This window comes from Caballeronia sp. LZ035 (assembly GCF_031451175.1).
GTDB lineage: Bacteria > Pseudomonadota > Gammaproteobacteria > Burkholderiales > Burkholderiaceae > Caballeronia.
In genome coordinates, this window is sequence record NZ_JARUXS010000002.1 from 773,552 (window position 1) to 825,273 (window position 51,722).

General features: G+C 60.7%; 47 protein-coding genes and 1 pseudogene. 37 read left to right on the plus strand and 11 right to left on the minus strand.

Annotated elements, in window-relative coordinates:
- Positions 1 to 63 precede the first annotated feature (63 nt).
- From QCE88_RS19085 to QCE88_RS19160, 16 genes are all read left to right on the plus strand, one after another.
- Entirely contained in the window at positions 64 to 1,359 is a 1,296-nt protein-coding gene (locus QCE88_RS19085; protein ID WP_309904976.1) for an MFS transporter, read from the plus strand.
- A gap of 114 nt (positions 1,360 to 1,473) precedes the next feature.
- Positions 1,474 to 2,289, plus strand: a complete 816-nt coding sequence (locus QCE88_RS19090; protein WP_309906512.1) for a GntR family transcriptional regulator — start codon at positions 1,474 to 1,476, stop codon at positions 2,287 to 2,289.
- Between the two features lie 670 nt (positions 2,290 to 2,959).
- Positions 2,960 to 3,382, plus strand: a complete 423-nt coding sequence (locus QCE88_RS19095) for a RidA family protein (RefSeq protein ID WP_309904977.1) — start codon at positions 2,960 to 2,962, stop codon at positions 3,380 to 3,382.
- 22 nt (positions 3,383 to 3,404) lie between these two features.
- Positions 3,405 to 3,932, plus strand: a complete 528-nt coding sequence (locus QCE88_RS19100) for a 3-hydroxyanthranilate 3,4-dioxygenase (RefSeq protein WP_309906514.1) — start codon at positions 3,405 to 3,407, stop codon at positions 3,930 to 3,932.
- A gap of 90 nt (positions 3,933 to 4,022) precedes the next feature.
- Entirely contained in the window at positions 4,023 to 4,979 is a 957-nt protein-coding gene (locus tag QCE88_RS19105) for a LysR family transcriptional regulator (RefSeq protein ID WP_309904979.1), read from the plus strand.
- A gap of 118 nt (positions 4,980 to 5,097) precedes the next feature.
- Positions 5,098 to 6,585, plus strand: coding sequence for a 2-hydroxymuconic semialdehyde dehydrogenase (locus QCE88_RS19110; protein WP_309904981.1), 1,488 nt, complete (start codon positions 5,098 to 5,100; stop codon positions 6,583 to 6,585).
- Complete coding sequence (locus QCE88_RS19115; protein WP_309904983.1) at positions 6,585 to 7,397, plus strand: fumarylacetoacetate hydrolase family protein; 813 nt, start codon at positions 6,585 to 6,587, stop codon at positions 7,395 to 7,397. Before QCE88_RS19110 ends, QCE88_RS19115 begins: the two co-directional genes overlap by 1 nt.
- A gap of 35 nt (positions 7,398 to 7,432) precedes the next feature.
- A complete protein-coding gene (locus QCE88_RS19120) occupies positions 7,433 to 8,386 on the plus strand; it encodes an acetaldehyde dehydrogenase (acetylating) (RefSeq protein WP_309904985.1) in 954 nt (317 codons plus the stop codon).
- A 4-nt stretch (positions 8,387 to 8,390) separates the two neighbouring features.
- Positions 8,391 to 9,425, plus strand: coding sequence for a 4-hydroxy-2-oxovalerate aldolase (dmpG, locus tag QCE88_RS19125; protein WP_309904988.1), 1,035 nt, complete (start codon positions 8,391 to 8,393; stop codon positions 9,423 to 9,425).
- Positions 9,422 to 10,195 (plus strand): fumarylacetoacetate hydrolase family protein, encoded by a 774-nt coding sequence (locus tag QCE88_RS19130; RefSeq protein ID WP_309904989.1) that lies wholly within the window; start codon positions 9,422 to 9,424, stop codon positions 10,193 to 10,195. Before dmpG ends, QCE88_RS19130 begins: the two co-directional genes overlap by 4 nt.
- 43 nt (positions 10,196 to 10,238) lie before the next feature.
- A complete protein-coding gene (locus QCE88_RS19135; protein WP_309904991.1) occupies positions 10,239 to 11,258 on the plus strand; it encodes an amidohydrolase family protein in 1,020 nt (339 codons plus the stop codon).
- Between the two features lie 23 nt (positions 11,259 to 11,281).
- On the plus strand, positions 11,282 to 11,776 hold the full coding sequence (locus QCE88_RS19140; protein WP_309904993.1) for a DUF4863 family protein: 495 nt from the start codon (positions 11,282 to 11,284) through the stop codon (positions 11,774 to 11,776).
- A 38-nt stretch (positions 11,777 to 11,814) separates the two neighbouring features.
- Positions 11,815 to 12,417 carry an NAD(P)H-dependent oxidoreductase gene (locus tag QCE88_RS19145; RefSeq protein ID WP_309904994.1) on the plus strand — a complete coding sequence of 201 codons (603 nt, stop codon included), beginning with the start codon at positions 11,815 to 11,817 and terminating at the stop codon, positions 12,415 to 12,417.
- 76 nt (positions 12,418 to 12,493) lie between these two features.
- A complete protein-coding gene (locus tag QCE88_RS19150) occupies positions 12,494 to 13,801 on the plus strand; it encodes a hypothetical protein (protein ID WP_309904996.1) in 1,308 nt (435 codons plus the stop codon).
- 85 nt (positions 13,802 to 13,886) lie between these two features.
- Complete coding sequence (locus QCE88_RS19155; protein WP_309904998.1) at positions 13,887 to 15,083, plus strand: sialidase family protein; 1,197 nt, start codon at positions 13,887 to 13,889, stop codon at positions 15,081 to 15,083.
- Between the two features lie 237 nt (positions 15,084 to 15,320).
- A complete protein-coding gene (locus QCE88_RS19160) occupies positions 15,321 to 16,307 on the plus strand; it encodes an NADPH:quinone reductase (RefSeq protein WP_309905000.1) in 987 nt (328 codons plus the stop codon).
- A gap of 17 nt (positions 16,308 to 16,324) precedes the next feature.
- Here the strand turns inward: QCE88_RS19160 and QCE88_RS19165 are convergent, their stop codons facing one another.
- Both QCE88_RS19165 and QCE88_RS19170 read right to left on the minus strand, forming a co-directional pair.
- Positions 16,325 to 16,768, minus strand: a complete 444-nt coding sequence (locus QCE88_RS19165; RefSeq protein WP_309905003.1) for a hypothetical protein — start codon at positions 16,766 to 16,768, stop codon at positions 16,325 to 16,327.
- 85 nt (positions 16,769 to 16,853) lie between these two features.
- Positions 16,854 to 17,750: a 2-hydroxy-3-oxopropionate reductase gene (locus QCE88_RS19170; protein WP_309905005.1), complete on the minus strand. Its 897-nt coding sequence runs from the start codon at positions 17,748 to 17,750 to the stop codon at positions 16,854 to 16,856.
- A 235-nt stretch (positions 17,751 to 17,985) separates the two neighbouring features.
- Between QCE88_RS19170 and QCE88_RS19175 the strand changes: the two genes are divergently transcribed.
- From QCE88_RS19175 to QCE88_RS19185, 3 genes are read left to right on the plus strand one after another with little or no spacing between them, the layout of a single operon-like run.
- Positions 17,986 to 19,038 (plus strand): extracellular solute-binding protein, encoded by a 1,053-nt coding sequence (locus QCE88_RS19175; RefSeq protein ID WP_309905007.1) that lies wholly within the window; start codon positions 17,986 to 17,988, stop codon positions 19,036 to 19,038.
- Positions 19,039 to 19,095: 57 nt separating this feature from the next.
- The gene (locus QCE88_RS19180) at positions 19,096 to 20,835 is read left to right on the plus strand and encodes an iron ABC transporter permease (protein ID WP_309905009.1); all 1,740 of its coding nucleotides are present in this window, start codon (positions 19,096 to 19,098) and stop codon (positions 20,833 to 20,835) included.
- 27 nt (positions 20,836 to 20,862) lie between these two features.
- Positions 20,863 to 21,990, plus strand: coding sequence for an ABC transporter ATP-binding protein (locus QCE88_RS19185; RefSeq protein ID WP_309905011.1), 1,128 nt, complete (start codon positions 20,863 to 20,865; stop codon positions 21,988 to 21,990).
- Here QCE88_RS19185 and QCE88_RS19190 read toward each other — a convergent pair.
- From QCE88_RS19190 to QCE88_RS19205, 4 genes are all read right to left on the minus strand, one after another.
- Positions 21,987 to 22,940 carry a LysR substrate-binding domain-containing protein gene (locus QCE88_RS19190; protein WP_309905013.1) on the minus strand — a complete coding sequence of 318 codons (954 nt, stop codon included), beginning with the start codon at positions 22,938 to 22,940 and terminating at the stop codon, positions 21,987 to 21,989. The genes QCE88_RS19185 and QCE88_RS19190 overlap by 4 nt on opposite strands.
- A gap of 15 nt (positions 22,941 to 22,955) precedes the next feature.
- Positions 22,956 to 23,576, minus strand: a complete 621-nt coding sequence (locus tag QCE88_RS19195; RefSeq protein WP_309905015.1) for a glutathione S-transferase N-terminal domain-containing protein — start codon at positions 23,574 to 23,576, stop codon at positions 22,956 to 22,958.
- A gap of 81 nt (positions 23,577 to 23,657) precedes the next feature.
- Positions 23,658 to 24,608, minus strand: a complete 951-nt coding sequence (locus tag QCE88_RS19200; RefSeq protein WP_309905017.1) for an MBL fold metallo-hydrolase — start codon at positions 24,606 to 24,608, stop codon at positions 23,658 to 23,660.
- A complete protein-coding gene (locus tag QCE88_RS19205) occupies positions 24,605 to 25,522 on the minus strand; it encodes a 3-keto-5-aminohexanoate cleavage protein (RefSeq protein WP_309905021.1) in 918 nt (305 codons plus the stop codon). Before QCE88_RS19205 ends, QCE88_RS19200 begins: the two co-directional genes overlap by 4 nt.
- Positions 25,523 to 25,808: 286 nt before the next feature.
- On the opposite strand from QCE88_RS19205, the gene QCE88_RS19210 reads away from it, so the two are divergent.
- The 4 genes from QCE88_RS19210 to hyi all read left to right on the plus strand — a co-directional run bounded on the left by QCE88_RS19210 (position 25,809) and on the right by hyi (position 30,965).
- Positions 25,809 to 27,131 carry an Nramp family divalent metal transporter gene (locus QCE88_RS19210; RefSeq protein ID WP_309905024.1) on the plus strand — a complete coding sequence of 441 codons (1,323 nt, stop codon included), beginning with the start codon at positions 25,809 to 25,811 and terminating at the stop codon, positions 27,129 to 27,131.
- 375 nt (positions 27,132 to 27,506) lie between these two features.
- Positions 27,507 to 28,676 (plus strand): porin, encoded by a 1,170-nt coding sequence (locus tag QCE88_RS19215; RefSeq protein ID WP_309905026.1) that lies wholly within the window; start codon positions 27,507 to 27,509, stop codon positions 28,674 to 28,676.
- Between the two features lie 118 nt (positions 28,677 to 28,794).
- A complete protein-coding gene (locus tag QCE88_RS19220) occupies positions 28,795 to 30,054 on the plus strand; it encodes an MFS transporter (RefSeq protein ID WP_309905028.1) in 1,260 nt (419 codons plus the stop codon).
- Between the two features lie 65 nt (positions 30,055 to 30,119).
- Complete coding sequence (gene hyi, locus QCE88_RS19225; protein ID WP_309905030.1) at positions 30,120 to 30,965, plus strand: hydroxypyruvate isomerase; 846 nt, start codon at positions 30,120 to 30,122, stop codon at positions 30,963 to 30,965.
- A gap of 110 nt (positions 30,966 to 31,075) precedes the next feature.
- On the opposite strand, the gene QCE88_RS19230 is transcribed toward hyi, so the two are convergent.
- Together QCE88_RS19230 and QCE88_RS19235 are read right to left on the minus strand one after the other, a co-directional pair.
- Positions 31,076 to 33,190 (minus strand): phosphocholine-specific phospholipase C, encoded by a 2,115-nt coding sequence (locus tag QCE88_RS19230; protein ID WP_309905032.1) that lies wholly within the window; start codon positions 33,188 to 33,190, stop codon positions 31,076 to 31,078.
- 92 nt (positions 33,191 to 33,282) lie between these two features.
- On the minus strand, positions 33,283 to 33,474 hold the full coding sequence (locus QCE88_RS19235; protein WP_309905034.1) for a hypothetical protein: 192 nt from the start codon (positions 33,472 to 33,474) through the stop codon (positions 33,283 to 33,285).
- Between the two features lie 370 nt (positions 33,475 to 33,844).
- On the opposite strand from QCE88_RS19235, the gene QCE88_RS19240 reads away from it, so the two are divergent.
- Positions 33,845 to 34,156 (plus strand): hypothetical protein, encoded by a 312-nt coding sequence (locus tag QCE88_RS19240; RefSeq protein WP_309905036.1) that lies wholly within the window; start codon positions 33,845 to 33,847, stop codon positions 34,154 to 34,156.
- Between the two features lie 406 nt (positions 34,157 to 34,562).
- On the opposite strand, the gene dmeF is transcribed toward QCE88_RS19240, so the two are convergent.
- Both dmeF and QCE88_RS19250 read right to left on the minus strand, forming a co-directional pair.
- Entirely contained in the window at positions 34,563 to 35,477 is a 915-nt protein-coding gene (dmeF, locus tag QCE88_RS19245) for a CDF family Co(II)/Ni(II) efflux transporter DmeF (RefSeq protein WP_309905038.1), read from the minus strand.
- A complete protein-coding gene (locus QCE88_RS19250; protein ID WP_309905040.1) occupies positions 35,474 to 35,749 on the minus strand; it encodes a metal/formaldehyde-sensitive transcriptional repressor in 276 nt (91 codons plus the stop codon). Before QCE88_RS19250 ends, dmeF begins: the two co-directional genes overlap by 4 nt.
- An 803-nt stretch (positions 35,750 to 36,552) precedes the next feature.
- Here QCE88_RS19250 and QCE88_RS19255 point away from each other — a divergent pair.
- From QCE88_RS19255 to QCE88_RS19275, 5 genes and pseudogenes are all read left to right on the plus strand, one after another.
- On the plus strand, positions 36,553 to 36,912 hold the full coding sequence (locus QCE88_RS19255) for a hypothetical protein (protein ID WP_309905042.1): 360 nt from the start codon (positions 36,553 to 36,555) through the stop codon (positions 36,910 to 36,912).
- A gap of 136 nt (positions 36,913 to 37,048) precedes the next feature.
- Positions 37,049 to 38,470: a UbiA family prenyltransferase gene (locus tag QCE88_RS19260; RefSeq protein ID WP_309905044.1), complete on the plus strand. Its 1,422-nt coding sequence runs from the start codon at positions 37,049 to 37,051 to the stop codon at positions 38,468 to 38,470.
- An 18-nt stretch (positions 38,471 to 38,488) separates the two neighbouring features.
- Positions 38,489 to 38,851: a ligand-binding protein SH3 gene (locus tag QCE88_RS19265; RefSeq protein ID WP_309905045.1), complete on the plus strand. Its 363-nt coding sequence runs from the start codon at positions 38,489 to 38,491 to the stop codon at positions 38,849 to 38,851.
- Between the two features lie 74 nt (positions 38,852 to 38,925).
- On the plus strand, positions 38,926 to 40,101 hold the full coding sequence (locus QCE88_RS19270; RefSeq protein WP_309905047.1) for a hypothetical protein: 1,176 nt from the start codon (positions 38,926 to 38,928) through the stop codon (positions 40,099 to 40,101).
- 106 nt (positions 40,102 to 40,207) lie between these two features.
- Positions 40,208 to 40,898: pseudogene (locus QCE88_RS19275) on the plus strand (IS6 family transposase).
- Between the two features lie 143 nt (positions 40,899 to 41,041).
- Here QCE88_RS19275 and rtcR read toward each other — a convergent pair.
- Complete coding sequence (gene rtcR / locus QCE88_RS19280) at positions 41,042 to 42,628, minus strand: RNA repair transcriptional activator RtcR (RefSeq protein ID WP_309905049.1); 1,587 nt, start codon at positions 42,626 to 42,628, stop codon at positions 41,042 to 41,044.
- A 206-nt stretch (positions 42,629 to 42,834) separates the two neighbouring features.
- Between rtcR and QCE88_RS19285 the strand changes: the two genes are divergently transcribed.
- The 8 genes from QCE88_RS19285 to QCE88_RS19320 all read left to right on the plus strand — a co-directional run bounded on the left by QCE88_RS19285 (position 42,835) and on the right by QCE88_RS19320 (position 51,609).
- Positions 42,835 to 44,049, plus strand: a complete 1,215-nt coding sequence (locus QCE88_RS19285) for an RtcB family protein (RefSeq protein ID WP_309905051.1) — start codon at positions 42,835 to 42,837, stop codon at positions 44,047 to 44,049.
- A gap of 7 nt (positions 44,050 to 44,056) precedes the next feature.
- The gene (locus QCE88_RS19290; RefSeq protein WP_309905053.1) at positions 44,057 to 44,881 is read left to right on the plus strand and encodes a nucleotidyltransferase domain-containing protein; all 825 of its coding nucleotides are present in this window, start codon (positions 44,057 to 44,059) and stop codon (positions 44,879 to 44,881) included.
- Between the two features lie 40 nt (positions 44,882 to 44,921).
- Positions 44,922 to 45,953 (plus strand): RNA 3'-terminal phosphate cyclase, encoded by a 1,032-nt coding sequence (rtcA, locus tag QCE88_RS19295; protein WP_309906516.1) that lies wholly within the window; start codon positions 44,922 to 44,924, stop codon positions 45,951 to 45,953.
- Between the two features lie 144 nt (positions 45,954 to 46,097).
- Positions 46,098 to 47,174: a MoxR family ATPase gene (locus tag QCE88_RS19300; protein WP_309905055.1), complete on the plus strand. Its 1,077-nt coding sequence runs from the start codon at positions 46,098 to 46,100 to the stop codon at positions 47,172 to 47,174.
- Positions 47,175 to 47,616: 442 nt separating this feature from the next.
- Positions 47,617 to 48,978 (plus strand): DUF2201 family putative metallopeptidase, encoded by a 1,362-nt coding sequence (locus QCE88_RS19305; protein WP_309905057.1) that lies wholly within the window; start codon positions 47,617 to 47,619, stop codon positions 48,976 to 48,978.
- Positions 48,979 to 49,046: 68 nt separating this feature from the next.
- A complete protein-coding gene (locus tag QCE88_RS19310) occupies positions 49,047 to 49,388 on the plus strand; it encodes a hypothetical protein (protein WP_309905059.1) in 342 nt (113 codons plus the stop codon).
- A 180-nt stretch (positions 49,389 to 49,568) separates the two neighbouring features.
- A complete protein-coding gene (locus tag QCE88_RS19315; protein ID WP_309905060.1) occupies positions 49,569 to 50,993 on the plus strand; it encodes an FAD-dependent oxidoreductase in 1,425 nt (474 codons plus the stop codon).
- A gap of 43 nt (positions 50,994 to 51,036) precedes the next feature.
- A complete protein-coding gene (locus tag QCE88_RS19320; protein ID WP_309905062.1) occupies positions 51,037 to 51,609 on the plus strand; it encodes a sugar transferase in 573 nt (190 codons plus the stop codon).
- The last annotated feature ends 113 nt before the right edge of the window (positions 51,610 to 51,722 follow it).

Below are 51,722 nucleotides of genomic sequence, written 5' to 3' on the forward strand. Positions count from 1 at the left end.
CACCCGACAACACGAGCCGCCCATTCAACATAAACAAAAACGCGCGGCGCACAGGAGACATACATGATCAAAAGCCAGCGATGGTTCGTCGTCGGCCTGCTGTTTCTCGCGGGCGTCATCAACTATCTGGATCGCGCGGCGCTGTCGATTGCCGCGCCGCTGATCCAGAAAGACCTGCATTTCACGCATGCGCAGATGGGCGTGGTGTTCAGCAGCTTCTTTGTCGGCTATGCGCTGTTCAATTTCGTCGGCGGCGTGTTGTCGGACAAGATCGGCGCGAAGAAAGTCTTCGGCGGCGCAATGGGCATCTGGTCGCTGTTCTGCGGCGCGACCGCGCTCGCGAGCAGTCTTGCCTCGCTGATCGTACTGCGCGTGTTGTTCGGGATGGGTGAAGGGCCCTTCAGTTCATCGAACAGCAAGATGATCAACAACTGGTTTCCGCGTCGCGAAGTGGCGAGCGCCATCGGTGTGCTTAACTCGGGCACGCCGTTGGGCGGCGCGCTTGCGGGTCCGATCGTCGGTTATATGGCGGTGCAGTTCGGCTGGCGCTGGGCGTTCGTCATCATCATGCTGATCGGCTTTGCGTGGCTCGTGTTGTGGGCCCTCACGACGACCGAGCATCCGCAACAGAACCGGCGCGTGACGAAGGACGAGCTCGAGCTGATCGTCGCGGGGCAGACCCTTGGTGAATCGAAGGAGCAGGCCGGGCAGGGCGGTGCGCGTCTGGGCTTCTACCTGCGCCAGCCGATCATTCTCGCCACCGCGTTCGCGTTCTTCTCGTATAACTACGTGCTGTTCTTCTTCCTCTCATGGTTCCCGACGTATCTGACCGAAGCGCATCACATGTCCCTGCGCGACATGAGCATCGCGACGGTGATTCCATGGCTGCTCGGCAGCATCGGGCTCGCGGCGGGCGGCTTCATTACGGACGCGATCTTGCGCGTCACAGGCAAGCCGCTGCTGGCGCGGCGCATCGTGCTGTCGGTGTGTCTGGGCATGGCGGCGTTGTGCGTCGGCTTTGCGGGCCGCGTGCAGACCACGCAGGGAGCCGTCGCGCTGATGTCGGTGACGATCTTCTTTCTGTATGTCACCGGATCGGTTTATTGGGCCGTGATCCAGGACACCGTGCGGCGCGAGCGTGTGGGAAGCGTAAGCGGCTTCGTGCACTTTCTCGCCAATCTCGCCGGCGTGATCGGGCCGGCGGTGACGGGCTTCATCGTCGAAGCGGCGCATGGCGCCTATGGCGCGGCATTCGTGCTTGCAGGCGGTATTGCGGTGCTCGGCGCACTGTGTGCGTTCGTCTTCATCCGCGAGCCGAGAAAGCAGGCGAGCCGCGAGGCGCAAACCCGTACGGCGTAACGCCGCGAAGCGCGATCATGCGCCTGAAATGGCAATGAAACATAGTAGTATGGCGGCAAGGCACACCCTTCCCACCGCATCGAAAACATGAAAGCCTCGAAATCCGACGACACGATGTCCCCCCGCGCCGGCAGCGCCGAACATGCAGCTCCGGCGCGCAAACGCGGGCGTCGCCGGCTGGGCGCAGGAGACGCGGAGGCGGTCATGCTGCCTGACCTGCGCGCGCACGTGTCGGTGGATTCGCCCGAGCCCATTACGCGGCAGATCTATCGCGCGCTGCGTCAGGCGATTTTCGTGGGTGAGATGATGCCCGGCACGCCGCTGTCGGAGAAAGAGGTCTCCGACATGTTTCATGTCTCGCGCCAGCCGGTGCGCGAGGCGTTCATCAAGCTGGTGGAAGCGGGCGTGCTTCAGGTGCTGCCGCAACGTGGCACGTTCGTGAAGCGTATTTCACCGAGGCGCGTGCGCGAAGGGCGCTTCATTCGCGAGGCGATTGAAACCGCGGTCGCGCGCAAGGCCGCTGTACATATCACCGACGAACAGATCAAGTTGTTGGCCAACAATCTGCGCGATCAGAAGGTCGCAGCCAAGGCAAATGACACGGCCGCTTTTCTGGCGCTCGATGAAGCGTTCCATTTCACGATTGCGCAGACGATCGATTGCGGCGCCGCGTGGGAGACGATTCAGGACATCAAGGCGCAGATGGATCGCGTGCGTTATCTGAGTCTGCCGGACGATTCGCCACTGGATCATCTGATCAGGCAGCATGCGAAGATTTTTGCTGCGTTGCGGTCGCACGATCCGGATGCCGCCGAGCATGCCATGCGCGCGCATCTGAGGGAGATTCTGGTGACGCTCGGGCCTATTGCGGCGCGGAATCCGAACTGGTTCGAGGCGGATGAGCGGGAGACGGTGCCGCTGTCGGAGTAGGGATGAGTGAGTGGAGTTTGCGTGCTGCAGGAACGGACGTATGGTCGTTCTGGGAAACGGCGGCGGCATGCGACGAATCTTCGGCGGGCGCAGTCTTGAAGACTCCAGCCGGATCAAGAAGCGGTGATTGCCGACGACGGTTGATGTAAGGCCTCACCAGCATCGTCTCGATGGCAGGCGAACGGACGCCTCCACGCAAGACGCGCCAGTCTTCGCCACCCGGGCGCGGATCGCCGGCCATGTCTACCAGCGCGAAAGTTTTGCCATCGATCGTCGATTGCCGTGTATTGCGGTGTTACGCCATTGCCTGTCATCTGGAGCGAGATGGTGTCGTCGTTCAACGTGTCGGCAACTGGAATATCGGACCCAGAGAAGGTCGGAAACTTTGGAAGTGTGAGCCCTGTCACCCTCTGAACAGAATGAGGGACGTCTGCGCCGGCGACTTCATGCAGGTCCGTCTGCGTACACACGACGCCTCGATTCGGTGACACCGTGCGGTGACTCAGCATCGATTGGCTCATCCCTTCGCCCAGGCGAACGCCCGCGAGTGCTGAGGACGATCGAAACAACCCGGTATTCTTGTCGGGAATACCCGCGACACGGTTATTGATTACCCCGGCGATTTTCAGGCGCATAGACTGGTCAGCATCGACAATGACCGGACAGCGCAATGATTCACCAGACTCGATCAGGCGTGGTTGAAGGCATGGCAACGCCGCGTGGCAGATTCCCTCATTTCGTTCGCGCGGGCGACCTGCTGTTCGTGTCGGGCACCAGTTCGCGGCGGCCCGACAATAGCTTCGCCGGCGCTTCGGTGGACGGCTCGGGCGTGACCGAAGTCGATATTCGCCAGCAGACACGTGCGGTGATCGAATACATCCGCGATATTCTTGCGGCGCAGGGCGCGACGCTGGCGAACGTCGTGGACATCACCGCGTTTCTCGTCAACATGAACGATTTCGGCGGCTACAACGAGGTCTACGCCGAGTATTTCGACGAGAACGGGCCGGCACGCACGACGGTCGCTGTCCATCAGTTGCCGCATCCCTTGCTGACCATCGAGATCAAGGCCGTCGCGTACGCGCCGCGCTGATCCGCACAAACAGGAGACGATGATGGTGCTGAATGGCAAACCGTTCAACTTCGCACGCTGGATCGACGAGCATGCTCATCTGCTCAAGCCCCCGGTCGGCAATTGCCAGGTCTGGCAAGACACCGACTTCATCGTGACAGTGGTGGGCGGCCCCAATCATCGAACCGACTTTCATGACGATCCGCACGAGGAGTTCTTCTATCAGCTTCGCGGCAACGCGTGGCTGAATCTGATCGTGGAGGGACGTCGGGAACGCGTCGAACTGCGCGAAGGCGATGTGTTTCTGATGCCGCCGCATGTGCGTCATTCGCCGCAACGTCCCGAAGAGAACAGCGCGTGCCTCGTCATCGAGCGTCAGCGCGCGACCGGTGTGATCGATGGATTCGAATGGTATTGCTCGAACTGCGACGCGCTGGTGCATCGCGCAGAGGTTCAATTGAAGGACATCGTCAAGGACCTCCCGCCACTCTTTGCCGCCTTCTACGAGTCGACCGAAAAGCGGACTTGCCCACATTGCGGGACGATGCATCCGGGCCGCGATGCGACCTGAGCGGTGCATGACGATCACCGAGGCCGGCGGCCGTTGCGGAATCACGGCTAAGATGCGGGTTCATTCCCTGCCTGGAGCGACGCCGCCATCATGCATCGTTTTCCGCTTAGCCAGATCGGCCTGAGTCGCAACCTCAAGCTCAGCCAGTTACTGGTCTTCGATCGCGTCATGGAGACCGGGTCCATCCGGCGCGCGGCGGACGACATGGGACTCACGCAGCCCGCCGTCACGAAGGTCGTTCAGGAACTCGAGTCCTCGTTCGAAGGCGCGCTGTTCGAACGCCACAATCGCGGTGTGATACCGACCGAGCTGGGCATCGTGGTCGGCCGCCGTGTGAAATCGCTGCTCGCGGAGTTCCGCCACATGAGCGAGGAACTCGACAGTTTTCGCTTCGGCACTGCCGGGCATGTGGTTGTCGGCACCCTCATTTCGGCCTCCGCGCATTTGCTGCCCATGGCGATCACGGCGCTCAAGGCACGCGCGCCGCGTCTGCTCGTCACGGTGCGGGAAGGCCCGACAGTCGAGCTTTTTCCCCTGCTCGCGACGGGCGAAGTGGATATCGTCGTCGGGCGTCTGCCCGAAAGCGATCTGCCCATTTCGGATGCGTTCGCACTCACTCATCACACGCTCTTCGAGGATTCACTGGCCGTCGTGGTCGGACGCGATCAGGCGATCGCGCGCGGAGCGATCACATCGTTGAGCGATATCGCCGACGCGCCGTGGATTCTGCCGACCATGGAGTCGCCGTTGCGTCAGTCGGTCGAGCGCATGTTTCGGCAGGCCGGCCTCGCACTGCCGACGGACATCATCGAATCGCTTTCCGTGCTGACCAATCTGGGCGTGCTGCTCGAAGCGCCGCGCGTCGCGGTGATGCCGCGTGTCGCCGCGATGCGTTTCGTGCGCGCCGGGTTGTTGCGCATGCTGGAGATTCCGGAGAGCGGTTCATTCGGCACGGTCGGTTATTCGGTGCGTTCGAACAAGGAAATGAGTCCGGCATGCGAGTCGTTCGTCGAATGTCTGCATGAAGTGACACGGGCATCCGCCTGATCTTCAACCTGCCGCGTGGGTATTCCGGTTCTTTATATCCACGTCGGAACTATTGATTTTTCAGCGCGCGGGCACGCTCCTACACTGGGTTCACGTCAACCAGTGAGCAGGAGCGAACATGACTTCCAATGCCCGCGCACCGAACGCCTTGCCGCGGCGGCTGCGCCATTTCATCGACGGCGAGTTCGTCGATGCAGAGGCCAGCTTCGCCAACGTGAGCCCGGTCGATGGCCGCGAACTGTCGCGGGTCGCCGAGGCAGACGCCGTCGCCGTCGATGCCGCCATCCAGGCCGCGCGCCGGGCGCAGCAAGGGCCGTGGCGTCGCATGAGGGCACCGGAGCGCGCCGACTGGCTGCAGCGCATTGCGGATGGCATCGAAGCGCGTTTCGACGACTTCGTTGCCGCCGAAGTCGCTGACACGGGCCGGCCGATCGCGCAGGCGCGCAGTCTCGATGTGACGCGCGGCATCGCCAATTTCCGGACCTTCGCCGATCTCGTGCGCACCGCGCCGGGCGAATTTTTCGAAACCTCCACGCCGGACGGCGACATGCTCAACTACGTCACGCGCAAGCCGCTCGGCGTGGTGGGCGTGATCTCGCCATGGAATCTGCCGCTGCTGCTGTTCACGTGGAAAGTGGCGCCTGCGCTCGCGATGGGCAATTGCGTCGTCGCCAAGCCATCGGAGGAAACGCCGACGTCGGCGACGCTGCTGGCCGAAGTCATGCGCGATATCGGCCTGCCGCCGGGCGTCTTCAACCTGATTCACGGGCACGGTGCAAACGCGGCGGGCGAGTGGCTCACGAAGCATCCCGGCGTCGATGCCATCACGTTCACGGGCGAATCGAAAACGGGCAGCGCGATCATGAAGGCCGTTGCGGATGGCGTGAAGAACGTGTCGTTCGAACTCGGCGGCAAGAATGCGGCCGTCGTGTTCGCCGATGCGGACTTCGATGCAGCCGTCGACGGCGTGCTCCGTTCGAGCTTCACCAACGCGGGACAGGTCTGCCTGTGTTCGGAGCGCGTCTATGTCGAGCGTCCGCTTTTCGAGCGCTTCGTCGCGGCGCTGAAGGCAAGGACCGAAGCGCTGCGGGTCGGCTCGCCCTATGAAGCGGGCACGACGACCGGGCCGCTGATTTCGCAAGGCCATCGTAACAAGGTGCTCGGCTATTTCCGGCTTGCCGTGGAAGAAGGCGCGACCGTCGTCACGGGCGGCGGCGTGCCGCGCTTCGGCAACGCCTGCGACGACGGCGCGTTCGTCGAACCGACGATCTGGACGGACCTGCCCGATGACGCGCGCTGTGTCACCGAGGAAATCTTCGGCCCGGTCTGCCATATCGCGCCTTTCGACGACGAAGACGAAGTCGTGCGGCGCGTGAACGACAGCGCGTACGGTCTGGCTGCATCGGTCTGGACGACCAGCCTGAGCCGCGCGCATCGCGTGGCGCCGCAGATCGAAACGGGCATCGTGTGGGTCAACGCGTGGTTCGTGCGCGATCTGCGCACGCCATTCGGCGGCGCGAAGCAATCGGGCTTCGGACGGGAGGGCGGCCGTCATTCGATGGACTTCTACTCCGAGCTCACCACTGTCTGCGTGAAGGTGGCGTGATGACGACATCGGCCGACACGCTTCATTCGATTGCCGATGCGCTGTGGGCGGCGCAATCGCACACGCCCTTCGTGGCCATACCGCCGGTACGCGAGGCGATCGGCGCGCTCGACGGCGATTCGGCCGCGAATGCCTATCGCGTGCAGCAGATCAACACGCAACGACACATCGACGCAGGCGCACGGCTCGTGGGCCGCAAGATCGGGTTGACATCGGCGTCGGTGCAGACGCAACTCGGCGTCGACCAGCCCGACTTCGGCATGCTGTTCGATCACATGGCCTACGGCGACGGCGAAGAGATTCCGTTTGCGCGGACGCAGCAGCCGAAGGTCGAAGCGGAAATCGCGCTGGTGCTGTCGCGCGACCTCGTGCACGAGCGCCACACGATCGCGGACATCATCGCCGCGACGGCTTATGCGCTGCCCGCCATCGAGGTGGTGGGAAGCCGTATCGCGCAATGGGACATTCGTTTCGCCGATACCGTCGCGGACAACGCATCGAGTGGCCTGTTCGTGCTCGGCAGCCGGCCGGTCACGCTCGATGCCTTCGATATCGCCGGCTGCGGAATGCTGATGGAGCGCGGCGGCGATCAGGTCAGCGCCGGCGCGGGTGCGGCGTGTCTCGGCAATCCGCTCAACGCGGCAGTCTGGCTTGCCGACAAGATGGTCGCGGTGGGCGCGCCGCTGCGTGCCGGCGACATCGTGATGACCGGCGCACTGGGTCCGATGTGCGCCGCGCATCCCGGCGACGTGTTCACGGCGCATATACAAGGCCTCGGCACGGTCCGGGCGCTGTTCTCCCGCCTCACGTGAAGCGGATGCGAAAGACGAACATGAATGGAGCGAGCATGAACGACGATACCCGACTCTCCGTGGCCGTGATCGGCTCGGGCAATATCGGCACGGATCTGATGATCAAGATCATGCGCCACAGCCGGCTTCTGAAGATGGCGGCGATGGTGGGCATCGATCCGCACTCGGACGGCCTCGCGCGCGCCGCGCGGCTTGGAGTCGCGACCACGCACGAAGGCGCCGAGGGCCTGACGCGGCTGCCCGTCTTCGACGACATCGATATCGTGTTCGATGCGACGTCGGCCGGGGCGCATGTGAAGAACGACGCCATGTTGCGCCGGCTGAAGCCGTCGCTGCGCATGATCGACCTGACGCCGGCGGCGATCGGCCCGTATTGCGTGCCGGTCGTGAATCTCGATGCTCACCTCGACACGCCCAACGTCAACATGGTGACGTGCGGCGGCCAGGCGACGATTCCGATTGTCGCGGCCGTGTCGCGCGTGGTGAAGGTCCGCTATGCGGAAATCGTGGCGTCGATCAGCAGCCGTTCGGCGGGACCGGGCACGCGCGCCAACATCGATGAATTTACCGAGACCACCTCGAAGGCAATCGAAACCGTCGGCGGCGCGGAGAAGGGCAAAGCCATCATCGTGCTGAATCCGGCGGAACCGCCGGTGATGATGCGGGATACCGTCTACACGCTCTCCGATCTCGCGGACCGCGAGAAGATCGAGCGGTCCATCGAAGAGACGGTGGCGCGCGTGAACGCGTACGTTCCCGGCTATCGGCTCAAGCAGCGCGTGCAGTTCGATGAGATTCCCGGCGGCGCGCCGCTGCACATTCCACGACTCGGCGACTTCAGCGGATTGAAGACGTCGGTGTTCATCGAAGTGGAAGGCGCCGCGCACTATCTGCCTGCGTATGCGGGCAATCTCGACATCATGACGTCCGCCGCGCTCGCCACGGCCGAGCGCATGGCGCAAGCGCGCCTGAGCCTGCAGGGAGCCTGAGAGCATGAGCACGAAACTCCATATTTCCGATGTGACCTTGCGCGACGGCAATCACGCCGTTCGTCACCAATACTCGATTCGCCAAGTGCAGGCCATCGCGCGCGCGCTCGACAGCGCCCGGGTTGACAGCATCGAAGTCGCGCATGGCGACGGCCTGCAGGGGTCGAGCTTCAACTACGGCTTTGGCGCGCACAGCGACCTCGAATGGATCGAAGCGGTCGCGGATGTCGTCACGCACGCGAAGATCGCCACGCTGCTGATTCCCGGGATCGGCACGCTGCACGATCTGAAGGCCGCGCATGACGCGGGCGCGCGGATCGTGCGCGTGGCCACGCATTGCACCGAAGCGGATATCTCGCAGCAGCATATCGAGTATGCGCGCGGCCTCGGCATGGACACGGTCGGCTTTCTGATGATGAGCCACATGACCACGCCCGACAACCTCGCTACCCAGGCGAAGAAAATGGAGCGCTACGGCGCGACCTGCGTTTATGTGGTCGATTCGGGCGGCGCGCTCAGCATGAACGACGTGCGCGAGCGCTTTCGCGCGTTCAGGCGCGTGCTCGAACCGGAAACGCAGACGGGCATGCACGCGCACCACAATCTGTCGCTCGGCGTTGCCAACTCGATCGTCGCCGTCGAGGAAGGATGCACGCGCATCGATGCCTCGCTCGCCGGGATGGGCGCGGGTGCGGGCAATGCGCCGCTCGAAGTGTTCATCGCTGCTGCCGAGCGGATGGGCTGGCATCACGGGACCGATCTCTACACGCTCATGGACGCCGCCGACGATTTCGTGCGCCCGCTCCAGGACCGTCCTGTACGGGTGGATCGGGAGACGCTCGCGCTCGGCTATGCGGGCGTGTATTCGAGCTTCCTGCGGCACGCAGAAGCCGCTGCGCATAAATACGGTCTGAAGACGGTGGACATTCTCGTCGAACTGGGCAGGCGCGGCATGGTCGGCGGTCAGGAAGACATGATCGTCGATGTCGCGCTCGACCTGCTGAATACAGAGGCAGCCCGGGCAGAGGTGACACGATGAACATCGACGATGCAGCGGCCTATCTGGACGACGCCGCCCGCGAAGTCCGCGCCGTGGAGCAGATGAGCACGCACACACCGTTCACCGTCGACGACGCCTATCGCATCCAGCGCGCCTCGATTGCACGGCGCGAAAAACGCAAGGAGCGCACGGTCGGCGTGAAGCTCGGCTTCACGAGCCGCGCCAAGATGATCCAGATGGGCGTGGACAGCCTCATCTGGGGCTGGCTGACGGATGCGATGCTAGAAGAAGAGGGCGCGCCTCTCGACCTCGAGCGCTTCATCCATCCGCGTGTGGAGCCGGAGGTGTGCTTTCTGACGAAGCGCGACATCGACGGGCCGCTCACCGCGCTCGAAGCACGTTCGTATCTCGAAGCCGTTGCACCCGCGATGGAAATCATCGACTCGCGCTACGAGGCGTTCAAGTTCACGCTCGAGGACGTGATTGCCGACAACTGTTCGAGCGCGGGCGTGGTGATCGGCGCATGGTCGACGCGCTTCGACGGACTGCGCAACGCGGGCGTGCGAATGCGCTTCGACGGACGCGACGTGCAAGTCGGATCGACCGGCGCGATTCTCGGCGACCCGTTGCGCTCGATCGTGCAGACCTCGCGTGTCGTACACGAAGCAGGGCTGGTCTTGCCTGCGGGATCGCTCGTCATGGCGGGCGCGGCCACCGCTGCACAAACGCTGACACCGGGACTGCACGTGCAGTGCGTGATCAGCGGACTCGGTCAGGCGGAATTCACCACGCGCGCGGCTCAAGCATGAATCGTTCGACACATCCCTCAGCAATCACCGGATATCCCACATCATGAGCTTGCGAATCGACATGCATTCCCATTTTTTTCCGCCCGTCACCCGCGAGGAAGCGGCGCGGCTCGACGCGCGGGAGGCGCCATGGCTCGCCATCGATGAGCGTGGAGAGAGCGGCATGATCATGAGCGGCGACCGTCCTTTCCGGCCCGTGACGCGCACATTGTGGGATCCGGCACGGCGTGTCGAAGAGATGGATGCGCTCGGTATCGACGTCCAGCTGATGTGCGCGACGCCGGTCATGTTCGGCTATCGCTATTCGCCGCAGGTAGCATTGCAATGGGCGCAGCGGATGAACGATCACGCGCTCGAGTTATGCGCATCCGCCCCCAGGCGCCTGATGACGCTCGCGCAGGTGCCGCTCCAGGATATCGACCTGGCTTGCGAGGAAGCATCGCGTGCATGCGCGGCGGGGCATCGCGGCGTGCAGATCGGCAATCACGTCGGCGCGAAGGATCTCGACGACGAAGGGTTGATCCGCTTTCTCACGCACTGCGCGCACGAAGGCATTCCGGTACTGGTGCATCCGTGGGACATGATGACCGACGGCCGCATGAAGAAATGGATGCTGCCATGGCTGGTCGCGATGCCGGCGGAGACTCAGTTGGGCATCCTCTCGCTGATTCTGTCCGGCGCTCTCGAGCGCATCCCGCGCACCTTGAAGCTGTGTTTCGCTCATGGCGGCGGCAGCTTCGCGTTCCTACTCGGACGGGTCGACAACGCATGGCGCGAGCGCGATATCGTGCGCGAGGATTGCCCGCGCTTGCCGTCGTCGTATGTCGACCGGTTTTCAGTGGACAGCGCGGTGTTCGATGAGGGCGCACTGAAACTGCTCGTCGACGTAATGGGCGAAGAACGCGTCTTGCTGGGCTCCGACTATCCGTATCCGCTCGGCGAGCAACGCATCGGGCGGCTGATCAGCGAGCATCCCGCGTTCGATGACACGGCGAAGCGCAGGATGCTCGGCGAAAACGCCGCGCATTTCTTCGGGCTGACGCCGTCATTCATGCAGGTCTAGCGCGTACAACACAGGAGAACACCATGCTGCCTTCAGGACCTCACAAGGCCGAACTATTGGAACGGGTGCACGAACTGTGCGACGACATTCGCGCGATGCCGCTCGATGCCACGCTCGAAGCACGCCTGAACAGCGCATACGGTGCGCGCACCGAACGCTACACGCGGCTTGCGCAATTGCTCAAGTCCGGTGTCGACGAAGGCTGGGCAGGTTACGCGACCGTCGACGGCACTGCATACCGGCGCGGCCGTATCGCGGAGCCGTCGTACGAGACAGCGGAGCTGAGCGTCGAGAGCGGCTTGCTGCGCGACGTAAAAGGCCAATACCACTGCCATACGAAAGGCGAGATCAACATGATCATCCCGCTCGAAGCCGGAGCGCAGTTTTGCGGACACGGTGCGGGCTGGCGCGTGTTCCCGCCGATGAGCGAGCACTTTCCGACCGTCACGGGCCGCGCGTTGATGATGTATTTCCTGCCCGGTGGCGAAATCGAATATCGCACGCCGCCTGCACCTTGAGCAGACCGGCATCTCTTTTACCTCTTTCCGGAGCTTGCATGAGCATCAGGATTCTTGCCATCTGCGGCAGTTCACGGCGCGAGTCGCTCAACCAGAAGTTGCTGGCCATGGCGGTACAAGGTGCGCGCGATGCGGGCGCCATCGTGACGTTCGCGCGCCTTGCCGACTTCGATCTCCCGATCTATGACGGCGACGTCGAGGCGGCACGCGGATTGCCCGATGGTGCATCGACGTTGCAGGCACTGGTCGATGCCCACGATGCATTGCTCATCGCCACGCCGGAATATAACGGCGGATACACGGCGTTGCTCAAGAATGCCATCGACTGGATCAGCCGTCCGCGCAGCGACGGTTCAGGCGGCATCGCGCTGCTGGCGGGCAAAGTGGCGGCGCTCGTTTCTGCTTCGCCCGGGCAACTCGGCGGCCTGCGCTCGCAAACGGCCATGCGCGCGGTGCTCGACAAGGTCGGCATGCTGGTGATCCCGCAAGCGTTCGCGTTGAGTGTTGCGCATGAAGCCTTCGATGCCGAAGGCCAAATGAAAGACCATCGCGCGGCGATGGCCGTGATGAGCGTGGGTGAGGCGTTGTATCGGACCGCGTCGCGCCTCGCGACTCGCGAAGTGCGAAGCGTCGAACCGTGAACATCCGAAGATTGATTAGATGACCGCCATTCCCACCATTGGATGACCCATTATCTGGACCGGAGCAACAGACACGATGAGAGGAACACGTCACACGCAGTCCATGATCGGCTGGCAAACCTGCCGGATTCCCTTCGTCGCCGTGCTGTCGTCAGGGCTGTTTGCATTGTCGGCCTGCTCGGGCGGAGGATCATCGGACAGCACATCGCCATCCGTGTCGAAGATCGTGGTCCAGCCGATGACGAACGTGATGCCCAGTACGCATGGCGGCTACTTCTCGGATCCTTACCCGATCCAGCAAACGAAGGCTTCCGCTTCCTCCACGTTCCCGGCTTTCTCTGGAACGACCCGGCAGACCCTGACCTGCCCGGGCAATCTTCAACCGGGCTGCTTCGCGGCGACGGCAAACGCCCTGGACTTGAGTCGTGTCGCGCCGCAAGCCGCAGCGCATGGGGCGTCCATCACCGGATTCGAGAACCTGAACATCTTTCAGGACAGCATGGGTGCGTGGCACATGGCGGTCACGGTAGAGATAAACAATCCCTCCGCGCCGCAAGGCAAGACCGATTGGCACGTCATCATGCACGCTCACCCGACGAGTACCGCCGCCGGCATTCCCACAGCCTGGACTGCCGACTCCGTACTGGCCGGTTCGCTGAGCGGCTGGGCTGCGGGAAACTACGACGGCAAATATGTCGAGGACGCCGGCACGCTTTACCTCGTCTATAGCATGAACCTCGCGGATACCTACAACGGCATCGCGGCACAGGCCATGCAATCGGCGACGACGCCCGCATCGAGCGCACCGGTGCCGCTACTCGGGCCGGAGACCGGCAATGGCGCTTACAACTCGGAATTGTTTTACGGCCTGGGTCAATCGAATCAGTACAGGCAGATCGAGACCGGCAACGTCACGAAGATCCAGGGGAAGTATGTGATGACGTACTCGGTCGGCGGCTATAACCAGCCCGATTACAAAGCCGGTATCGCGTGGTCGGATACGTTCTTGCCGACCTCCGGCGGGACCTACCAGCGGGTGCAGAAAATGGATACGGCCGGCGTGTGGGGCCAGCCGAATCACGCGGAGGTTCAGTACCTCTTGCAGTCGCAGGAAGCGCAGTGGCCGAACTATGTGGCCGATCAGGTGTTGTCGCCAGGTGTGCCGTCGATCGTCAGCGACACGAGCGGTCGCTACTTCCTTGTGTTTGCAGGTTACGCGCCTTCGGACGCGCCTACACAGTCGGGCCTGTACATCGGTTCGTACCGACGCCCGTTCTACGTCGGACTCGACGTGAATATTCCAGCGGGAGCGGTCGTCGGCAAGACGTCGCCGCAAGACTTGGCGAGCTGGATTCAACCAGCAACGACGCCGTCGAATCCCTGAACGAAATAAGGCGGTGCGCAAGCTGTCGCGTGTGTCCGGCGCTGCGATGGCCTATTGCGTTCGCCATGCCAACTGCGAGGGGAACATGTTCGTCAAGAAGATCGCTTTGCTTGCGTTTGTATGTCTTGTGATGATCGTAACCGGATGTGGAGGCGGTTCGTCGACTTCGGGTGCGAGCGGTCCAGATACGGGGAGCAAGCAGCCCACCACGATCGGCAAGACCGCAATCGCGGGCAGCGGCTGGTATCCACGCGTGATCCGGCTGAGTCACGGACCGGCAGCGTATAACGGGCGATTGATCGCGAGCACGGGCGTCGGTGGCAACATCAGCCCGGGGGCCAGCGCCCATGGCGTGTTCCAGAGTCTGGACAGTGGTGCGACGTTCTCCCCGCTCGGTAGCGTCGTGGCCGCCGCCGGCAGCAGCGAACGGTGCTGCTCGACGTTGTTCGAGTTGCCAGTCGCGGTCGGTACGCTGCCGGCGGGCACGCTGCTGAGCGCCGGATCCTACAATTCGGGGACGACGCCCGCTATCGAGGTCTACATCAGCAAGGATGAAGGCGAGACCTGGTCTTATTACGACACGCCGGCGATCCGTGGTGCGGGAAAGAAAGGCGGTCTGTGGGAGCCCGAGTTCTCCATCGCCAGCGACGGCGCGCTGGTGATGTTCTGGTCCGACGAGACCGACCCGTGCTGCAGTCAGAAGATCGTCCAGATACGGACGTATGACGGGCACACGTGGCAGGACATGAGCAATACGGTTGCATTGTTGGCTGCCGACGCGCGGCCGGGTATGGCGCGTGTCAGCACGTTGCCCAACGGACATCACTTCATGAGCTATGAGGTGTGTGGTTCGCAACAACAATGCACCGCTTACTCCAGAACTTCGACCGATGGATGGAATTACGGCACACCATCGACGCTGGGCAACAGGATCGTGTCGTCGACGGGACAGTACTTCGAGCATGCGCCGGACAGCGTCTGGACCCGTGCGGGTGGTGGCAACGGCGCGCTGCTTGCAGTCGGCCAGATGCTCTACGAAGCGGACGGCACCGTCTCGCCGAGCAATGGAAGAGTCCTGTTCGTCAACACTTCCGCCGATGGAGCGGGAGTCTGGACGGTCAAACCGGCGCCGGTGCCGGTTCCGAACGCGTACTCGAATCCGTGTCCCAACTACGCTGACACATTGCTGCCTTCAGCGGACGGCGCCGAACTGCTTGAACTGGCGGCCGACTTCAACGGCAGCATGGGGTGTCAAACGTATTACGGCACGCTGCCGCAGTGAAGGACGCAATATCTGCGATTCTCGCAGTAGACCGCCGGTTCAGGCTTTCGATTTCTTCAGGAGCCTGCGTGCAAGAGTACGTCCATGCGTTGGGCTTCACGTAGTCGAATCAGCTAACGACGCACCGCTTTTTTTCGCCAGGTCCGACGAAGTCGTGACGCTGCGACGGCGATGAGTTTAATGCGAGTGAAGCATCCTTGAACCAGTGACGTTGACAACTTTTATGAGGGTCTTGCAATGAAAGCAGCTTGGTATGAGCAGAATGGAAGCGCGAGCCAGGTATTGAATGTTGGCGATCTTCCCGATCCGGTTCCATCGGCCGGTGAGGTTTGCGTCAAAGTTCTTGCATCCGGAGTCAACCCCTCCGACGTCAAAACCCGCGCCGGCCGACCGCTGGTTGCACCACGAGTGACTCCGCACAGCGACGGAGCCGGGATTATCGTGAGCGTAGGTGACGGCGTTGCACAGACGCGCGTTGGCGAACGCGTCTGGATATGGAATGGTCAGTGGAAGCGTGCTGCCGGGACGGCAGCCGAATTCATCAAGCTTCCTTCCGAACAAGCTGTGATTCTGCCGGAGGACACGACGTTTGAAGAAGGGGCGTGCCTCGGCATTCCTGCTTTGACCGCCTTGCGAGCCGTGACAATCGATGGTCCGGTTTTGGGTCAGACCGTACTCGTCAGCGGCGGCGCAGGGGCGGTTGGGGCGTATGCCATTCAATTCGCCCGCTTGCTTGGCGCGGCGGTCATCATCGCGACCGTCAGTTCCTCGGAAAAAGCGAGCGTTGCGATGCGCCTGGGCGCCGACCACGCGATCAATTACCGCGCTGAAAATGTTGAGGAGCGGGTCAAGCAAATCACGGATAGCCGGGGAGCGGATCGGGTCATTGAGGTCGATGGGGCCGCGAATTCCGGAATGTTGCCGGGTCTTGTCGCGCGAGGAGGGCTTTGTGTGATTTACGGATCCGGAAAGCCTCAAGTGCCGTTCGATTTTGGCCCAATGATTCAGATAGGCGCGGCAGTCCGTTTCTTTGTTGTGTATGAGTTGCCAATTGCAGAGCGAACGGTGCTCGTCAACGCGCTCAACGCGTATCTTTCGCACGGAATGCTTGAACATACGATCGCTGCGCGGTATCGACTCGACGACATTGTCAACGCTCATGAAGCCGTCGAAAGCGGGACGCTGTTGGGCAATGCGGTGGTCGTTTTCGATGTGGAGGATTAGCGCGACCGGACAGATGGCTAGCCCGGAAAAATTGCAATCAGATGCGGGTGCCAGGAGGCGTTGTGCGAACAGTCCGGCACCACTCCTGGCGACAGCAACCACTTGAAAATCGGTTGCCTATGGCGCTTGGAAAGCCAGGGTGCGCGACGTCTGACCATCCGTCGCGACCAAAACGACACGATTCCCTCCGCGATCATTCCAATGTACGCCAACAACACGCCGATCATGACGACAAGGGCGGCCAGTCCAGTCAAGGCGCCTCCAATCTTGTTGGAATAGAGGTCGTAGAGTTCATAAGCGCCGAACGTGATCATGCAAAGAACCAGCACGTAATAGGCGCGCCGCAGCAACTGCGTGAGCGTCCCGACTGGACGGGCGGCAGCGCGAATCGCGCACACCACAGAGGCCGAGCAGGCCGCGGCAAGTGCTAACCAGAACAGCGCAGATAGCAGATCATTCATGAAGCGCGGGCAGGAGCCGAGTGGGATAATCAGGTAAAGATATTACACGCCGGGATCCTTTGCGTTCCGCTCGATCGAAGCTCAATTATTCCAGGTTCGGTTTGCTTATCGCATAGCCGTTCGCTTTCTCGGTCGCCTGACACAATGCAGAGTGATCGGCATTCACGAGTCCAAGAGCAAGACACGAGTTCATCAATCGATGAACGCTCGTCGTATGCGGCAACTCGACCTCGAGTGTGCGTGCACCATTCACCGCAAGCTGAAGATCTTTGCAATGCAGCGCAATGCGAAAGCCGGGGTCGAAGGATCTCTTGACCATGCGTTCACCATGGATCTCGAGAACTCGCGACGCGGCGAAGCCGCCCATCAGTGCCTCACGCACCTTTGCGGGATCCGCGCCGGCTTTCGATGCGAACAACAAAGCTTCGGCCACGGCCTGGATGTTGAGCGCCACGATCATCTGGTTTGCCACCTTGGTCGTCTGACCCGCGCCACATTCACCTACGAGCGTAATGCTCCGACCCATCAGCGTAAGGAAGGGCTCGACCACGTCGAAGACCTCCTGCGCGCCGCCAACCATGATGGTCAGACTGCCCGCCTTGGCGCCCACCTCTCCGCCTGACACCGGCGCGTCAAGGTAGCCGCATCCGGCAGCCTCGATCCTGCGGGCAAACGAATGAGTGGCAACAGGCGCGATCGAACTCATGTCGACGACGATCTTGCCCTGCGTAAGGCCCTCGATAATGCCGTGTTCACCGAACAATACGCGCTCGACATCCGGCGTGTCAGGAAGCATGAGGAAGATGATGTCGGCGTGTCGAGCAACGTCCGCAGGCGAGGTGCACGCATTTCCGCCGAGATCAGTCAATGCGCCGGGAACGCCAGAGCGTGTATGCAAGAAAAGCGTATGTCCGCCGTGGATCAGGTTGGTGGCCATCGGGCGACCCATGATGCCCAACCCAATAAAACCCAGCTTAGCCATGAAACCTCCAGGAAAGTTATCGATAGCGACTCCACTCGTTCAATACATTGCCGCACCAGAATCGCGGCGCTATTTGAACCTCATAGGCTATCGGTACGCAAGTCTTTTGAATTGCTTGAGAAAAGATCAATCGACAGGACGATTTATCGTTTGTCGCAAGACGGTCAGAGTGCGAGGATGAAGGCACCAAACGTTCGTTCAGCCGATCGTCAATAAAAGTCTGGAGACAGTTTCTATGCCGCGCCAGTCAGGGTGGTGGATCTTGCGCGCCATTTTCGTCATGTTCTTCCTCTGCGGCGGCTCGCATGCGCGTGCGGACGATGCGCAACTGGCGCCACTGGTTATCGCCGCCCGGAAGGAAGGGCAAGTCAACTGGTACACGACGCTCGTGGTGAGCCAGGTGGTGCGGCCGATCGCACTGGCGTTCGAGAAAAAGTACGGCATCAAGGTGAATTTCTCGCCCGCGCCATGGCAGGAAACCACGCTCAAGATCCTGAACGAGGGCAGGGCGGGCAGCGTCGTCGCCGATGTGTGGGACGCGGGGCCGGCGTTCTTTCCGCTCAACGCCGCCGGTATGGTCGCGCCTTACAAGCCCGAGGCGGCAAGAGATTACCCGCGTGAACTGAAGGATCCGGCAGGTCTGTGGACCGCCAATATCATTCAGGTGATCACGCCGGCGATCAACACCGATCTGATCTCGCGCGCGGACGCGCCCGTCAGACTGGATGATCTGTTGGATCCGAAATGGAAGAACCAGATGGCCTGGAGCGCATCGCCCAGTATTGCCGGTCCGGTCGGCTTTGTCGGGTTCATCCTGAAGGTCAAGGGCGCTCAAGAAGGCATGAGCTTTTTGAAGGCGCTCTCGAAACAACATGTTGCCAATGTTTCAAGCAACCAGCGTGTGGTGCTGGATCAGGTCATACAGGGCCAGTATCCAATGGCGTTGTCGATCTATGACTATCACGCGGCCATCAGCGCGGCGCAAGGCGCCCCTGTCGCGTGGGCGTCCCTGGATCAGTCAATCGAGACCTTCGGAACCGCGGGCCTCGTCAGGTCCGGGCCTCATCCAAACGCCGGCAAGCTCTTGCTCGAGTTCATGCTTTCTCCGCAGGGCCAGAAGATCATTGCCGATGCGGGATACCTGCCCGCCAGTCCGGCGGTGGCGCCGAAATTCGCCGGATTGATGCCGGATACCGGCCACTTCAAGGCGGTTCTGATTACACCGGGCGAATACAACCAGCACGAGGCCGAGTGGACGGCGATCGTCGACGAGCTCTTCGACTGGTAACCGCAGGCACGCCTGGCTGCGCGAATGTGCTGACAATCAACTGGAGCATTGTTGAACATGCCGAATAGAGGTGGAGTAGCGGCCGCGGTCGAACCCTCCGAATCGAATCGACGCATCCGTTCCGGCAAGGGTATAGGCGCCGAGTCACGGGTGCTCAGCGGGCTTGTCTTGCTGGCCGCGAGCGCACTCGTATTGCCTCCCGCATGGATCCTGCTGAGAACGAGTTTCGTCGAGATCAATCCGAATCTGTCGACCGGCGCATTCACGTTCGATCACTACCTGAAGTTGGTGCATGGCAATGCGCTCGCTTCGAGTGCGTGGAATTCAATGGTGTTCGCATTGCTTGCTACGGTCGTGTCCGTGATCTGTGGCGCGAGTCTCGCGTGGCTGGTTGAGCGGACCGACGTTCCGTTGAAGCGTCTGGCCTTCGTCACCGCGATCATATCGCTGGGCACGCCTTATATCCTGTACGTTACGGCCTGGTTGTTCCTGCTCGGCCGTATGGGACCGGTGAACGATCTGTATCGAGCGCTATTCCATTCGACAGACGCGCCGTTCAACGTCACCTCGCTCGCCGGCATGGTGTTTATCGAAGGCTTCCTGTGGTCGCCGCTTGTCTTCCTGCTTCTGTCATCCACATTTCGCGCGGCCAATGCGGAGATGGAAGAGGCGGCCCGCATGTCCGGCGCATCGATCGCCTGTACCGTCAGGCAGATTTCCCTGCGGCTCGCGCGGCCCGCGATCTTCGCCCTGATCCTGTTTGTGTTCATCCGGAACCTCGAGTCGTTCGAGGTGCCGGCGTTGGTGGGCATGCCGGGCGGCGTCAAGGTGCTGACGACAGAGATCTACCGTAGCGTTCAGCGCATGCCGCCGGACGTCGGTTATGCAAGCGCCTTTTCAATCGTCCTGATCGGCCTGGTTGCGCTGCTGCTGTATTTCTATTCGAAGCTGAACAAACAAGCCGAACGCTATGTGAGCATCACGGGCAAGGGTTATCGTCCGCGTGAATTTCGGCTAGGCAACGCACGCTGGTGGGGTGGTGCGATCGTGCTGCTCAATTTTTCCATCGTGCTCGTGTTGCCCTTGCTCGCCATTCTATGGATGGCCGTCACGCCCTTCATACGGCCAATCCGTTATGCGACGCTGATGCATCTGACCGGAAGGAATTTCGCCGCCGTGCTCTCGTCGCCGTATTACATGAAGCTCGCGCTCAACACCCTCATCGTGGCGGGAAGCGTCGCAAGCCTGATTACGGGTCTTACCTTTTTCGCCGGATGGATCACCGCGAGAAAGAAGCCCGGATACGCGTTGATCGACCAATTGGTCACTATCCCGCTTGTGTTTCCAGGATTGATCCTTGGCCTTGCGCTCCTGGAGCTGGCGTTGTCGGTGCCGTTCACTGTCTACGGCACCTTGTGGATCCTGATCTTCGGCTTCTCGACGCGTTATCTCCCTTACGGCATGCGATATTCGCACGCCGGGATCATGCAGATTCATCCCGAGCTCGAACAGGCCGCCGCGGTCGCGGGCGCAAGCCGCGCCCAGATTCTCGGCAGAGTGGTGACACCGCTGGCGAGGCCGGCGCTGGTGTCGAGCTGGATCTTCATCTTCCTGATCGGCTCCAAGGAAATGTCCATGCCACTACTGCTGGCGGGCGCCAATTCGCAGACCATCGCCGTTGCCCTGTTCAATCTGTGGTCGAACGGACAGAGCGGTGAGGTCGCGGTACTCGGGCTTTTCTGGTCCTTGCTCATGACCGTGTGTTCGACGGTCTTCTACACGATCTCGCGACGTTGAAACTCCATGACCCTGGAAAAGAAAAACATGAATCCGGCCGCGCCGATGCTGGAAATAGCGCAGTTGTCAAAGATCTATCCGAACACGTCGCAGGGCTCGCAAGGCGGTCTCAAAGCCGCGCGGTTTTCCCTTCCGGCAGGGACGTTCTTCACGCTCCTGGGCCCCAGCGGCTGCGGCAAGACTACGACATTGAGATGCATTGCAGGACTGGAAGAGCCGGATACCGGCAAGATCGTCGTTGACGGCCAGACCTTTTTCGACGACGCACGCAGAATCTCGATACCCATGAACCGGCGCAATATCGGCATGGTGTTTCAGTCGTATGCGATCTGGCCACATATGTCCGTGTTCGACAATATCGCGTTCCCGCTCAAGGTGTCGAAGGACATCGCTTACACGCGCAAGGAAATCGAGAGCCTCGTTCATGCCGCACTGGAGACCGTGAGTCTTTCCGGCTATGCGGGCCGCTCCGCCACCATGCTGTCAGGCGGGCAGCAACAGCGCGTTGCTCTGGCGCGCGCTATCGTGCGGCGACCCCGGCTGCTTCTGCTCGATGAGCCGCTGAGCAACCTTGACGCGTCCTTGAGAGACGAACTGCGGGACGAGTTGCGCAAGTTGCAGCAGCAGATCGGCGTAACGACAGTGTATGTGACGCACGATCAGACGGAGGCGCTCGAACTGTCGGACAGCATCGCGGTCATGGATCGCGGGGAGATCGTCCAGCTTGGCTCGCCGCGCCAGATCTGGTTCGAACCGGCAAACCGCTTCGTCGCGAGGTTCGTCGGCTCGACAAACTGGCTGGAAGGGTCGGTCGAAAAGCTTGAGGCCGGTCGTGCACACATCAGAACGTCGAGCGGACAGCGACTGGTTTGCGAACCGCGCGTGGAGCTTGCGCGGAATCAGCCTGTGGCGATATCGGTGCGTCCCGAGTCGGTGAAAATCACGTCGGCGTGCCCGGCGAGTCTGGCCGACCACAATCATGTGGAGGGTCGCGTGAGCTTCGTCAGCTTTGCTGGCACGATGACTCGCGTGCAGGTCGATGTGGGCGGCGACCGGGTCCAGTTGTATGACCGGCCGACGGCCACGCACAAGCCTGGCGATACCCTTGCCCTGAGCTTTCCGATTGCGGAAACCGTGGCGTTCGCTGGCGTTTAGGCTGCCTGGCGTGCGGGAATGCCTGGTGTGTTGTCGGTTTCGATCTCGCTGCCCCTGGCTTCCTCGATCACCCAGCGACTGAATTCGCGAAGCCGTGAAGTATTCTGAAGCTCGCGCTTGTAAATCAGGAAGAAGCTTTCCGGGCTCTTATGGACGATATCGAAGGGCACCACGAGACGTCCTTCTCTCACATCGTCGACGATCAATTGCCGTTCGCCGAGCGCCACGCCTTGTCCTGCCAGCGCGGCCATGTAGGTCAGCGTCGAGCTTTCGAGTTCGACGATCGGATGCCGGCACGCCGCCGGAGAAATCCCCGCGGACTCCATCCATTGCGACCAGCTCAGGGGCCTCATGGCGGTGGACAGTATCGTGTGATCGAACAGGTCCTCGGGCGCGCGCAGAGGCGCCTTGCCGCGCAGGAGCGCCGGGCTGCAGATGGCGACGAGCTCGCTGCCGAAGAGCCGTTCCGCAACGATGTCGCTGGCCCATGTGGACTCCGTGCCCAGCTTCATGAGCGCTTCGATGGTCGATCCGGCGAAGGGCGCGTGCAGCGGCGGCAGATTGGTGGTCAGCGAGACGTGGCGGTGTGGATGAAGGGCATGGAAGCGTCCGAGCCGTGGAAAGAGCCAGCGTGTCGCGACGATCATGGAGCAGGCCACGCGCAATGGCTCCTCGCTGCGGCTCTTGATGAACGATCCAGCGGCGATGTCGATGGCGCGAAAAGCTTCGCCGACGGCGGCGGCGAAGTCGCGGCTCTCCGGCGTCAGCTTGACCTCACGGTTGTTGCGCTCGAACAGAACTTGACCGAGCGAAGATTCGAGCGTCTTTATCTGTCGGCTGATTGCACCGGGAGTCACGTTCAGTTCCTCGGATGCGAGCGTAAAACTCTCCAGTCGCGCCGCTGCTTCAAAGGCCTTCAATGCATTGAGGGGCGGTAGCTTCCATCCCATCTGCGTTTCCCAAAGTTAAGCTTCCACGAACGCGGTCAGCTTCATGGAGGATCGTTCCGTCATCGACGCATGCCAATCGCTCAAACGCGGCCTCGTGCCCCGCCAGTTCTCTTCGTTGAAACGGAAGTCGAGGTGGCTCAGCGCAACGGCGATCGCGACCGAGCCAATGGTAACACCCGTTAGGGCGACGAGTTGCTCCGCCTCGCCCTCAAGCAGATCCAGCGTCCTGGCTGTTTTCAACCGGTAGGCTGCCTCATGGGCCGGAGAGAATTGCTGGACCGGACGCTTGCGCTCGCCGAGCGTCAGGACGGATTGCTCCATGATTCCGTCGCCGAGTGATTGACGACGTTCGTCCGCGATCCGCGATGCGTGGTCCGCGCAAGTCAGCTCATGTGTATCGGCGAACTGGACGAGATAATCACAGATGGCGCGCGAATCGAATAGCGCGCTTCCGTCGTCGAAAATCAGCGTGGGAATCCTGTTGAGAGGATTGTGCTTCATCAGGTTCTCGTCCAGCAGGATCGAGCCAACGGCGACCCGTATCAGCGTCAACTGATCGCCGAGCGATAACTCATGCGCCAGCACCATGACCTTGCGCGCGAAAGGCGATCGCGAAGACCAGAAAAGCTTCATCATTTGCCTCTATGTCGATTCAGTCTCCCGCGATCGGTCGTGTCACGCAGGTTCGTTGTCGTTGTTCTTGTCGGGCCGCCCGCATCAACGCGTACGGTCTTCGGGAATGAAGCTGTATTGATCGCCCGGACCTCGTAGAACATACCCGCAATGCGGATAGCCGAAGTGACAAGGCATGATCAGGGCGTTTCGTTCTGCCGCCCGTGCGAGGAGCGCTCTTCGGGATTCGATCGCACGCTTCTTGTCCATGCAGAATGTCGTGTTGATGCCGGGCTGTACGATCTGAATGGGACTGTGAAACACGTCTGCGGTGAAAATGCCTTCCTTGCCGCCGGCGTTCAGGCGCAGTGAAACCTGCCCAGGCGTGTGTCCCGGAACCGGCTCGATGTCCAGCAAGTCGGCGATCCGTCCGGTGCCGTCGATGAAGTTCACCATGCCGGCATCCACGACCGGCAGCACGCTGTCCAGGAACGAGCCGCCTCCGGCCTCCTTGTTGCCGCTCGCATACTGCTGCGCCAGAGGCTCGAAATCGGCCAGCGGAAGGTAATACTCGGCGTTCGGAAAAGTGGGCTGCCATCGGCCGTCGACCTGCTCGGTATTCCAGCCCACGTGGTCCGAATGAAGATGGGTGTTGATGACATGCGTAACGGAAGCGGCCGTTACCCCCACCGACGCCATCCATTCCGGAACCAGCGTGTTGAGCATGTTCTGCCGCAGCGTGGTGCGCGCCTTTCGATTGCCGACGCCGGTATCGATCAGGATCGTTCGCCGCTCGTACTGGACAATCCACAACTGAATCGCAACGATGAATCGATTGACCCCTGCGCAATATTGCTCCGGACCCAGCGCTTCGGCCTGCGTCAGCGACGCCGTCATATCCAGGTCGGGGAAGACGCGTGCGGGATCGTGGGTCGGCCCGTAATACTCGATCAGGTTGCTGACTTTTACGTCGCCAATCATTCTGCTAAACAGCATGGGGCCTCCTGAGAACCCGTTCGACAGGGCCGGCGCTCTGACACCGGCCCGCAACGTCACATGCGAAGGATTTCGCGCGCTTCCGCAGCGCTTGCAGTCGCCACGTTCAATTCGCCGAGGATCCGCTTCACTTTCTCCACCTGTTCGGCATTTGACTTGAACAGCACGCCGGGGCGTTCCTGAATGTTGTCCTCCTGGCCGATCCGGACGTTGGTGCCGAGCAGCGCGCCTGCGGCTGCGGCCTTCATGTTGTTCGGGCCGGTTCCGTGCGTGAACAGAACGAGATCGTCGCCGAACAGCTTCTCCGCCGTTTGCTTCATGTGCAGCAGATGCTCGACGTTCGACGGAATGCCGCCCAGGATGCCTGTCAGAAACTGCACGATGAGCGGCCGCTTCACGCCCTTGATCTTGTTGAGGTGGTACTCGAGGATATACAGATGGCCCACGTCATAACACTCGAATTCCATTGCGATGTCGTTGTCTGAAAAGATTTCGATCATCTGCCCGATCTTCGCGAAGGTATTCTGCGTGACCGTCGTATAGGCGCTCTCGCCGAAGAGGAATTCCTTCTCCCAATCGTATTTGAGATTCGTGATGTTCAGGTCGTTCGCTTTCTTGAAGCGGCCATAGTTCATCGAGCCGACAATCACGGTCGCGATGTCGGGACGAAGCGCCAGCACGGCGGACACGCGGTCCTCGGCTGTCGCGCCGAGCGAGGCCGACATATTGATGATGGCGTCGCAATTCTCACGGATCCGCGGGACGAACTGCTTCCAGACTTCGATATCGTTGGTGGGCCGTCCGTCTTCCGGATTGCGCGCATGAAGATGCAGGATCGCAGCGCCGGCATGAGCCGCGGCGATGCTCTGCTCGGCGATCTGATCGGGTGTGATCGGCAAGTAGGGCGACATGGATGGCGTGAGGCCGGCGCCAGTCACGGCACAGGTCACGATCGTATTTCTCTTGGTGGTCAAGGTAGTCTCCGGATTGCGGGCGTGGCCCAAGGCGACGCTGTCGCCCGAGGAGCGCTCACTGTGGCCGAATCGTGCACGCGCGACAAACGATTAAATTTTCGCGTTCTTGAGAAAAACTCAACGGCTGATGGGTTCGCCATAGAGCGGATCGGGACGCGTTCTTTTCAAGTTGGACAGAGCGGGGGTCGATTGCGAGAAACTCATTCGAGCTTGCAATAAAGTGAATTGACGGAGTCGGGGGCTTAAAACATCATGCGAAGCGTTTTTTTCGACGCTCCGGATCTCCATGGACTCCATTCCCTCCGCACTGTCCGCTTGCGGCGATTCCGCCGGCACGCGCACGGACCGCCGCGCTCACGTTTCTCGCCGGTCACGCCCCCGCTGGTTCTCGTGCATCGGCGCGGGCGCGCTGATTGCCGTCGGGTACATGGATCCGGGAAACTGGGCGACCGCGCTCGACGGCGGGGCGAGATACGGCTATCGCATGCTGAGCGTCGTGCTGGCGGCAAGCCTGATGGGATTGCTATTGCAATGGATCGCATCGACGGTGGGCGTGGTCACGGGCCAGGACCTCGGCGAGTTGTGCCGGCGGCACTACAGCCGCCGCACGACACTGGCCTTATGGATCACGAGTGAGATCGCAATCGTCGCGTGCGACGTGGCGGAAGTCGTCGGCAGTGCCGTGGCCCTCCAGTTGCTGCTCGGTGTGAGCCTCGGTGTCGGCGTCCTGTTGTCCGCCGCCGGAACGTTCGCGATGCTCGCGCTTCAGCATCGCGGTCAACGCCCGCTGCAAGTCACGGTGACCATGCTGATGCTGTTCGTCGGCGTCTGTTTCGGGATCGAACTGGCGCTCGCCCAACCCGCGTGGCACAGCGTACTGGCGGGTCTGGTTCCGCGCGCCGACATGCTGCGCGACACGGGCATGATCTGGCTCGCCGTCGGCATACTCGGCGCGACAGTCATGCCGCATAACCTCTACCTGCATTCGGCGCTCGTCAAGACACAGGCGGCGCAAGGCGGCCGCGAGGCAATCGCGAAAGCCTTGCGGAGCGTGAACATCGATACCTTTGCATCGCTCACGCTTGCGTTCGTGGTCAATGCGGCTTTGTTGATCGTGGCGGCCGCTGTTTTTCATGCGCGAGGGCATGACGGTATCCCGGATCTCGCCGATGCGAGTCGTCTGATCGCACCGCTGCTCGGAAGCCATGCCGCAGGTGTTCTCTTCGCTGCCGCTCTGCTTGCCTGTGGACTCAACGCGACGGTGACGGGAACGCTCGCGGGGCAGGTGGTCATGGAAGGATTTCTACGTCTGAAAATCGCCGGACGGTATCGCGCGCTGCTGACTCGCAGCCTCGCGATCGGTCCTGCCTTGCTGGCGGTCACGGCATTCGGGCAGCATGGTTCGAGCCAGTTGCTTATTGCAAGTCAGGTCGTGCTCAGTCTGCAATTGCCCATGGCGGTCATTCCGCTGGTGAGGTTTGCGTCGAATGGCGATCTGATGGGGCGCTGGCGCCTGCGGGGGGCGCCGCTCGGGCTGGCGTGGCTTTGCGCGGGACTCGTCGTCGTGGTCAACGCAGCATTGCTCTGGCAGTTGGCCATGAACGGATGATGCGTGGGTTTCGGCGGAACGACCGCCATGTGCGCTTCGCTGCAGGCATGTTGACTAAAGCTCAATCGCGAAGGCCAAATTGTCGTTTGACGATGCATGACGCAGACCAAATACTTCCGTCATGCGATCAACCTGAAACAACGTCCATTCAAGAGCGTGCGTTGTCTCTTCAGAAAGTCGGCCGCAGGGTTCCCCGACCATCCTGGCAAGACGTTCATGTTGTTAAACCAGTCCGGATCGATAGTCGCCTGTTGCAACAGGCGGGGGCGCTTTCGACCGCGATATCGGCACGTCGGGGATCGACAGCACGCATGTCGGAACGAGTTCGAGTCGGACCAAAGTCAAATCAAAGATAAATCAGGAGCTGGAGACAAGATGAAAAAGTCGTTGTTGTTATTAGCGCTCGGCATGCCGTTCTCGATGCTGGCGCACGCTCAAAGCAGTGTCATGCTGAGCGGTGTGATCGACGTCGGTATCAATGCGGTGACCAATGCCGGTGGCGCGCACCAGTACGCCATGACCAGCGGCGTCAATAACGGCAGCCGGTTCGTCCTGAGCGGAGCAGAGGACCTGGGCGGCGGGCTGAAGACCATATTCCAGCTGGAGAACGGCTTCAATGTGAATAACGGCCAATTCGGCCAGGGCGGACTCCTGTTCGGCCGTCAGGCCTGGGTCGGGCTCGCCAGTCCCTATGGGAGGCTCACGCTGGGCCGTCAATACGATTCGGTTGTCGACTACGTGGGCATCTATGGCGTGGCGGATAACTGGGGAGGTTATATCTCGGCTCATCCCGGCGACCTCGATAACTTCAACGATACCTACCGCACCAATAACTCGGTCAAGTTCGCAAGCGAGGACTTCCGGGGTTTCACCTTTGGCGGCATGTACAGTCTCGGCGGCGTGGCCGGCCAGACGTCGCGCAATCAGATCTGGTCCGCTGGGGCCGGCTACAGGCACGGCCCGATAGCGCTGGGCGTCGGATACCTCGACGTCCATAATCCCAACCTGAGTTTCATGGGTAACAACTCGCAGACCGGACTGACCGCCGCGACCGCCAACGGAACAGTCACACCGGTCTATAGCGGATTTCTCTCGGCGCGCAGTTACCAGACCTTCGGCGCCGCCGCAGCCTACACGCTCGGCGATGCAACCGCCACCGTGACCTATTCGAATATCCGCTTCAGCGATCTGGGCGATGTGTCGTCAGGTCCCAATCCGGTCCATTACACGGGTACGGCGGCGTTCAACAACGCCGAAGTGAGCCTGCGTTATCGCCCGATACCGGACGTGCTTCTCGGCGTCGGCTACGACTATACCGATGGCGGCGGGGCGGGCGGCCGCAGCGGCGCCAAGTATAGTCAGGGTGAATTGAGCGCCCAGTACTTCCTGTCCAAGCGCACGACGGTCTACGTCATCGGCGTCTATCAGCATGCGTCGGGCACGGATTCGACAGGCAAGCCCGCGACGGCGGCGATCAATCTGCTGACGCCTTCGACGTCGAACACGCAGGCCGTGATTCGCGTCGGGCTGCGTCAGAAGTTCTGACGCGCCGAGCGTTCGAATCCGCTACAGAGAGATATCGATGAACACATTCCGTTCTTCGCCGACGGCTGCCGAAACAGGCTCGGCAAGCCATTCGAGCGACCTCGTCTATCGCAAGGTCATGCTGCGGCTGATGCCGGTGCTGATGCTGATGTATGTCGTGGCCCACATCGACCGGTCGAATGTCGGCTTCGCGAAGCTGGGCTTCATGCGGGATCTTGGTATCACCGACACGCTGTTCGGCGTCGGTGCGGGGATCTTCTATGCGGGCTACATGATCTTCGAGATTCCAAGCAATCTGATGCTGAGCCGGGTGGGCGCTCGCCGGACCTTCATCCGCATCATGACGCTCTGGGCCATCTGCTCCTGCGGCCTCGCCGCGATGAGCGGACCGAAGAGCTTTCTTTTCTGGCGATTCCTGCTGGGCGCGTCCGAGGCCGGGCTCTTTCCCGGCGTGCTGCTCTATATCACCTATTGGGTTCCCGAAGCACGGCGGGCACGTTTTACTGCGATGTTCGTCGCCGCCATTCCCATCTCGGGGATCATCGGCGGACCGATTTCGGGCATCCTCATGCGCTCGATGGAAAACGTGGGCGGCTTTCATGGATGGCAATGGCTGTTTTTTCTGGAAGGCATGCCCGCGCTGGTCCTGGTGGTAATCGTTCTGTGCGTGCTGTGCGACGGTCCATCGCAGGCCAGGTGGTTGACGCAAGCCGAGGCGGCGGTCATTGAACGCGATCTGGAGGCGGATCGCAACGCCAGGCGCGCCGACAACGCGAAGTCGTTCCTGGACGCGATGCGTTCGCCGCAGGTCTATTGCCTGACCGTGATGGCGGTAGCCTTGCTTGCCAGCACCTCCAACTTCTTCTTCTGGTTGCCTTCCATCATTCGCCGTACCGGAGTGACGGACGTGTGGACGATTGGCATGATGTCGTCCATGCCATTCGCCGCAGGGTTCGTCGGGCAATATCTGGTCGCCAGGCATTCCGATTTCCACAAGGAACGCCGTTGGCATGCTGTGACGGGCGCGGCCGTATCGGCGCTGGGCTGGTGTGCGTTGTCTTTCACGAATTCGAGCGCGGCACTTTCTCTGCTCGTGCTCACGATTACCGCGGTTGGCACCTTCTCCATGATGGCGCCTTTCTGGGCCATGCCGAGCGAATACCTCGGCGAAAAGGCTGCGGCGGGCGGTATCGCGGCGATCACCACCCTTGCCGGCATAGGAAGCGTGATCAGCCCCATGATCATCGGCTGGCTCAACGAGACCACGCGAACCCTGGCGGCAGGGCAATACTATCTGGCCGCGTTGCTGTTTGTCGGCTCGATTGCAATCGTCGCGATGCGGCCAGTCTCGCGCCGCGCGACATCGGGCACGCGATAGCGCCCGCTTCGGGTTCGATTCGACCCACATCCATTGCTCAACCCGATATCCGATCAGGAGTTGTGATGCCTCGCTTTGCCGCCAATCTGTCCATGATGTTCACCGAGGTTCCTTTTCTGGAGCGTTTCGAGGCCGCGGCGAAGGCGGGATTCCAGGCTGTCGAGTTCCAGTTCCCCTATGCGTTCGACGCCGGCGAGATCAGGCGGCGGCTCGCGGCGCAACGGCTCGAACCGGTCCTGCACAACCTTCCCGCCGGCGACTGGGCGGCAGGGGATCGGGGCGTCGCCTGCGACCCCGCGCGAGTCGATGAGTTCAAGGACGGCTTGAAGCTGGCCATCGACTATGCGCGGACCTTGGGCGTCAGGCAACTGAACTGTCTGGCGGGCGTGGTTCCGGCAGGGGTGGCGTCGGCAGATGCATGGCGATGCCTCTCCGACAATCTTGCCTTCGCGTCCCGTGAACTGGCGCAGCACGACATCCGACTCATGGTGGAAGCATGCAATCGCCACGATGTGCCGGGGTTCCTGATCGATACATCGGCTGCCGCGTTACGCGCCATCGACGATGCGGGAGGCGAGAATCTCTGGCTGCAATACGACGTCTATCACATGCAGCGCAGCGAAGGCGATCTGATCCCGACGATCTCGAGGTTGCTGCCGCGCATCGGACATATTCAGGTCGCGGACAATCCTGGGCGGCATCAACCCGGCACTGGAGAGATTCACTATCCATTCCTGTTCGCCATGCTGGATCGACTCGGTTACGAAGGCTGGGTGGCAGGCGAATACATTCCGCGCGGACGGACTGAGGACGGGCTTGCATGGTGCTTTGGTTCGGCAGCGTCGAGCGAGCCGGGTGCCCGGACGGGGTCAGCCGCAAGGGCGCTGTCTTGCACACACACGTCGGACTGACGGGCGCCATCCATGCCCCGCGGGCATGGATGATCAAGCTGCTCGAAGTGCGAGGCGGCTGTCGTCGAGCTGATCTGATCTTCAACTGGATAGCATGCGATCCGTTTTGCTCAGATTGCCTTCACAGTCGGCTGCGTGGCTGCGGGATCGGTCAGGCTCGCCTTGCCCGTTTCCAGGTGACCCGCAATGCGACGCGTCCACGTTCCGTTGCCCGCAACGGAGACCATCAGGTCGTACCACTGCGCGCTGCACGAAAGGTCGAAGTGAACTTCGACGCTCTTGCCCCCCGCGATCGTGACCGTCTGCGATGGCTGCCCATAGGCGTTGTCCGCGGCGGTCACGGTCATCGCCGTCGTACCGTTGTTGGCGAGCGCGAGATACAGATTGCCGTTTGCGACGTCGAAGCACGTCGTCACTTCCGGATGCAGGGCTGCGTCGGCGGAAGAAGAACCTGCAAAGCGTCGATAAAAGCCGTTTGGGCCATAGACGTTCACCGCATAGTTGCCGTTTGCATCGAGCGGCCAGTTGTCGGAAAGCTGCTTGCCCGCTTCCACCGTGTAATGGCGCGGCGTGCCGCTCGGGTCCGCCGTGTAGACCCAGAAGTGCGCGCCTTGCTTGCCAGTGTTCGCGAACGTCACGACGTAGCCGCCCGCTTGCAGCACACCGTTCGCGTGTAGTTCGTAGGGAATCGGGCGCGACCGGCGCGTGCCCGATTCCTGCGCGGCCACGGTCTGCGCGGCAGTGCCGCCCGGCGCCGTTTGCGCGGTCGGACGCGCGCATTGCATGTCGGCCTGCGAGATGTAGGCCGACGTGCTCGGCAGCGTCGGTACGGTCGCATCGGACGCGGTAAAGTCAAACGCCGTGGTCAGATCGCCGCACACGGCGCGGCGCCACGGCGAAATGTTCGGCTCCTTCACGCCGAAACGCTGTTCGATGAATTGCAGCACCGACGTGTGATCGAACACTTGCGAATTCACGTAGCCGCCCTTGGACCACGGCGACACGACGAACATCGGCACGCGCGGGCCGAGACCGTACGGCAGGTTGTCCGCGGTGTACGTGCCTTGCTGGGTCGCGGTGACGAGCGTGTGGCGTTCGAGCGTGATATCCACCGTGCTTGCGCCCGTATTCGGCAGAGTCGGCGCCTGCGGCGGCACGACGTGATCGAAGAAGCCGTCGTTCTCGTCGTACATGATGAACAGTACGGTTTTCGCCCACACGTCCGGGTTGGACGTGAGCGCGTCGAGAATCGTCGAGATGTAGTTCGCGCCGTAGAGCGGTGTGAACTTCGGGTGCTCGGAATAGGCGGCGGGCGGCAGCAGCCACGACACTTGCGGCAGATTGCCGGCTTGCACGTCGGTTTTCAGTTGCGCGAGCGTGCGCGTGCTCATGCCGCGAGTTTGCAACGACGAACCGGCAGGCGCGTTCACGAAGTTCTGAAAACACGCCAGCATGTTGGTGCCGTAGTTGCCCGTGTAATTGTCGAAGTCCGTGCCCTGTTGATAGACCTGCCACGACACTCCCGCCGTCTCCAGACGTTCCGGATACGTCGTCCACGTGAACGGGTTCAGCTTGATCGTATCGAACTGATTGTCGACGTAGTCGATATTGTCGAGCAGCGGGCCGCCGCCTGTGCCTTGCGGATCGACCATGCCGGTCATCAGATACATGCGGTTCGGGTGCGTGTTGCCGGGGATCGAGCAGAAGTACTGATCGCACACCGTGAACGCGTCGGCGAGCGCGTAGTGGAACGGGATATCGTCGCGGACGTGGTAGCCCATCGTCATGTTGGTCTTCTGCGTGGCCCACATGTCGGCCCGGCCGCCGTTCAAGGCACCGTGGGTCGTCGCCCACGTGTGCGGAAGTCCGCCGATACATTGCGCGTTGATCGACGGATTGGTCGTGTCATAGCGGAAAGGCGCGATCACATTCGTCTTGTCTTCCTGACGCGGCTGGAACCAGACCGGCTGGCCGTTCGGCAGTGTCGTAGGGAAGCGATCGTTATAGCCCCGCACGCCTGAGAGGTGGCCGAGGTAGTGATCGAAAGACCGGTTTTCCTGCATGAACACGACAACGTGCTGAACGTCCTGGATCGTGCCGGTGACTTTCGCCGGTTCGATTGCGAGAGCCCTGCGGATTGCGTCGGGGAACACCGCGCTGGCAGCGGTCGCGCCGGCAAGCCCGGCGGAGAACTTCAGGAAGTCGCGTCTGGATTGGATAGCCATGAGGACGGTGGGTAGGGTGGGTTCGGCAAGTGACGACGGCTCGCTGTGCGCGCAACGGCTCGCCCGTCAACGCAGCAGCAGTGCGCGATGCATCAGGATTTGGGTTGCGTGAAGCCGGGCGGGCAGTGCATGTCGGCGTTGCCGACGGTCGCGCCGCCGCACGCTGCCTTGGCGGCAGGGGTCGCGCTGGGATTGGGGTCGTCGTCGCCATGGCACGCGCCGAGCGCGGCGGTGGCGACAAGCGCGCCGATGGTGACCACGAGCCGAAGAGCCGGCATCTGCATGAGTGTCCTCCTCGATAGAGCGGGAATCAGCGGACGCGGGATCGCGTCCAGTGGCGAATGCCGTGAGGCACGATCGCCACCGGAACGATAGTTTCTAAATGTTACACAGCCACTGAACAAAACTGACGAAACCCTTTCGTCAGTCGGAGCGGGTTGATTGGTGCGCAGGCTTATCGGCTTTCGAGCGAGACATCTTCCGGGGAAGCATTGGTCTGCCCGAGACGTCGCGCAATGTGGCCGTCGTGGCGGGGAAGCGTTATCGTTATCGTTTCCAGGAAGGGCAAGCGCGAAACTGCAGAACCTGTTCGATCGATTGCGGTCGTAGGGAATGCCGGTGCAATTTTGCAGCCCCCTGACCACGCGAGATCACATGCAATCCGACGACGAACCAAAATACATTCCCGATCAAAACAGAACCGGGCTGCAAAGGGATGCACCGGGCCTGTTGGTCAAGGTTCTTGCGGCCATAGTCGGGTGCGCCGTGCTCGTCGCGGCGTTCTTCGTCTCGCTCTTTCTCCTGGTCATCCTGCTGGCAGTTGGCCTGCTGTTTGGCGCTTACATCTGGTGGAAAACGCGTGAGCTGCGCAGGTTGATTCGCGAGCGCGCGGGCAGTTCTACACCCGAGGGGGAAGTCATCGAGAATGTTGAATTCAAGGAGACAACAAGCGCCAGGCGCGAATGACGCCATTCGGTCGGGGGATGACTTTGTAGGCCGGGTTTTGAAGCCCGCGTGGAGGTGCCAACGCGTCATTACCCCTTTGCCAGTCGAAGGTCCGCAACGGGTCGTGAAGACTCGTTCGCCGGTCAAGATATCAACGTTTTACCGCGCTGCGTCGCGAATGACAGCAATGCAGCGAGCTGCAGCCGCGCAGCGGACGAACGTCGAACGTCGAGAATGGCCGAAGCACGCACATCGAGCATCGGCAGGGCTCGGCCAGTTTCAGCCGCTCGCCGCGGTCCGCGCAGCGTCGCTCGAGCGGCCGTCCATTCCACGCAAGAGACATTCACAAGGCCGAATATCAGGCGGCGCAAATATTCGTGACGCTATCGGCACGAGCAGAGGAAACCCGGACTGCCGACATGAGAAGTCAGCGAACAGTTTCGATCGTGAGATGCATGATTTCGTGGACCGGTGCCAGGCGTTCCCGAAGCGTCTCAGCCGTCACGCCACGTCGAGTTCGGACACTCACGATGGCCGCTCGTGCCTCGGGGCCGATCTGCCATACATGAAGGTCCGCCAATTCCGCGTCGTTGTGACACGCCAGAATATCCCGAACTTCTTGTGCAACATGTTGATCCGTTTTGTCGAGCAGCACGCCAGCCGTGTCACGCATGAGTGTCCACGCCCAACGAGCGATGACGACAGACCCCACGATGCCCATGACAGCGTCGAGCCACACCCAGCCGAGGTAGCGCCCGGCGAGTAGTGCGCCAATTGCCAGTATGGACGTGAGAGCGTCTGCGAGCACATGCACGTACGCCGACCGGAGATTATTGTCAGATGCGTGCGAATGACCGTGATGATGGTCATGATGCTGATGGTGACTGCCACCCGAGAGCATCAAAGCGCTGATGATGTTCACTGCGAGTCCAACTACGGCGATGATTGTGGCTTGCCCGAACTGAACGTCCGCGGGATGGATCAACCGGAGAGCCGACTCGACTCCGATTCCAAGCGACACGAGCGCAAGGATGAGCGCAGACGCAAATCCTGCCAGTTCACCAACTTTTCCGGTCCCAAAGCTGAAGTTGCGATTGCTGGAGTTTCGCTTCGCGTAGCGATACGCAAAGACTGCGATTCCGAGCGCTCCTGCATGAGTCGCCATGTGAAAGCCGTCGGCCAGCAACGCCATTGAGCCGGTCATGTAACCGGCAACAATCTCACCGATCATCATGATGAACGTTAATGCAACCACCGATCGCGTCCGGCGCGCATTCTCATCGTGCGAGTTTCCCAGGAACGAGTGAGCGTGCCCGAATTCCGTAGATTCTGATCCTGTCATTTCGTGTATCGCCGAATGGCCTCGAGTAGTGCATCGACTCCCTCTTGACGCTCTTTTGCCGTCAAGTCGGGATGGGCAACATGTTCGCGCGCGTGCGCTTCGATTATTTCGTCCAGCAGTCCGTTCATGGCGCCGCGCGTCGCGGCGACGAGATGCAGGACCTTCTCGCAATCTGCTTCTGATTCGAGCGAACGCTCGATTGCCTGCACTTGGCCCGCTATGCGCCGGACTCGTTTCAGTAAAACGTCTTTGTTTCCGATCAAATGCGACATACGCATACCCCCTATGGGTATACAGTCTAGCATGCGATTGGCCAGCGGGACGAATCGACGTTCCGGATTGCGCGAACCGACGGGAAACGGGCATAGCGGCCGCTCGCGTTCGTGAAGCACCGACTTCGAGCACCGCGCCGTCGAAGCGCGTCTGGACAAGTTGTGCATTCCTGGATTCCGTGCCGTTCAGCACCGCGGCGATGCACTGGCACAGCGACAAATCGCTTTCGGGAAAGCGCTGGCGGCTCAGGTCGGCATCGAGACAGCGCGTCTGGACGAACGCCGTGCCGGAGAAAACCACGCCCTTCAGGGAGGTCCTGCGCGCGGTGAAGCGCGTGAGATTCGCATCGCTTGCGTCCGTTTCCTCGAACGTACAATCAACAGCGTCGCAACGGAACAGCCGCGCTGCGTCGAAGCGCGCTCCCGACAATCGGAAGTGTCGAACAAGCTGCGTTCGAAATGCGCCCTTGATAGCGTCGCGCGCGTGAACATCATGCGAGGAAAGGTCGCTTCAGCGGCTGTTCTGTTCTAGACGATTGTCGAGCGCAAGGATTTGCGGGGAAACTTTAAGGCTGGCAGAGCCCGGTTTGACGACACGCTTATATATCCGATCTGCAATCAACCTGCTTGGTGGCGCGACGCCGCGTCACTCGCTGCGGCTTTCAAGAACGAACGCGCGGACTCTGCGTGAGCCAGCCGCGATCGCAAACCCCTGCGAATATTGATATCTGGAACGTGCGCCAGCGCGCTGATGTGGAAAACAGGTAAGCACACAATTCATAAAAATAAAGAGATAAAAGAACATGAGGCGAGATCACGGGGAGTGCCTGCAGCCTTCGCTGCGGGCCATAGACGGTTTTGATGCGCCGACGGAAAGCCGAAGCTTCGGCGCGCTGCCGGATATTGCCCCGGCATTTCGCCGAATAGTCGCAAGCCTTGCGATATTGTTTGTCGCAGCTTATGCCTGCCATTGTTTAGCCCGAGCACTCAGCCCTGGCCTCTTGAGCGCCGTGGACGCTTTCCTTGTGGTCGCCACGTTCTTGACGATTCTCGAGGCACTAAGGATTCCCGCATGGCGCTTTGTCGGGAGCTGGATCTGGCTGCTGGCCGCGCTTGTAATCCTCAGGACCTTGCTCCGCTACAAGGCCGCACCTCCTGCCTAGCGGCTTCCTCGCGGACGCCTTGATCCGAAAGGTCTCCCGATGCCGGCGAGACCTCTGGCAATCAAATGTAAAGAATAGCAATCAGACGACTCGCGGACCATGTCGTGAGAGTCACAACTCGTGAGACGGAGCTGAAATGGCGGGAGCAGGCGTTCCATTATGCGTGGACCTGGACGGGACACTGACACCAACGGACTTGCTGGTTGAGTCCTTCCTCGTGCTGATGAAGAAGAATCCGATGTACGTGTTTCTGTGCGTCGTCTGGCTGTTACGCGGCAAGGCTTACCTTAAATCCGAGATTGCAAGGCGCATCGCCATCGATGTGTCCGTGCTGCCCTACAACGCGACCTTCATCGAGTATCTTCAACAGCAACGTCAAAGCGGACGGGATCTCTACCTTTGCTCCGCGTCGAACCGACAGTTCGTCGATCAGATCGCCACCCACTTTGGCTTGTTCAAGGGCGTGCTCGCAAGCGGCGAAAAGCTCAACCTCAAGGGTTCAGAAAAGGCTCATGCGCTGACTGAAAAATTCGGCCCGCGCGGCTTCGACTACTGCGGCAACGAGAAAGCCGACTTGCCGGTCTGGAAAGAGGCACGTCAGGCGATCGTAGTCGGTAATCGGCATATCGCCGCAGCGGCTAATAAGGTAAACACCACGATTGTCTTTTTTGAACAGAGACGCTCGCTCCTTTGGCTTGTTCTGAAGGAGATGCGCGTTTATCAATGGGTGAAGAACCTGCTGATCTTCGTTCCACTGCTCGCGTCACATCGCTTCACGGACTCAAAAGCAGTCCTCGCTGAGGTGATCGCCTTTCTTTCCTTCAGTTTCTGCGCTTCGGCGGTCTATTTATTGAACGACATGCTCGACCTGGACGCAGATCGCCGACACGCGAAAAAGCGAAACCGGCCATTCGCATCGGGGCAATTGCCGCTCAAATGCGGCATGGTACTTACCGTGCTGTTGCTGGCCGTTGCTGCGGCGCTTGCATTGCTGCTTGATCAGGAATTCCAGCTTGTCATCGCAGGCTATTTCGCGGCCACGCTTCTGTACTCGCTCAAACTCAAGCGACTCCTGCTCGTCGATGTCTTCGCCCTGGCCGGCCTTTACACGATCCGCATTGTCGCTGGCGGTTCTGCAGGCAACATTCCGTTGTCGGACTGGCTCATCATGTTCTCCGTGCTGATGTTCCTCAGCCTCGCCATGATCAAACGCTACACCGAACTCGATGCGTTGCTCCGTAACGGAAAGGTCTTTGCTTCTGGCCGAGCCTACGTTACGCAGGACCTCGGCATCTTGCGTTCATTTGGAACTGCATCGGGCTATGTCGCGGTGCTCGTTCTCGCGCTCTATGTGAACTCATCCGATGTGCGGATTCTGTATCACCACCCACATGCGCTGTGGATCCTCTTCGGCCTGTTGCTGTACTGGATCAGTCGTGCGTGGATGCTCGCATTCCGCGGCGAGATGCATGACGACCCGATTGTCTACGCGGTCAAGAACCGTCTGAGTCTGCTCGTTTTTTTCCTGTGCGTCGCCACGGTCGTTGTGGCTGCCTAATTGCCGATCCAAATCACCATGCCATATATCACGCTCTTGCTCAGCGGCTCTTGCAGTGCGCTCGCCAGTATTCTTCTTCGAGTGGCCGGGAAACTGCCGGCGAATAGTGGCACGATGTTTTTCGACCTCATCACTCGGCCGATGCTGTACCGACTGGGCGCACTGGGTGCTTACGGAGCCGGATTCATTCTGTACGCTATCGCGTTGAAACGCCTGGAACTAAGCGTCGCCTATCCAATGATGGTCGCTGTCACGATACTTGAGATCATGCTGCTGGGCACGGCGTTGGGGGAGAGCGCTTCGCCACGCACACTCGCCGGCGCCGCGCTTCTCATCGTGAGTGTGTTGTTGCTTTACGCTCCGAGTTCCGCGACGGCATGACGCGTCGTTAGCCTATACCGGCAAGCCGTTTCACGTCTTTCCTTGAATAACAAACAGAAAACGAGGGCGTTCCAATGTTGCAGCAATCCAGATTTTCGCGTCTCAGCGGTTGGATTTTATTAGTTTTCATCTACTATATCGCCGCCGCGTCGTCGTTCGGCGGGTTCATGCTGAAGTGGCAATTCTCGGAAGGCACACGCTACACCCTCCCGATGATGCTCGACGGAACAGCGGACCGTCCCTTCGTCTATCGCCAGCTATTGCCCATGGTTGCCAATGAGGTCGGCGCGCTGATTCCGGAGCGAGTACAAGCGAGCTTCTTGAACAAGCTTGCAGAAGATCCGCCCGTGTCGAACCCGATCCATCGATACTTTCCGAATGCCAGCGATGCAGCGAATCCGCGTTACGCACTGCGCTACTTCGTCGTCTATGCGCTGTCTTTCGTTTCGATGTTCATGGCCATGTTCCTGGTCCGCGCGGTGTGTCTGGAAATGAAATTCGACAAGACGGCCGCGACGCTGACTCCGCTCGTGATTGCCTTGATCTTTCCGCTCATCCAGACGGAGGGCGGATACTTCTATGACATGCCGGAGCTGATGTTCATGGCACTGGGTACCTTGCTCGCCGCGAGGGGGAAGACGGTCATGCTCGCGATCGTCACGATCGTCGCCACGCTCAACAAGGAATCCTACCTCCTTTTTCTCCTGACGTTGATGCCGCTCATGATGACGCGCTTCTCGATCAAGCGCACGGCGCTCACTACGGGGGGATTGCTTGTCCTGGCGGCCTTGGTGAACATGGCAATCAAGCACAAGTACGCACTCAACGACGGCGGCGTCATCGAGTTTCAGTTGTCGTCACATCTTCAGTATTTGCTCAACCCGCGCAACTATCTGAGAACGGAGATCAACTACGGGATGTTGACGACCAAAGGATTCAATCTCCTGAATCTGCTGTTGTTCGCTCTGGTTTTCAAGTCGGGCTGGCAGGGTCTGCCGAGGCACGCTCGGCAGCAGGGGTTGATTGGTATCGTCCTGACCGTGCCACTCTTCATCGCTTTCTGCTACCGAGACGAGCTTCGCAACCTGAGCTTCATGTGGATGACATTCTCACTCGTGGTTTGCGCGACAATCTCAGTGGCCTTGTCCGCAGCACATGCGCACACCCGCAACGAGTCAAGAGTTGAATCAGGCCTGCAGGATCTGGAGTCAAGTTTATCGCATAAGCAGCCGGAGGTGGCCACGCGCTAAGGTGCCTGCACGCGGTGGTCCTCCTGTATTTTTCGAGAACTCGGCCGGCTCAATAAGCCTTTCAGCGGCGTTGTCAGGTGACAAGGCCGGTCGGATAGATTGCGCGATGAAGATATCGAAATCGCTCTATCACGGTCACCGCTTTCCGGCTGGGTGAGCCTGCGCGGCATCGAAGAGCTGCTGTTCGAGCGCGGCGTGATCGTGACATACGAGACCACCTGATGCCGGTATGACAAGTTTGGTAAGGGCTTTGCTCATCGCGTCAAAGCGGCGCGGCGAAAGCCGGGCAGTACATGGCATCTCGACGAAATGTTCGTCACGCTTCGTGGAGAATCGTCTGCTTTGGCGGGCGGTTGACGAGCACGGCGACGAACTCGACGTCCTACTGCAAAGCGGCGCGACAAAGCAGCGGCCAAACGCTTCTTCCGGCGTGTGCTGCGTTCCAATCCTGTTTCACGCAAGATCGTCACTTATCAGTTGCGCGGCTACCCGGCGGCCAAAGCCGAGATCCCGGGACTTGCGAACGTGAAGCATGTGTTCGTCAACGCTGCGGCCCGGCTGACAACCGGGCCGAGAACAACCATCAACCGACGCGCGAACGGGACCGTCGCCTGCGTGGATTTCGTAACTTGAAACGCACACAGGAATTCCTTTCGGGCTTTGGACCGATCCGACAACATTTCGGGCTCAAGCGGCATCTGTTGCGCGCTGCGCGCTATTGCAAGCAACTCGCTGCCCGGTTTGTTGCCTGGCGTGAATTCACCGGACTCGCCAAAAATCCGCTCCACTCCTTCTGAAGCACGCTCTTCCTGCCGCTTTTACGACCCAGTCTCGATAAGTTGACAATGCCAGCATGCGTCCTGCCGGATGATGCTGGAGGGGTCACAGCATGGACGTGTCCGGATGATGTCCGGATGGTTTCCGCTCGTTCGCTCATGCGCTAACAGGATTTCAGGCGTTGCCAGTCCAGTTGATATCTGGCCAGATACTTACGCAGGCGGTCTGCGTCGTTGATTTTGGCTTTTTCTTGCCGGGATACATCGAAGAGCTTCCGCCCTGCATCGGACAATGAATCCGCCTGGCGACACACGCTAAGGACGTTCTCCAATTGCATCCGGTCGAACAGGTCGAGGGCGTCAGCGGCATCGCCGAGCAGCGTTTCCACGGCGCCGGGCGTCTCGCCGCTCCACGCCAGCCGCAACCGTGCAGTCTCTTCCTCGACGCTTTGCTGATCGATACGGCCTGCTTCGGCCAGCGTCGCCATCCGCGTGACCGAGGCCGAAAGCTCCCGAAAATTTCCTGGCCACTTTGCCGCACCGGACGCGGCGAAGGCAAGGTAGGCACGGCGGGCTTCCGCATTGAACCGCACTTGTTCGCCCTGTTCACGTGCGAAGCGAACGAGTTCAAAATCGAGATTGGGTTCGATATCTTCGGTGCGTTCGGCGAGTCCCGGAAGGTCGTAGGTCCATAAATTGATTCGCGCGTATAGATCTTCCCGGAATTTTCCCTCGGACACCCACTGCTTGAGGTTGCGCACCGTGCCGGCGACTAACTGAAAATCGCTCGTTACTTCGCGATCGCTACCGAACGGGAAAAAGCGCTTCTCTTCGATCGCCTTCAGCAACATGGCTTGCTCGTCGAGTCCCAGTTCGCCGATTTCATCGAGAAACAGCAGGCCGCCGTCCGCGCTGCGCAATAAGCCGGCTCGCTCGCTTTGCGCGCCAGTAAAAGCGCCCTTGACGTGACCGAACAGGGCCGACATGGCGTGATCGCCGCGCAGGGTCGCACAGTTCACTTCCACGAAACGCCCGCTCAGCTGATGCCGCGCCCGCTTGAGTTCGTACAGGCGTCGCCCGAGAAACGACTTGCCCGCGCCGGTGGGGCCGCACAAAAGAATGGGCGCGCGTGAACGCACAGCGACGCGTTCGATCTGCTCGATCATCCGGTTGAACCCGGCGTTGCGCGTGGCGATTCCGGATTTGAGAAACGACAGCGTCTCGGATTGCTCGCGAGCGAAGCGGGTCGCGATCTTGTCGTAACGGGACAGGTCGAGATCGATGACCGCATAGCTCCCGACCACCTCGCCTAACTCTTTTCTCCGCGGCGGGGAAGTCTGCAGGAGTGTGGCCGGAAGGTAGCGCGCTTCAGCCAGCAGAAACCAGCAGATCTGGGCAACGTGCGTACCGGTGGTGATGTGGATCAGGTAATCCTCGGTCTCGGTATCGAACGTATAGCCGCGGGCGAAGTCATGCAGCGTGCTGTAGACCTCCTCGAAATCCCAGGGATCACGCAAGTTGGCCTCGACGCTGACCACCTCGGTTTCCGGAGAAATGCTGGCGATATCGGCCTTCAGGCGCTCGAAAAGGCGTTGACTACGTTGGTCGTGGAGCAACTCCAGCCGATCGATTACCAGGTCTTCCTGTTGGCACAGGCTGATTGTTGGCCGCCACTTGTCCCAACGATCCCGACCCTTGCCGACGTAGTCGAGCACAGTGCCGACAAATCCAAACACAACCTTTCTTTTCATGAGTTTATCTTTAAAGATAAATGGCTAGCTCAGTTTATCGCAAATTCAGTGCGTGCATATCCTATGATTCGGGAGGATACGCAAAAAACCTCTTTGAAAACAGGCGTCTATACCGACCGCATTGGCATCGGGCCGCACTGGCATATATCTCGCATAGTGACGGTGACGCGGCTCCATACGCCACCATTCAAAAACGAGAAAAACCCATGAAAACCCATGACACGCTCGCCGTGCCGAACGGCGCTCCCATCAAGATGTGGACTCAGGGCGTACCCGTCGAAGACAAGGCGCGCACCCAGTTGATGAATACCGCTTCGATGCCGTTCATCTTCAAACATATGGCCGTCATGCCGGATGTGCATCTGGGCAAGGGCTCGACCATCGGAAGCGTGATTCCGACGCTTGGCGCCATTATCCCGGCGGCCGTGGGTGTCGACATCGGCTGCGGCATGATGGCGGCGCGCAGTACCCTTAAAGCTGCCGATCTGCCCGACAACCTGTCCGGCCTGCGCTCGGCAATCGAAGTTGCCGTGCCTCATGGGCGCAATCCCGGTAAGCGCGACAAAGGCGCGTGGGACACGCCGCCCGAACTGGTCGATTCGATGTGGGGCGACCTGCACGCCGGGTTCAGGCGCATCGTGGAAAAGTATCCGCGTATCGAGAAGAGCAACAACCACAAGCATCTGGGGACGCTCGGTACGGGCAACCACTTCATCGAAGTGTGTCTCGACGAGGAAGACCGCGTCTGGTTCATGCTGCATTCGGGGTCACGCGGGGTAGGCAACGCGATCGGAAGCCTGTTCATCGAACTGGCGCAGTCCGATATGCGGCAGCACATCGCCAATCTTCCAGACCGGAATCTGGCGTATTTCGAGGAAGGCAGCCAGCACTTCGACGACTACGTCGAGGCTGTCGGCTGGGCGCAGGACTTCGCACGCCGCAATCGCGCGGTGATGATGCAAAACGTGCTTGCCGCCACGCGCAAGGTGATCGCGAAGCCGTTCGGTACCGATGTCGAAGCAGTGAATTGCCACCACAACTATGTGCAAAAGGAAACGCACTTCGGCCACGAAGTGCTCGTGACGCGCAAGGGCGCGGTATCGGCGCAGAAAGGGCAGTTGGGCATCATTCCCGGCTCGATGGGCGCGCGCAGTTTCATCGTGCGAGGACTCGGCAACGAAGAGGCGTTCTGTTCGTGCAGCCACGGCGCGGGCCGTGCAATGAGCCGCACCCAGGCGAAGCTTCGATTCACTGTCGATGACCAGATAGAAGCGACCCGGCACGTCGAATGTCGCAAGGACGAACACGTGATCGACGAAATTCCGATGGCCTACAAGGATATCGATGCGGTCATGGCGGCTCAATCGGAACTCGTCGAGATCGTGCATACGCTTCGGCAGGTCGTTTGCGTAAAAGGATAGAAACACCATGAATACCAGGCAGGAGACTGCCGGCATTTTGTCGGCGCATCCCGTATCACCCGAGGTCCGGACGCGCGTGCTTGCCGAACTCGACGACATCGAGAAACGGCACGATGTGCGCATCCTGTTTGCGTGCGAATCCGGTAGCCGTGGCTGGGGTTTTGCTTCGCCCGATAGTGACTACGACGTGCGTTTTCTTTATGTGCACAAGCTCGACTGGTATCTGCGCGTAGAGGCCGAGCGTGACGTGATCGAAGTGCCGATCGACAACGCACTCGATATCTCGGGCTGGGAGTTGCGCAAGTCGCTGCAGTTGTTGCGACGGTCGAACCCGACATTGTTCGAATGGCTCGACTCGCCCATCGTGTACCGTGAAAACGCGGCTGTGGCGCATCACCTACGCGCACTCGCACCGGGCTTTTTCTCCGAACGCAAGAGTCGCTGGCACTACCTCTCAATGGCGAAGCGAAACTTCCGCGGCTACCTTCAGGGCGAGACGGTGCGGCACAAGAAATACCTCTACGTGCTGCGTCCGCTGCTGGCCGCACAGTGGGTCGATGCAGGTCGCGGCATGCCGCCCATGCGATTCGCCGAACTGGCCGATGTGATGGTCGCGGATCCGGACCTGCGGGACGAAATCAACGCGCTGCTAGCGGTGAAGATGGCCGCGGGAGAAGCCGAACATGGTCTACGTTATCCGTTGATCCACGCGTTCATCGAGCGGGAGTTGTCGGTCGAACAGCCGCCCGGCGAGTTCAGGCAAGCGGCAGGTGACGATGTCACGCTCGACGATTTTTTGAAGGAAACGATCTTGAGTGCGAGAGGTGCCTAGCACGGCAACGGGTACGGTCGCGACAAGGATAAAAAAAGACATGAAAAACAGAGAGAACGACCTGCTTGAACTGGATGGCGCGCAGGGCGAGGGCGGCGGTCAAGTGCTGCGGACTGCCTTGACGCTGTCGATGATTACTGCCACGCCTTTCCGGATCGAACGCATTCGTGCGGGTCGAGGCAAGCCGGGGTTGCTGCGCCAGCATCTGGCTTCGGTGCGGGCGGCAGCGGAAATTTCAGGCGCGACGGTGGAGGGCGACGAGATCGGCTCGTCAACTCTTCGCTTCGCACCCGGGAGGATTCGTGGGGGCCACTACCGTTTTGCCATCGGCACGGCGGGAAGTTGCGCGCTCGTTCTGCAAACCGTGTTGCCCGCACTCTGGTTCGCCGATTCGCCCAGCCACGTCGCAGTCAGCGGCGGTACGCACAATAAAGCCGCCCCGCCTGCGGAGTTTTTGATTCGGACGTGGCAGCCGCTGCTGGCTGCAATGGGCGTGCGGCAAGTCATCGAGTTGAAGCGGCATGGTTTCTATCCTGCCGGTGGTGGCGAACTCGTCGCGAGCGTCATGCCGACTCGCGCATTGCAGCGTATGAGCTTGACGGATCGCGGCGTGCTCCAGGCGCTCAAGGCGGAAGCGTTGCTTGCGGGTCTTCCCGAGGGCATCGCTCATCGCGAGCTGGAGCGCGTGACTGCGCGAATGACTGGTATCGAAGTGAGCGCGCGCGACATTCCGGCGAACGAAGGTCCTGGAAACGTGCTGCTGATCGAAACCGCACACGCCAATGTCACGGAGATTTTTACGAGCTTCGGCGAGCGTGGCGTGACGTCTGAAGCGGTCGCTGATCGCGCCATCGATTGCGCCCGAAGTTATCTTCATGGCCCGGCTGCGGTTAGCGAGCATCTGGCTGATCAGTTGCTTTTGCCGATGGCGCTGGCTGGCGGCGGCGAATTCACGACTGCATCTCCTTCGTCGCATCTCCAGACGAATGCAGAAACGATTCGCAAATTTCTGCCCGTCGAAATTTCGATCGACGAGATGGCGGATTCGTGCGTCCGCGTGGGCATCGCCTGAATCCGGACACAAGTTGTCCCATTGCGGCGTAACAATGCATTTCAAGACGCGACGCGTGCGGGGGCGCAGGACAAAGCCGTTGCGTCTGTTGGACGGCGCACGTCTTTCGCATCAACCCCAACATCAGAACTAAAAGGTAAAGGTATGTTATCCAGGATTTCGCTGTCCATTCATCAGATTCGCGATTTTCTGTTGAACGTCGCGCCGGTGCGTCCCGTGTTCATCTGGGGCGCGCCGGGCATCGGCAAGAGTTCGCTGGTCGAGCAATTTTCGGCGAGCCTCGGACTCGAGTGCGTCTCGCTGCTCGGTTCGCAACTTGCGCCTGAAGACCTCATTGGCATTCCGAAGATCGACGGCGCCACGAGCCGCTTTTATCCGCCTTCGATGATCGTGCGCGAGCGTGATTTCGTTCTGTTCATCGACGAACTAAACGTGGCCAGCCGGGAAATCCAGAAGGCGTTCTATAGCCTCATTCTCGACAAGCGGATTGGAGAATATCGCTTGCCGGCCGGGTCCATCATCATCGGTGCCGGAAATCGTGCGCATGACGCCGCGCTTGCCCAGCAAATGCCCAGCGCGCTGATCAACCGGATGATTCATGTGCATCTGAAGGTCTCGCATCGTGAATGGCTGGAGTGGGGCGCAGCTGCCGGGATTCATCCCTGGGTGATGGACTACATCCGCGCGCGGCCTACGCAACTCGCCACTGACGTTCCGCCCGCAAAAGAGGAGCCTTTCTCCACACCACGAAGCTGGCATTACGTGAGCGACGCGTTGCATTCATTCGGCGATGACATCGCACCCGATCATCTCGACGCGCTGTTGTTCGGCTGCTTGACGAGCGATCACGCGGTCGGCTTCAAGGCGTTCCTCAAGCAGATTCGTCATCGCTTCAGCGTCTATAAGATTCTCAAGGGGGAAGCGGTCTGGCCGTCGGCACCTGAAGATCGGGACCTCGCCTATTTTCTGACGCAGAGTCTACGGGACGTGCTCATCAAGGCGCTCCCGCCGCTCGAGGCCGAAGCTGGCCGTGAAGCGAAGGAACTCGCGGTGTCGGCGAAGAGCGCGTTGAAAGCGCTGTCGCGCATTGACGGTGAACTCGCTCAACTCGTGCTGACCGAAAACGAAGCAGGCGCTCGCGTGCCGGATTGGTTCGTGCTCGATATCGCGCGAGACTTGCCGCGTCTGCTCGACCACAGGGCTGCTCATGAGCAAAAGTAGATCGGAAACGCGTCGCTTACCATCGCATGGTGCTGCGTTAAAGACATTGCGTGCCCACTATCTGCTGGGGAGGATATCGGAGGAGATCGGGTATCGATCCACCAGGCAGTATGGAGCAGGGAGCGTGCCGAGAGGCGCATATTGTCAGCTTCATGGCAATACCCTGATCGTCTTCGATGAGACGCTCAATCTTAGCGAGGCTCAATGGCTGGGCGTGTTTTCGCTCGCCACGCTCGTCATTGCGCTGGGTGGACCGCGGCGTCTGAAAGTGCCGTCGCCGGTGTCGGATATCGCGGCGCAACTCTCGGCGCTTCACTGGTGGCGTGGAATCAAAATCGGCGAGTTGCCGGAGCATATCGATCTGTCGCCCGAAGCGTTGCAATGGGGCCGTTTGCCGTTCGAAGCGATCGCGGCGCGGTTGCAGGCCGAACCCGTCAGCGAGTTGCTGAGCGCCGCGTGGACGTTGACTCGTTCGCCGCAGGTGCCGTTGATGCTGCCTGAGCGGCGGACAGGAATTCATCGATATTGGACAGGACAGAAGTTCGATCCCGAGCAAGCGTTCGCGCAGGCACTGGTCGACAACGCAAAGCGCGCCCTTCAGATTCAACACGATGTGGAACGAAGCGACGCCGGCCGAGCCTTCTCGAACAGCACGGCGGCGCGTGCCTGGCGCTGGCTCGTTTCACACTATCCGCTGCTCGGATCGTTGCTCATGCAATTCGAGTTGATCGAAGATGTCGAAACTTGTCGGCGGATGGATATTCCGATTGCGGCGATTCATCCGGGATGCGGAGAGATTTACATCAACCCGGTGCGCGGACTGAGCTTCGAGGAGGCCAAGTTCGTCATCGCGCATGAGGCGTTGCACGCCGGTCTTTGCCATGCCGGGCGGCGTCAGGGACGCGATCCGTTTCTATGGAACGTGGCGTGTGATTTCGTCATCAACAACTGGCTGGTGTCGATGAATCTGGGTGCGGCGCCCGCCGGCGGGCTCCTCTTCGACGAAGAAATACGGGGTTGGGCCGCTGAGGATATTTATCTGCGGCTGGCAAGCGATCTGCGCGCGCGTCGCAAGCTGTCAACGTTTCGCGGCAACGCTTGCGATCTCCTCGACAATGACCCGAAAAAGTTCTTCTCCGATCGCGAGGAGTTTTATCGGCGTGCTTTGCTGCAGGGGCTCGACTATCACCAGGCTTGCGGGCGCGGCGAATTGCCGGGCGGACTCGTCGAAGCCATCCGCGTCCTGACGCAACCGCCGATTCCCTGGCAAGCCCCGCTCGCCGAATGGATCCGCGAACGCTTTCCGTTGCCGTTGCATCAGCGCACTTACGCGCGTGCATCGCGCCGGCAATCTGCGACGCCCGATATTCCTCGGCCACGCCACGTCTTGCCCGAAGAGGAGCGGGTAACGCGTACCTTCGGCGTGGTGATCGATTCGAGCGGATCGATGGATCGCAGTGATCTTGGCAAGGCGCTGGGCGCCGTAGTGGGCTATGCACAGGCTCAGGCCGTGAGACAGGTGAGACTCGTTTATTGCGACGCAGCCGCCTACGACGAAGGCTATGTGCCGATCGAATCCCTTGCCGCGCGCGTCACGGTGCGCGGACGCGGCGGAACGGTGCTGCAACCTGCCGTAAATTTGCTGGAGTCGCGTCGGGACTTTCCGAAGACCTGCCCAATCCTGATCATCACGGACGGCGAGTTCGAGCCCGACCTGACGATCAGGCATGACCACGCGTTTCTTCTCGCGCCCGGCGGACGTTTGCCGATGAGCACCGCCAAGCCTGTCTTTCGGATGACCTGAGGCGTAGCGTGCGTTTACGTCGTGCAATTCAAGCGATGAATCGATAATCAAAACAAGAGTTGTACCTCATGTTCAGCCTGAAACACGATCAACTGGTTTTCCGTTTCCCCGACGTGCACGCAGATGCGACTTGCGCCATCAGTTTCGAGCGCACGCTCAGGCTGCCCGATGACAACCGCGCGTATCCGCATCCTCCTGGCCTCGGCCACTTTCCGCTTGCGCGAGTGGACGAATCTTTGCGACGGGCTGCCGGACCATTGGCGCGAGAATGGCGGCGTGTTTTTGCCGATGGCGCAAGCCGAAGCGATGTGGATCAGTTTCCATTCGACATACCCATTCGCCAGATTGTTCAGAGCGGCATGTATTCAATTGACAGCCAAATCGGTACATCCTGGTGCGCTTGTGCTTGATCTCATTCTCTGGACGTCTTTTCGACGTTGAAACCGAAGCGTGGCCGATCCAACAAGCCGCACCAGAAAGCAGCGGCAATGCGGTTGCGAAAGATAGCAAAAAGCCGCAATCTTGGCAGCTGGAGTTTGGGCAGGTTATCGAGAGGGCCACCCAAAGCACCCAATGCTTACTGGAGCGGCATGGCAAGTCCGTCAATCATCATCGCTGGCGCGGGACCCTGCGGAATCGGCGCCGCATTGACGCTCCGTCAGGCGTATTCCTCGACGCCATTCATCCTGATCGACGAGCGCGACCACGCTGGCGGCAACGCAGCCTCCGCCGTCACGCCCGAGGGTTTCCTGTTCGACTATGGCGGACACGTGCTGTTCGTTCACGAGAAGTACGCTGCGTTCAGTGCAACGCTCCGTTCTCTGGACATCGAGTGGCATGAGTCCGAACCGATTCGCGGTGTCCATATGTTCGGCAAGCTCATTCCGACGCCCATTCAGCGTCACGTGCACCGCTTTCCGCCGGCACACGCATGGCCGATCTTCTCCGATCTGCTGCTGCACCGTCTGGGCAAAGCGATGGGCATCGGCCGCCGAGCGGTGCCCGAGACTGCCGATAACTTCCATCATCATCTTCATCGTTCCTTCGGCCGGGAACTGACGCGCCGGATCATGGAGCCGCTTAACCGAAAGATGTGGACGCTCGATCCACGTGAGATGAGCAGCGAGTGGGTCCGTCAGCGCAGCGGCTCACCCTTGCACAATGTGCCGCAGGTGCGCCTTCGCCGCATGCTTAAACATGCGATCCTTCGCACGGACGACCCGGCCTGGAGTCGGAACGACCGAGTGCCATATCCCCGCGAGGGCGGCATGGGGACGATCTGGCAACGGGCATCCGAGCGGATCGGCGCGCAACGCATTCATCTTGGCCGCCGCATCGTGGCCATCGAGACCGGCAAGCGCCAGATTCACCTCTCGGACGGAACGCATCATCCGTACACTGCGCTCATCTCCTCCATTCCGCTCGACACTCTGGCCGAGTGCTGCATCGACCGGCCAGATATCCAGCGTCTGGGCAAGCGATTGCGCCGATCCTCCGCGATTCTTCTCGGCTTCGGTATGCGCGGGAGCATTCCGGAACGCTATCGTGGCGTGCATAGTTTTCAGTGTCCCGACGCGTCACATCCTTTCTGGCGCGTGACGATTCCCTCGAATTTCTCGCCCGGCAACGTGCCGTCCGGCGGCCCGTATTATTCGATCCTTTGCGAAATCAGCCGTGCACCCGACCAGCCTGCGATGATCGACGACAAGCTGCGCTGTGATGTGCTGCAAGGGCTCCGTGCCATCGGGCTGATGGACGATCAGGCCGTCGTATCCACCTTCGAAAAAGCGCTCGATCACGGCTACCCTTTGCCTTTTCAAGGTCGCGATGCTGCGCTGGCGGACATTCACGAGCAACTGGAACCACTCGGCATCTTCTGCCGGGGACGCTTCGGCGGCTGGCGCTACGAAGTGTCGAATATGGACCATGCCTACATGCAGGGACTGGAAGTCGTACACCGCATCATGTCCGGTGCGCCCGAGACTACGTATTGCGCACCGGAGCAGGTCAATTAAGCCGGCCGCGCCCGAGCGCCGCGGGTCGTATCGCGTCAAGCGCTTGCTCGATATTGCCGGCGCGGCGCTGCTGCTGCTCGTGCTCGGTCCCCTTCTCCTGCTCGCCATGGGCGCGATCCTGCTCAGCTCCGGCCGCCCGGTCCTGCATCTGGCCAATCGCTGGGGCAGGGAAGAGCGGCAGTTCGTCTGCTACAAGCTGCGGACGATGCACCGCGACGGCGACGCGGTTCTGAAAGCTCATGGACTGGCGACACGGGGGCCGAATGGCGAGACGCTCACCTACGATCCGGATCCGCGCATCGGCCGCTTGGGCGGGCTGCTGCGCCGGCTGAGCATTGACGAACTTCCTCAGCTCATCAACGTGCTGCGCGGCGATATGAGTCTGATCGGGCCGCGCGCGCTGGTGATCTCGATGCTGGCCGACCTGCCCGATATCCGTCAGGCGCGCTCGGTTGTCCGGCCCGGACTGACCGGCCTGTGGCAAGTGCGCGCGCGGCGGAAGAACGTCAGTGTGTTCGACATGATCGATGACGATCTGGAGTACATCCGGACATTCAACCTGTTGCTGGATGTCCGGATCGCCGTGCTGACAGTCGTCCGGATCGTCGGGCCCTGAGGAGCTAGAGGAAGAACCGGGCGATATTGAACGCTTCCGCGGCGTGCACGCCGATATCGTCGCCTCGGGTTTGCATGCGCCGCGCTAGCGCGTCGGGTGTTCGGCCACCGGCC

What these genes read in the sequence shown, in the direction of transcription:
- QCE88_RS19265 (WP_309905045.1), top strand. Translation starts at nt 38,489, where the DNA reads ATGCCATATATCACGCTCTTGCTCAGCGGCTCTTGCAGTGCGCTCGCC.
- QCE88_RS19090 (WP_309906512.1), top strand. Translation starts at nt 1,474, where the DNA reads ATGTCCCCCCGCGCCGGCAGCGCCGAACATGCAGCTCCGGCGCGCAAA.
- QCE88_RS19155 (WP_309904998.1), top strand. Translation starts at nt 13,887, where the DNA reads ATGTTCGTCAAGAAGATCGCTTTGCTTGCGTTTGTATGTCTTGTGATG.
- QCE88_RS19260 (WP_309905044.1), top strand. Translation starts at nt 37,049, where the DNA reads ATGGCGGGAGCAGGCGTTCCATTATGCGTGGACCTGGACGGGACACTG.
- QCE88_RS19180 (WP_309905009.1), top strand. Translation starts at nt 19,096, where the DNA reads ATGCCGAATAGAGGTGGAGTAGCGGCCGCGGTCGAACCCTCCGAATCG.
- QCE88_RS19235 (WP_309905034.1), bottom strand. Translation starts at nt 33,474, where the DNA reads ATGCAGATGCCGGCTCTTCGGCTCGTGGTCACCATCGGCGCGCTTGTC.
- QCE88_RS19120 (WP_309904985.1), top strand. Translation starts at nt 7,433, where the DNA reads ATGAACGACGATACCCGACTCTCCGTGGCCGTGATCGGCTCGGGCAAT.
- QCE88_RS19195 (WP_309905015.1), bottom strand. Translation starts at nt 23,576, where the DNA reads ATGATGAAGCTTTTCTGGTCTTCGCGATCGCCTTTCGCGCGCAAGGTC.
- QCE88_RS19130 (WP_309904989.1), top strand. Translation starts at nt 9,422, where the DNA reads ATGAACATCGACGATGCAGCGGCCTATCTGGACGACGCCGCCCGCGAA.
- dmeF (WP_309905038.1), bottom strand. Translation starts at nt 35,477, where the DNA reads ATGACAGGATCAGAATCTACGGAATTCGGGCACGCTCACTCGTTCCTG.
- QCE88_RS19140 (WP_309904993.1), top strand. Translation starts at nt 11,282, where the DNA reads ATGCTGCCTTCAGGACCTCACAAGGCCGAACTATTGGAACGGGTGCAC.
- QCE88_RS19165 (WP_309905003.1), bottom strand. Translation starts at nt 16,768, where the DNA reads ATGAATGATCTGCTATCTGCGCTGTTCTGGTTAGCACTTGCCGCGGCC.
- QCE88_RS19145 (WP_309904994.1), top strand. Translation starts at nt 11,815, where the DNA reads ATGAGCATCAGGATTCTTGCCATCTGCGGCAGTTCACGGCGCGAGTCG.
- QCE88_RS19105 (WP_309904979.1), top strand. Translation starts at nt 4,023, where the DNA reads ATGCATCGTTTTCCGCTTAGCCAGATCGGCCTGAGTCGCAACCTCAAG.
- QCE88_RS19110 (WP_309904981.1), top strand. Translation starts at nt 5,098, where the DNA reads ATGACTTCCAATGCCCGCGCACCGAACGCCTTGCCGCGGCGGCTGCGC.
- QCE88_RS19210 (WP_309905024.1), top strand. Translation starts at nt 25,809, where the DNA reads ATGGACTCCATTCCCTCCGCACTGTCCGCTTGCGGCGATTCCGCCGGC.
- rtcR (WP_309905049.1), bottom strand. Translation starts at nt 42,628, where the DNA reads ATGAAAAGAAAGGTTGTGTTTGGATTTGTCGGCACTGTGCTCGACTAC.
- hyi (WP_309905030.1), top strand. Translation starts at nt 30,120, where the DNA reads ATGCCTCGCTTTGCCGCCAATCTGTCCATGATGTTCACCGAGGTTCCT.
- QCE88_RS19150 (WP_309904996.1), top strand. Translation starts at nt 12,494, where the DNA reads ATGAGAGGAACACGTCACACGCAGTCCATGATCGGCTGGCAAACCTGC.
- QCE88_RS19115 (WP_309904983.1), top strand. Translation starts at nt 6,585, where the DNA reads ATGACGACATCGGCCGACACGCTTCATTCGATTGCCGATGCGCTGTGG.
- dmpG (WP_309904988.1), top strand. Translation starts at nt 8,391, where the DNA reads ATGAGCACGAAACTCCATATTTCCGATGTGACCTTGCGCGACGGCAAT.
- QCE88_RS19215 (WP_309905026.1), top strand. Translation starts at nt 27,507, where the DNA reads ATGAAAAAGTCGTTGTTGTTATTAGCGCTCGGCATGCCGTTCTCGATG.
- QCE88_RS19220 (WP_309905028.1), top strand. Translation starts at nt 28,795, where the DNA reads ATGCTGCGGCTGATGCCGGTGCTGATGCTGATGTATGTCGTGGCCCAC.
- QCE88_RS19230 (WP_309905032.1), bottom strand. Translation starts at nt 33,190, where the DNA reads ATGGCTATCCAATCCAGACGCGACTTCCTGAAGTTCTCCGCCGGGCTT.
- QCE88_RS19300 (WP_309905055.1), top strand. Translation starts at nt 46,098, where the DNA reads ATGTTATCCAGGATTTCGCTGTCCATTCATCAGATTCGCGATTTTCTG.
- QCE88_RS19290 (WP_309905053.1), top strand. Translation starts at nt 44,057, where the DNA reads ATGAATACCAGGCAGGAGACTGCCGGCATTTTGTCGGCGCATCCCGTA.
- QCE88_RS19100 (WP_309906514.1), top strand. Translation starts at nt 3,405, where the DNA reads ATGGTGCTGAATGGCAAACCGTTCAACTTCGCACGCTGGATCGACGAG.
- QCE88_RS19175 (WP_309905007.1), top strand. Translation starts at nt 17,986, where the DNA reads ATGCCGCGCCAGTCAGGGTGGTGGATCTTGCGCGCCATTTTCGTCATG.
- QCE88_RS19185 (WP_309905011.1), top strand. Translation starts at nt 20,863, where the DNA reads ATGAATCCGGCCGCGCCGATGCTGGAAATAGCGCAGTTGTCAAAGATC.
- QCE88_RS19315 (WP_309905060.1), top strand. Translation starts at nt 49,569, where the DNA reads ATGGCAAGTCCGTCAATCATCATCGCTGGCGCGGGACCCTGCGGAATC.
- QCE88_RS19135 (WP_309904991.1), top strand. Translation starts at nt 10,239, where the DNA reads ATGAGCTTGCGAATCGACATGCATTCCCATTTTTTTCCGCCCGTCACC.
- QCE88_RS19170 (WP_309905005.1), bottom strand. Translation starts at nt 17,750, where the DNA reads ATGGCTAAGCTGGGTTTTATTGGGTTGGGCATCATGGGTCGCCCGATG.
- QCE88_RS19250 (WP_309905040.1), bottom strand. Translation starts at nt 35,749, where the DNA reads ATGTCGCATTTGATCGGAAACAAAGACGTTTTACTGAAACGAGTCCGG.
- rtcA (WP_309906516.1), top strand. Translation starts at nt 44,922, where the DNA reads ATGAAAAACAGAGAGAACGACCTGCTTGAACTGGATGGCGCGCAGGGC.
- QCE88_RS19095 (WP_309904977.1), top strand. Translation starts at nt 2,960, where the DNA reads ATGATTCACCAGACTCGATCAGGCGTGGTTGAAGGCATGGCAACGCCG.
- QCE88_RS19085 (WP_309904976.1), top strand. Translation starts at nt 64, where the DNA reads ATGATCAAAAGCCAGCGATGGTTCGTCGTCGGCCTGCTGTTTCTCGCG.
- QCE88_RS19160 (WP_309905000.1), top strand. Translation starts at nt 15,321, where the DNA reads ATGAAAGCAGCTTGGTATGAGCAGAATGGAAGCGCGAGCCAGGTATTG.
- QCE88_RS19240 (WP_309905036.1), top strand. Translation starts at nt 33,845, where the DNA reads ATGCAATCCGACGACGAACCAAAATACATTCCCGATCAAAACAGAACC.
- QCE88_RS19190 (WP_309905013.1), bottom strand. Translation starts at nt 22,940, where the DNA reads ATGGGATGGAAGCTACCGCCCCTCAATGCATTGAAGGCCTTTGAAGCA.
- QCE88_RS19270 (WP_309905047.1), top strand. Translation starts at nt 38,926, where the DNA reads ATGTTGCAGCAATCCAGATTTTCGCGTCTCAGCGGTTGGATTTTATTA.
- QCE88_RS19285 (WP_309905051.1), top strand. Translation starts at nt 42,835, where the DNA reads ATGAAAACCCATGACACGCTCGCCGTGCCGAACGGCGCTCCCATCAAG.
- QCE88_RS19310 (WP_309905059.1), top strand. Translation starts at nt 49,047, where the DNA reads ATGTTCAGCCTGAAACACGATCAACTGGTTTTCCGTTTCCCCGACGTG.
- QCE88_RS19255 (WP_309905042.1), top strand. Translation starts at nt 36,553, where the DNA reads ATGAGGCGAGATCACGGGGAGTGCCTGCAGCCTTCGCTGCGGGCCATA.